A 57,027-nucleotide genomic window follows, 5' to 3' on the forward strand; every position below is an offset into this window, starting at 1 on the left:
CTTGGGCGCGGGCTCACAGCGGAACTTGCCATCGCTGGTCTTGAACTGTTCGATGCCCTCGTAGTACCCCTGAGGGGGGACCAGCGCGGCCTGCGCGGCGCCGCCAAACAACGCCAGGGTGAGCAGGGCAGGGCTGAAGATTCGCTTGAATGCAGTCATGGTCGCCTCACTGGCCGGCCTGCGCTGTTTGCGCAGGCACGACGAAGTTGTTGCGTTTGCAGAGTTTGGCCTCGACCTTCTGGGTGCCTTTTTCCGGCCCCTGAACCTCGAAGGCCAACAGGTTCTGGCTGGCCCAGTCCTCGTCCTCGCGCATCTGGAAAACGAAGCGGCCGTCGGTGTCGGAGGTTTCCGGCTTCTCGAGCTTGATGTCTTCGTGGCGGCCGTTGAGGTACCACAAGGTGGCCTGCAGCACTTTCACCGACGGGTCCTCGAACTTGACGTCCATTTGCAGGTTGCGGTTGATCAGGTCTTTGATCACGCCGCCCTTGCCATTGACCATCAGCTCGTTCTTGCCAGGCTTGAGGGTGCTGCTGGCGCTCATCAACGCCGGGCGCGCATCACAGCCATCGTCGAGCAGGCCGAGGATTTGCCGCCAGATGGTTTCCTGGTCCAGGCGGTACAGCGGGGAGAACTCCCAGATGAGGATCTTCGGCGGGTTGTTCTGGAATTCCTCGCTGCCCAGGTACTGGATCATCGAGCCCTCCAGGCCGCCGCCGGGGAAGGCGACATTGAGCACGTCGGCACCGATGTATTGCTCCAGGAAGCCCGAGAAGTTGTAGTTCTTGCCGCTGTGGCTGGTACCGACCAGGGTGATCTGTGCATTGCCGCTGTCACCGAACAGGTCATCGCCGCCGCCGCTCGAACCTTTCGGTTCGGTGGCGAACTGGTCCATGTACTGCACCGCATAGCTGGTGCCGCACAGCTGGCCAGCGACGTTGTGCAAGGTGCCGGTCTTGCCCATGCGCCCGGACTTGCGGGTTTCGAATGCCTTGCGCGGGACGCCCTCGAAGGCCGGCATCTTGTGCACGGTGTCGGCCACGATCCTGGCCGCGCGCTCGGCGCCGTATGGCGTCCAGTGCTGGTCGCCACGGAAGTAGAAATCCTTGCCCTGGTCGGCGGCGGCCAACTGTTCGTTGGTCAGCGGCGACAGGTCGGGCACGTTGTAGCCCATGCTGGCGAAGCGTTTGAGCATGGCCTGGTAGTTGCCCAAGGCCTTCTGGTAGTCGAAAGCGGCTTTCTCGTCCGGCTTGAGCATGTTGCGGTTCACCAAGCCACGGGTGGGCTGGTACACCACCACCAGTTCCACGCCGCGCTTCTTGAACGCGTCGTGCACCTGCTGCAGACGCTTGTAGCCGGCGGGCGTGGTATTGAACTCGGTGCGCAGGTCTTCGCGGGTACGGAACAGCCAGTCACCCTGGGCCTGCACCAAGGTGGTGAAGTTCTGTTGATAGCGTGTGGTGTAGCGGCTGGGGTCATGCGCTTCGGGGCACAGCTGGCAGCAAGGCTCGGCGCTGAAGGTTGGGGCCTTCACTTCGTCGGCGCGCACGGCCTGGCCGATGGCCAGGAGGGCGGCGGACAGGCCCAGCAGTTTCATCAGGTGTGGGGTCATGGTCGGGGCTTCCTTAATCGATCATTTCGGTCTGGCGTTCGACCGGGTCGATCAGCACGGCCTTCTGCTGGCGCACCAGCAGGTCGAGGATTTCCTCCTGGCGCTCGCCAAGCACGCCATTGAGGCTGATGCCGTTGGCCTTGCGCGGGGCGAGCATGGAGACCTTGTACAGCTCCACCGACAGCGGCGAGTCGATCGACAGTGGCCCGGAGCCGTTGGCTGCCAGCTCACCGCCCACCACGATCAGCGAAACCTTGGTGTCGAACGGGTCGAGGGCGATGTCGCGGTCCGTGTCGGACAGGTCCTTGATGTGTCCATAAACGCCGACCAGGCCGTTGGCCATGGCGATGTTTTCGTACAGGCGGATGTTCACGCTGTTGCGCACGCGGATGCCGTGGCGGCGGTTGTTGATCAGCTTGTTGCCCCAGATCAGGTTGTCGCCGCTTTCGTACAGGGTGATGCCGTCGGTGTGGTTGCGGTAGATCTCGTTGTAGGCGACCAGGTTGTTGACGCTGTTACGGTCGATCACCACGCCCGAGAGCTTGTTGTCGTAGCTCTTGTTGTTGATGATCCAGCTGTCGTTGACCTCCCGCGAGACGATGATCCCGTGCTTCTTCTTGGTGCCGTGGACCGTATTACCGGCGATGATCAGCCGATGCGAGCGGTCGTGCGGGTCGATGCCGTAGACGATGTTGTCGCGGTAGGTGTTGTCCTTGACCACGAAATCCTGGGTTTCGTAGCAGTAGAAGCCGTACCACATGTCGCTGAACTGCGAGCCGATGATCCAGCCCGTCGGCTCAGGGCGGCCCATGCGCTTGGCCATGTTCGGCGTGTACTGCGAAATGCTCACGCCATACGACTTGGACTTGGCGTAGCCGAAGCTGGCCATCCGGGTGTTGACGATGTAGGTCTCGGTGCCGCCCCATGACAACAGAAACGGGCGGAACTCCTTGGGCGAGCGGAAGGTTGCCGGCCCGTTGTCCTTTTCGCGCCAGCCGGTCACCTGCGTGTCACTGATGAACAGCTTGCCGTCGTTGACCAGAAACGAGCCACCTTCCTGGGACAGGCGCAGCTGCTTGACCTTGCCGTCGATCTCGAGGATGCCCTTCTGCCCGATCACGATCGGCAGCCGTGCCAGGTACACGCCCGGCTGCACTTCGCTGAGGTACTGCCTGGGCACCTTTTTACTCAGTTCGACCAGGTCGACATGGCCGTCGTCGACGAAGATCGCCTGGGGGATGCCGTGCTGGCGCTGCACCCACTCGGCGGCCTTGTTGTCGCCGCCGATGAACTCCTTGAGCGACTCTTCCTGCAGCATGCGGCGCACGCTGACCTTGCCCTTGTGGCTGCGGTCGATTTTCTGCTGCACGGCCTCGGCGGTGTAGCCGCTCAAATCGGGGAGCTTGGGCGGGTCCATGTGCAGCGGCTCGGTCGGCGCGCTGGACACGGTGTAGGTCTTGGCCTGCTGCAGCTCCTTGGCGACCACCGCAGGCTCTGCGGCGGCGGCCAGGCCCGAAGCCAGCAGCAAGGCGCTGGCCAACAGGCTGTGACGTAAGTGCGGGTGAAGGTTCATTGCAGGTCCTCTCCCGGCCTCAGAAGCGCCAGATCACGTCGACGAAGGCGCGGTGCATGTATGAATCCGCTTCCTTGCCATAGGCGTCGCCGGGCTTGAACACACCGGCGCGCAGGCGCACCAGCGCGGACGGCTCGTCGATCGCCTGGCTCATCGAGGCCGGCAGCAGGCCTTGTTTGAAGTACTTGGTAACGACCACGTCCATTTCCTGGCCGAGGTCTTTTTCGCCATTGATCAGCGGGCGGTTCACGCCGTTGTCGTTGACCGCCGCGTTGATCCCACTGGAGCCAATGTTCTGCGCGCCGTCGACCCGCCAGAACTTGTGGTAGATGAAGCTGGCGTCGTAGTCCTCGCGCAGTTGCCACGAGGCAAACAGGGTGGCTGCCTGCAGGTTGCCGAGCTCGCCGCGGAAGGCTTCGCCGAAGCGGTGCACGCGCGAACGGGTACCGGTGAAGTTGGAGCGGTTGCTCTCCAGGCCGGTCTGCTCGAAGTTGTTCGAACCGTCGTCGCCACCGCCGCCGCTGCCACGGGCGTAGGCCGCGCCGACCTGCCAGTTGGGGTCCAGGCGCAGGCGGATGCCCAGGTCCGTGGCCCAGGCGTTGACGTTGCCGCTCTGCTTGCCGGTGGCCACCTGGTCGTCGCCGACCTGCTGGCTGCTGAGCGTGTCGCGGTCACCGGTCAGCCAGGTCAGGCTGCCCCAGTAGTTGACGGTATGGTCGTTGCGCCAGTTGTAGGCGTCGCTGTTGGCTTCAAGACCCAGCCAGGTGAGGTCGCCTGTGCGGGTCTTGTCGAGCGCATCGATGGTTTCGCCGGGGCTTTTGAGGCTGCCGCTGTCATGGGTGTGGTGGGCTCGCAGGCCGACCCAGTGGCCGGGCGTCCATTGCGTGGCGACGTTACCGTAGACATGCGTGCGGTCCTTGTCTTCGGGGGCCAGTTCGGTCAGGTCGGTACGGTATTCGCTGAAGCGCTGGGCCACCCCAAGGTCGGCCTTGAGCAGGGTGGTGTCGAAGGTCCAGTTGAGCGCTTCGATGTTGGTGTCGCGCCACATGCCATCGTCACTGCGCAGGCGCTGGCGACCCAGGCGCAGTTGTTCGCCGGGGTACTGCGTGAGGCCGCTGTAGCCGACCCAGAACTCGCGCATGGCCAGGTAGCTTTTGTCCGGCTTGCGGCTGTCGTCACCGGTATCAGTGGTCGTGCCGTCGTCGTTCTGGCGCAGGGTGTCGGTTTCGATGGTGTCGGTGGCGGCGACGGCTTGACCCATGGCATAAGCGCTCCAGTTGCCGCGCTCGCCGTACACCCAGGGGCGCAGGTCCAGGCCCAGCCCGTTGACGTCACCACCGGGGCGGGTACCGAGGTCGCGGTCGTCTTCGGACTGGCCGGTGATTTTCACCTCCATGCCGAAGTTTTTCTGGGCGGTGATGTCGGCCAGCGTCGGGCACGACCACAGCAGGGCGAAGCTCAGGCCTATGCCGGCTTTCACGAAGGGGTTGAGCGTCATAGCGAGTCCTCACCGTCTACTTCAGGGTCTTCGTCTTGCAGGGCATCGAGTGCCAGGGTGCTGCGGCCACCTTGGGCCATGCTGCCGCGGGCTTGTCTTTCTTGCGCCAGCAGGTTCTGGGCCTGGCTGCGCTGTTCGGGCGTCAGTTGTTGGTCGAGTTGCTGCAGCAGCTCGGCCGATTGCGGGGTCGGGTTGACCTGCGACAGTTGGGCGAACACCCAGGCGTTGGTAGGTTCGGGGCGGATGCCATGGCCTTCGCTGAACAACTGGGCGAGGGCGTAGTCGGCGCTGTTCTGGCCACCGCGCGCCGCGCTGAGCAGGTGGTCGACGGCTTTCTGCGGCTCGACGTCGCCCAGGTAGCCACGGCGGTACAACTGGCCGAGGTAGTAGTCGGCACTGACTTCACCGGCATCGGCGGCAGCCTGCAGATGCTGCTGGGCCTTCTGGGCATCGGCCGGGACGCTCTTGCCTTCGTAGTAGAGGCGCCCCAGCAGCAGTTCGGCGCGGGGCTGTTCGGCTTCGCGGCCCTTGTCGATGTAAGCCATCAACTGGTCCGTGTCGCCCAGCTCGGGGAAGTCATAGAGCAGTTGCGCCAGGCTGACCCAGGACGCGGGGTTGGCCGGGGCGATGTGCTCGAGCAGGTCCTTGGCGGTTTTTTCGTCAGTCTGGCCCAGGCTGCGGTCGGCCAGCACACGGGCCACGCTGTCGACCCGTGTGGCCGGTACGGTGCCGCGGGCATAGGCGGATTTCAGCTGTTGCAGCAGGGCTGCCTGCTGCTCGGCCTGGCCGCGCTTTTGATAGACGGTGGCAAGCTCGGCATAGCACACGTCCAGGGTGCTTAAGGCTTGCTTGCAGAGCTGCTCGACGTTGTCCAGGTGCTGGTCGTAGGTGCCTTGGGTGCGATAGAGCAGAATCTGCGCCAGGCCCGCTTCGGGGTAGCCGGCGGTGCGCCACTGATCGATCTGCTGCTGCGCATTGACCTTGGGGAAGCTCTGCGGATACAGCAGGTAGAGCATTGCCAACGGGATCAGGGTCTTGTTCTCGCCCTGCTCGGCGGCGAGCTTGAGCAGCATCTCGGCCTCTTCGCGTTCGGCCTGGGTGCTGTCTGGCTTGGCCACCAGCAGGCGGCCAAGGCGCACCTGGGCGCGGGGCGAGGTGGCGGCAGCGGCCCGGTAGGTGGCTTCCGCTTCCTTGAATTGCGCCGGGTCACCGCTGGAAACCTTGATATCGGCCAAGCCTACCTGCGCGTCGCTGTAGCCCAGGTCGGCCAGGGCCTTGTAGTTGCGCTCGGCCAGCGCGGTGTCACCGCGCTTGAGGGCCTCGTTGGCCAAACGCTGGTCGGGCAGACCCGCACAGCCGGCCAGCACCATCGCGGCGGTCAACGCGCACAGTCCAAGGTTTACACGAACCCTGTGGGCGCCGGCTTGCCGACAGGTACCGCGTTGTCTGCTCGTCATCGACTTGTCCTCTTAAAGGCCACGGGCCATGGCTTTGTCGATCAGCCAGTTGAAGGAGGGGCCACGGTCGCTGTTGACCGACGCCGGGCGCCCGGCCAGTTCAGCGGGCAGGCCGCTGTTGGGTTTGATCTGCACGCGAATGTCCGAGGCGAGGTTCTCGCCGTCCAGGCTGGCGCTGCTGACGATCTGGCCGGTGCGCACTTCGTCTTCGCCGGCCACCTGGAAGTTGACCCGGGTGCCTGGCTTGACTTCGTCGAACTGGCGGTAGCTGAAGCGTGCCTCGATCATCGGGTTAGTGGTGCGCGGGATCAGCTGGAAAATCGGCTGGCCCTTGGCGGCATACTGGCCGTCGTCCACCAGTTGGCGGGCGACCACGCAATCGCAGGGGCTGGTGAGGGTGCCGGAGAGCTGCTTGCCGAACAGTTCCTCGACCTTGGCCGGCTCCAGCTGCGAGTCGTCCAGGTGGCCTTTGAGCATGTCCAGCATGCTGGTGCTGAAGCTGGCAAGCGGCGCACCTTTCACCACCTGGCCACCGCTCTGCACCAGGCTGCTGACGGTGCCGTCACGGGGCATGGTGACGCTGGTAGTCGGTACCGCGACCACACCGGCCTCGGCATGGCTGACGAAATACATGCCGTACAGCGACTTGGCGACGAAGCCGAACGCGGCCACGCCGACCACGAACACGCCGAGGGTTACGGTCACCGCCTTGAGGCGGCCGAAGGCGGACAGGCCGGAACCGCCGTCCTTCTGCTTGCGTGCCTTGGTGAAGTTGTCGCGCTGCAGGGTGCTGAGCACATCGCCAATGCTGATCAGCTCGCCTGACAGGTGGCTGGTGATGATGTGGCGCAGGGTGGCGATGTCGCGGGGTTCAAGGTTCTGGAACTGCGCACCGGTACGGCCGTTGCTGGTGTTGTAGGAGCGTACCTGGAACTCGATGTCCATCGACAGGCCAAGGTTGTCGACCACGAACTGCAGGCGCCCGCGCAGTACTTCGCCAACCGACAGCTGCTGTTGGGTATGGAAGCTCAGGCCACCCGCGGACAGGTCGTCGACCTTCACTTCGTGGGCTTGTCGCTTGGCATCGAGGAAGCGCAGCTTGGCCGGGATGCGCACCCGCGCATGTTGGCGCTGGGCTTCGGACTCATGCACGACATTGACGTTCACGGCGGTATTCATGATGGTTTGTTCCTGTTAGTTCCGATCCGGGTTGGGCTCACACGACCATGAACAGCACAGCGACGAAGATGCTGGCAGCCGAGAAGGTCATGGTCCGCGAGGACCAGGTGTTGAACCATTGTTGAAAACTGGCGAGGTCACGCTTGAGGGCAGTCGGTTGGCGGGTCCAGGACTGCTTGTCGAGGCGGAAGAACACGTAGATCTTCATCAGCGCGCCGACGATCTGGTTGTAATAGAGGATCAGCGGGTAGGCCGGGCCGACGCTGTGCCCCGAGCACAGCAGCATGATGGTGAGGATCAGGCGGGTAATGCCGATCCACAGCAGGTACACCAGCAAAAAGCCCAGGCCGAACTTGAGGCTGGCAATCACGGCCACGGTCAGGCCCAGCAGGCTGGTCCACATCGACACCCGTTGGTCGAACAGCACGATGCTGGTGAACACACCCAGGCGCCGCATGCCCAGGCCCAGCGCGCGCGAGTTCTGCCGCAGGTTGTTGCCGTACCAGCGGTACATCAGCTTGCGGCTGGCCTTGAGGAAGCTCTTCTCCGGCGGGTGCTCGACGGTGTTGATGGCGGCGTCCGGCACGTAGAACGTGTCGTAGCCCAGGCGCATCAGGCTGAACCAGCTGGACTTGTCGTCGCCGGTGAGGAACTTGAAACGGCCCAGGCGCCAGTGCATCAGCGAGTCACTTTCGACGTCGGCGATGAATTCGGGGTTGGTCACGACGCTGGCGCGGAACATCGACATGCGCCCGGTCATGGTCAGCACACGCTTGGACAGGGCCATTGAGCACATGTTGATGTGACGCTGGGCGAAGCGCAGCTTGTGCCACTCGCTCATGATGTAGCCGCCACGCACTTCGCAGAACTCGTTGGTGGTCAGGCCACCCACGTTGGGGTACAGCTTGAACCACGGTACCGTCTTGCGAACCACGCCTTCGGCCAGCACGGTGTCGCCGTCGATCACCGCCACCACGGCATTGTCGTCCGGTAGCATCCGCGAGATGGCGCGAAAACCATAGGCCAGGCCGTCGCGCTTGCCGGTACCGGCAATGCGCACGATGTCGAGCTTTACGTGGGCTGGCGGGTTGTACTTGGCCCACAGGCTTTTCACCAGCAGCTCATCGGACATTTCCACGAGCGAGCAGACCACGGTGGTCGGGTAGCCACAGTCGATCGCCTCGCGGATCACCGAGCTGTAGACCTGGGCTGTGGTCAGGGCTTCGATACGGAAGCTGGTGACCATCAGGTAGACGTGCGATGGCGCTGCGGTCTCGCCCATTTTCTGCACCTTGCGGCGCAGGTACGGGTACACCCCGTACAGGAAGATCATGCCGCGGATGAAATGGGTGGCGCCCATGGAGTAGCGCCAGATGCCGACGGCGCCGACCAGGAAGATGAAGTGCTTCGACTGCGAGTCGAAGATGTCGGCCGGCAAGGCCAGGGCGATCAGCATGAGCAAACTCATGTAGAGCAACCAACCGGCGCACTGCAACAGCACGTTCTGCAGCCTTTGCATGTTCAGCATCCGTCGAGAATTCTTGAAGGAAGGGCAGCGCAGGGTGGCCTGCGCTGCCCGGCCGAGGGCTTACCAGCAGATGCCTTCGGTTCGGCTGGTCGGGCAGGTGGTCTTGCCCATGAAACCGACCAGGTCAATCACTTGCTTGCCGGCCGGCGCGTGCTCGGCAAGCGCACGGAACTGCTCGTCGCGGTTGCCCAGGACGATGATGTCGGCGTTGTCGATGACCTTCTGGAAGTTGGCGTTGAGCAGTGAGGAAACGTGCGGGATCTTCGACTCGATGTACTCTTTGTTGGCCCCGTGAACGCGGGCGTACTCGACGTTCTCGTCGTAGATGTCCAGTTGATAGCCCTTGCCGATCAGGCGCTCGGCCAGTTCCACCAGCGGGCTTTCACGCAGGTCATCGGTGCCGGCCTTGAAGCTCAGGCCAAGCAGGGCCACCTTGCGCTTGTCGTGCGCTTCGATCAGTTCGAAGGCGTTCTGCACCTGCGACTCGTTGCTGCGCATCAGCGAATCGAGCAGCGGTGCCCGCACGTCGAGGCTGGCGGCGCGGTAGGTGAGGGCGCGTACATCCTTGGGCAAGCACGAGCCGCCGAAGGCAAAACCTGGGCGCATGTAGTACTGCGACAGGTTCAGTACCTTGTCCTGGCAGACCACGTCCATCACATCGCGGCCGTCGACACCGACCGCCTTGGCGATGTTGCCGATTTCGTTGGCGAAGGTGACCTTGGTGGCGTGCCAGACGTTGCAGGTGTACTTGATCATCTCGGCGACTTCGATGGGCTTGCGGATCACCGGTGCATCGAGTTCTTCGTACAGGCTTTGCAGCACATCGCCGCTGGCGCTGTCCAGTTCGCCAATGACGGTCATCGGTGGGTGGTCGTAGTCCTTGATCGCGGTACTTTCACGCAGGAACTCAGGGTTGACGGCCACGCCGAAGTCGATACCGGCCTTTTTGCCCGAGCAATCTTCGAGAATCGGGATGACCACGTTCTTGACCGTGCCTGGCAGCACGGTGCTGCGCACCACGATGGTGTGGCGGCGGGTGGTGTCACGCAGCACATACCCGATTTCGCGGCACACCGATTCGATGTACTCCAGCCCCAGGTCGCCGTTTTTCTTGCTGGGGGTGCCGACGCAGATCATCGATACGTCGCTGGCGCGGATGGCTTCGGCGAAATCGGTGGTGCCGCGCAGCCGGCCGTTGGCGATGCCTTGTTGCAGCAGTGCTTCCAGGCCAGGTTCGACGATGGGCGACTTGCCCTGGTTGATCAGGTCGATTTTGGTGCGGGACACGTCCACACCGATCACGTCATGACCTCGCGCCGTCAGGCAACCTGCACAGACCGCACCCACATAACCCAAACCAAAGATGCTGATACGCATCGCTATCACCTCATGTGTTTATCACGCCAGCTCTTCCGGGAAGAGCCGGACCGGATTGATTAACAACAGTTTTAAGGCGCACGGCTCCCTGGCGAATGCACACTTCACCGCGCGCAGGCATGAATAAATCTGGAGCGCACAACGTTATGCACTCAAAGTAGGCAGTTATTAGCCGTTTATTTAAAGGCGTGCCCTGAAATGCAGCCGTCTTCATTGCAATGCGCTACTTGGCGCGTTGCTGTGCTTGTTTTTTCAAGTGGAAAAACCCTTTGAAATCAACCACTAGGACGAGTTAAAGGGGGCGCGACTCTCCTGCATGGACAGGGCGTTCAGGGGAACCTGTGGCACCTGTAGAAGTTGTTGGGGCGGGTGTTTGATACCTGCCGGTTGTCATCTGTAAGTCATCTCTCACACCGTGAGTGCATGAAATTCGTTACGGCACTATGAGCGATAGGTCATAGGAGAAGTTCCTGGGTGGGTTCGGCCTCCATGAAAGATTTCTAAATAATTTTTCAGTGGCAAATACTTTCATATTGATAGCACGCAGGTCTTTTACCCCTGTGTATAAAGGGCGAGCGTGAAGCGGGATGTTTTAATGCCAGCATCGAAAAAATTTTTTCAAAATTCGTCAAAAAAGTACGAACGGTCTTATGACGTTTGGCGATAAAGATAGGGTTGACGGTTTTGTGGCGCCATTTGTTTGGCATGGTGGCGCTATGGTTCGCGGTTTGCAGGCTGTAGTGAAGGCGGTTTGCCTGCAGCGTTGGCCGCGTTAGCAGGGGGGAAGGAGGAAGGCGCTCGATTGGGCAAGCGTTGGGCTGAGCACCGTAGAAAAGCTTGTTCGCAAGATCGAATAGCTACAAAGCGCGGAGCGCTTGCGGGCGCGATAGCGCAACCCAGGGGCCTGAATGCTCCCCCAAGCTGGCTACCGCGGCTTGGGCAATCAATCGGCAGGCTGGTCGCGCAAAAACACCAGGTGATCAGGTTTGGACTGCTCTGCACTGTAGTAGTAGCCCTGCACAGCAAATGCCTTGAGTTGCTCCGGGTCATTGATGCGCTGCTCGATCACGAAGCGGCTCATCATGCCCCGGGCTTTCTTGGCATAGAAGCTGATGATCTTGTATTGGCCGTTCTTGTAGTCCTTGAAGTCGACGTTGATCACCCGAGCCTTCAAGGCGCTGCGTTTCACCGCGCTGAAGTACTCATTGCTGGCCAGGTTCAGCAACACGTCGTCACCCTGTTCGGCCAAGGCCTGGTTCAGCCATTCGCTGATGCGCGTACCCCAGAAGGCATACAAATCCTTGCCGCGGGCGTTGGCCAGTTTGGTGCCCATTTCGAGGCGGTAGGGCTGCATCAAGTCGAGTGGGCGCAGCAGGCCATAGAGGCCGGACAGCATGCGCAGGTGCTGTTGGGCATAGGTGAAGTCGTCTTCGCCCAGGGTTTCTGCATCCAGGCCGGTGTACACATCACCTTTGAAGGCCAGCAATGCCTGCTTGGCGTTGGCCGGGGTGAAGTCCGGGGTCCAACTGCCGAAGCGTGCGGCGTTAAGGCCGGCCAGCTTGTCCGACAGGTGCATCAGCTCGCTGATCTGTGCAGGTGACAGTTCGCGCAGTTGCACGATCAGTTCCTGGGAGTCGTCCAGGTACTGGGGCAGGGTGAAACGCTCGGTCACCGGTTTGGTGTCGTAATCGAGGGTCTTGGCGGGGGAAATCACCGTCAGCATCGGGTCGGCTCCTGGAATGGTTGCCGGGGATTCTACGGATCGGGGAGGGGAACGCCAAACTATGACGACAATAGTCACAGACCATCGCCGAAGCAGGCGCTATAGTGCGCGTTTCGTTGTCACGGAGAGACCGATCGTGCGCATTGCCGCTGCTTTGCTGGCCTCGTTGTTGAGCTGGGTCGTCCAGGCTGCCCCTGTTCCCCCGGCCAGCCTCGACCGCAGCCTGTGGCCGGAGCAACTGGACAGCCCAGCGCTGTTCGATGTCGCCTCGCGCGCGGAGATTCTTTCATTTGCCCGGGTATTGCATGAAAGCGAGCTGCTTGATGACGGTGCACTGGCGGCTCGCCTGGGCTTGCGACAGATCAACCTACAGAAGATACGGGCCCTGCGGGCGCGCATGTGGCAGCGGCTGTGGCAGGGTTACCAGCAGGCGCAGCGCAGCTGCGAGCAGGATGCCTCGTTCTGCTATCTGGTCGAATCCATGGCTGATCTGCGCACAAAAGCAGCTACGTTCGCCGCTGATGTCGGCACGTTTTACACCGGCTGGATCGAGCCCAGCCACCAGTTTCATGTGCGCTATCTGAATGAGCAGTTGCGCAAGGCAGCGGTGTTGCCGCAGATCAGCAGTGAGGTTGAACGGCTGTCCAACCGTGAACGCAACGGCGACGAATTGAACGACCGTATGTTCCTGCTCTCGTTCGTGGGGGGGCCTGGGCCTGAGGGGGGGACCACCGATACGCTCACGGCCTATCTGCGCAAGCAGAAGATGCAGGGCACCTTCTTCGTGTTGGGCAACCGCTTGCAGCAGCGCCGCGACGCCGCGCCTGGCAACGCCCTGGGCGAGCTCTACCGCGGGCAGTGCGTGGGTATACAAGGCTGGGAGTACCGCTCCCATGCGCAATGGCAGGGCTGGCAGGATTCGCTCAAGCGCAGCCAGGCGCGGGTCCAGGCAGACCTGCCTGAGCAGTACGTGCCGCTGTTCCGCCCCCCCTACGGACAGCGCCGGGCCGATGGCGAGGCGTTCATGGCCAGCCAGCAGCTGCAGGTGTCGCTATGGGATATAGATGGACAGGATGATGGCCCGCTGACGGCTGAGGCCTCGGCCCAGCGGGTGGTGACCTTGATGCTGCTGTGGCGCAAGGGGGTGATCCAGTTCCATGATGCCCTGCCCAAGGCGCAGACGGCGGTCGAATGGCTGCTGCGCAACACCGCCCAGAGCGGTATCGGTTGGGAGGATTGCCACGAATATGCCGCGCACGAATAGCGGGTCTGACTTCTGACTGTAGTCCCGTCTGGCCCGAGCGCCAAGGGCTGTTCGTCAATCGGAAAAATAAACTTCACCAGCACGTAAAAATGCTTTTTTTAGTCATCGTTTTTGCTGTATGAAGAAACCAGACAGCCGATTCCTGCAGCACAGGTGGCGTCATCCAGGCCCACCTTGCCAGGTTCACTTCCCGCCCGTAGCAACGCGGATACGGGGAGAACGGCAGTCACTCTGCGGCGCAGCAGACCGCGCCGTGTGGCTTCGACATAAGGTGACCCGAGTATGGATGACCAAGGACGCAACCCTTCCTCCAGCAAGCCAATCCTCTATGTGCTCGATACCAACGTCCTGATTCACGACCCCAACGCTTTGCTCAACTTCGAGGAGCACCACGTCGCCATTCCGATGACGGTGCTGGAGGAACTCGACAAGCTCAAGACCGGTAAACAGACCATCGCCGCCGAATGTCGCCAGGCCATCCGCCTGATCGACCAGACCCTCGGTGACGCTTCGCCCAGCGATGTCGAGCAGGGCGTGCCGATCCAACGTAACAAGAGTGGGCCCAAAGGCTTCCTGTCGATCCTGATGAGCCCGCGCAACGAACCGAACAAGCTGCTCCCGGAAACCCTCAACGACAACATCATCATCAACCAGTTGCTGGAACTGCGGGCCAAGCGCACCGACCTGGACGTGGTGCTGGTCACCAAAGACATCAACATGCGCCTGAAGGCGCGCGCCTGTGGTATCGCGGCCGAGGACTACAGCACCGACCAGTTGGTGGATGACGTGTCGCTGCTGTCCAAGGGCTACCACTCAGTCTCCGGCTCGTTCTGGGACCGGGTTAGCAAGGTCGATACCCGCCAGGAGCGTGGCCGCACCTGGCATCGTGTGCAATTGATCGACAACCTGCCGGCGGTGCACGTCAACGAGTTCATCATCGATGAGCAAGGGTTCGTTGGCTGGATCAAGGGCATACGCAACGACGAGTTGCTGCTGCTCGACCTGCACCAGGAGCCGCTGCTGCACCAGGAGGCCTGGGGGCTGAAGCCGCGGGACATCCATCAGAGCCTGGCGCTGTTCGCCCTGCTCGACCCGGATATCCACCTGGTCAACCTGACCGGTGCCGCCGGTTCCGGCAAGACCATCCTGGCCTTGGCCGCGGCGATCGAACAGACCATGGTCAGCAAGCGCTATCGGCGAATCATCGCCACCCGTAGCGTACAGGGGCTGGACCAGGAGATCGGCTTCCTGCCGGGCACCGAGGCGGAGAAGATGGAGCCTTGGCTGGGCGCCATCACCGACAACCTCGAAGCCTTGCACATGGATGATGAAAGCACCCATGGCAGCGTCGAATACATCCTCGAGCGGGTACCGCTGCAGTTCAAGTCGTTGAACTACATCCGTGGCCGCAGCTTCCAGCAAAGCCTGATCCTGATCGACGAGTGCCAAAACCTGACGCCGCACCAGATGAAAACCATCATCACCCGTGCCGGCTCTGGCTCCAAGGTGGTCTGCCTGGGCAACCTGGCGCAGATCGACACCCCCTACCTGTCCGCGACCAGCTCGGGCCTGACTTATCTGACCGAGCGCTTCAAGGACTTCCCCCATGGCGTGCACATCACCCTGCAGGGCGTGCCCCGCTCGGTGCTGGCCGAGTACGCCGAGTCGCATCTGTAAACCTTTCGAGCCGGGCGGTGCGCCGCCCGGCCTCGTTAGGGGTTCGACCCGCGAAGAGGTCACCACTGCCAGTACATTCCGCTGCTCAAACCTGACCCACAGGTTTACACTTTGGGTTCCCTTCACAGGAGCAGAGCAGTGCTGACACATCTTGATTCCCAGGGGCGGGCCAACATGGTCGACGTCACTGAAAAAGCCGTGACCGAGCGCGAGGCCACTGCCGAGGCGCGGGTGCGCATGTTGCCGCAGACCCTGCAGATGATCGTCGACGGCGAACATCCCAAGGGCGATGTGTTCGCCGTGGCGCGCATTGCCGGGATCCAGGCGGCGAAGAAGACCAGTGACCTGATCCCGTTGTGCCATCCGCTGATGCTGACCAGCGTCAAGGTCGAGCTGAGCGCCGAGGGGGCAGATGCCGTGCGTATCGTCGCCCGCTGCAAGCTGGCAGGGCAGACCGGGGTGGAGATGGAAGCACTGACCGCCGCCAGCGTTGCCGCGTTGACGATCTACGACATGTGCAAGGCCGTGGACAAGGGCATGGTGATCGAGCAGGTGCGCCTGCTGGAGAAGGTAGGCGGCAAGAGCGGCCACTACAAGGTGCAGGCGTGATGAATGTGAAAGTGATGTATTTCGCCCGTTATCGCGAGTGCCTCGGCGTGGATGCCGAGCGCCTGGACGGTGACTTCAAGGTGGTTGACGATGTGCGCCAGGCCCTGGTGGCCAAAGGCGGTCAGTATGAGGTGCTGGCCGAGCAGAACCTGATGTGCGCACGCAACGAGGAACTGTGCAGGCTCGACGAGCCGCTGCAAACAGGCGATGAGGTGGCGTTCTTCCCACCGGTAACCGGAGGCTGAAGATGGCGGTGCGAGTGCAGGAAACGACGTTCGACCCGGGGTTTGAGGTCAACGCCATGCACGCCGCCAATGTCGGCGTGGGCGCCGTGGTCGGCTTTGTCGGCTATGTGCGTGATTTCAACGATGGTCGGGACGTGGCGGGCATGTTCCTCGAACATTACCCCGGTATGACCGAGAAAGCCCTGGCCAAGATCGTGGTCGAGGCCGAGCAGCGCTGGCCCTTGCTCAAGGTTGAGGTGTTGCACCGCATCGGTGCGCTGGAGCCGGGCGAGCCGATTGTGTTCGTCGGTGTGGCCAGCGCCCATCGGCAGGCAGCATTCGATGCCTGCAACTTCATCATGGATTATTTGAAGACCCGGGCGCCGTTCTGGAAGAAGGAGAATACCCAGGAGGGGCCGCGGTGGGTGGAAGGCAAGCAGAGCGATCAGGAAGCGGCGGGGCGATGGTAGAGAAGGCGTAGCTCTTCAGGGCCAAGCCCTGGATCGCCGGCAAGCCGGCGATTGGGCTGCAAAGCAACGCTGCATCAGTGATGCTTGCGCGGCACCGGCTTCAGCAGTTCATCCGGCGGCATCTCGCACTTGATCTTGCGCCCCAGCAGGGTTTCGATAGCGGGCAGCTGGTACGAGTCATCCTCGCCGGCAAAGCTGATCGACACACCGCTGGTACCGGCACGGCCGGTACGGCCGATGCGGTGCACATAGTCGTCCGGGTCTTCCGGTAGGGTGAAGTTGATCACGTGGCTGATGCCGTCGATGTGAATGCCCCGTCCCGCAACGTCGGTGGCCACCAGTACGGTGATGCGGCCTTCACGGAAGCTCTCAAGGGTACGGATCCGCTTGTGCTGCGGTACGTCGCCCGACAGCTGGGCCGCATTGATACCGTCGCGCACGAGCTTTTCCTCGATGCGTCGCACTTCGTCCTTGCGGTTGGCAAACACCATCACCCGTTCCCACTTGTTCTGGGTTACCAGGTTGTACAGCAGCTTGTACTTGTCGCTGCCGGCTACCGCGTACACGTGCTGTTCCACGGTTTCGCTGGCGACGTTCTCTGGCTCGATCTCGACGATGGCCGGGTCGGTGGTCCACTGCTTGGCCAGGTTCATCACATCGTCGGTGAAGGTGGCGGAAAACAGCAGGGTCTGGCGTTCGCTCTTGGGCGGGGTCTGGCGAATGATCTGCCGTACCTGGGGAATGAAACCCATGTCGAGCATGCGGTCGGCTTCGTCCAGCACCATCACCTCGACCATGTCCAGGTGCACTTCGCCGCGCTGGTTGAAGTCCAGCAGTCGCCCTGGGGTAGCCACCAGGATGTCGCAGTGGCGTGCTTCCAGGGCCTTGAGCTGCTTGTCGAAGTCCATGCCACCGACGAAACTCATCACGTTCAGGCCGCTGTACTTGGTCAGGGCAGCGGCGTCCTTGGCGATCTGCACCACCAGCTCGCGGGTCGGCGCGATGATCAGTGCACGCGGCTCGCCCATATAGCGTTCCTTGGGCGGCGGCGTTTGCTGCAACTGGGAAATGATCGAGATAAGGAACGCGGCAGTCTTGCCGGTGCCGGTCTGGGCGCGGCCGATAGCATCTTTGCCGCGCAGGGTGTAACCCAGTACCTGCGCCTGGATCGGCGTGCAGTACGGGAAGCCCAGGTCGTGGATGGCGTGCATCAGCTCGTTGGAGAGCTTGAAGTCATGGAAGCGGGTCTTGCCTTCCTGCGGTTCGACGACGAAGTCTTCCGGTTTCCACAGGCTGGCCTGGGGTTTGGGCTTGCGTTCGCGGCGCGGTTTGTCCTTGGCCGGCTTTTCGGCATGTGGCGCGGCGGCGTGCGCTTGGGTTTTGTCGCCGGTGTGGGTGCGCGGCTTGTCGTGCTGCGGCGCGTGCTGAGCCAGGGGTGCTGCGGCAGGCGCAGGCGGCGTGACGCTGGCAGCAGGAGCGGCGGCCTGAGGCGCGGCGTCTCCCTTGCCGAATATTTTCTTGAGTGCCTTGAGCACGATCGTCTCGTCAACTGGTTAAGGAATGTACGCCCGGCAGTGTAATGCAAGAACCGGGCGCGGCGTAGCGGAATACGCCCACAACTACAGGCGAGCCCTGCTTATTGCAATTGCTTGCTCAGCCAGTCGTGGATGTCGCTCAACTCTTCGACCGCCACTTCATGTTCCATCGGGTATTCATGCCAGCGGGCGGCCACACCCCAGCTGTTGAGGTACTCGAAGGCGGTGCGGCCCATGGACGGAATCACCACGGGGTCGTGCACGCCATGCAGGCACAGGGCCGGGGTGCGTTGCTGGCAGGCGCTCAGTTGATGGGTTTCGCTGAAGGTCGGTGCATAGGTGGACAGGGCGATCACACCACCCAGCGCTGCCTGCCACTTTATATAGGCGGTGTGCAGCACCACGGCGCCACCTTGGGAGAAACCGGCCAGGAAAATGCGCGCCAGGTCGATACCCTTGGCTTGCTCGGCTTCGATCAGGGCGATGATCTGCTCGGCCGATTGCTCCAACTGCGCCTCATCGATGGCGCGAGCGGGGGACATGGCCTTGATGTCGTACCAGCTGGGCATTTCATAGCCGCCATTGATGGTGACCGGCCGGGTGGGTGCCTGGGGCATGATGAACCGGGTGCTGAGCAGACGCTCTTGCATGAATTCGGCAACCGGTAGGAAGTCGTAACGGTCTGCGCCCAGGCCGTGCAACCAGATCACACAGGCGTCTGCGGTTTTCTGAGGTTCGAGAATCAGCGGGTTGGTCATGACTGCTCCGAAAGTGTGCGCGCTTTATTCTGAAGTGCGTAAAAAAGAGGCGTTGGAATTAATTGTCAGAAAAAGAATGTCGCAACAATACAACTTTTGCTACTTGACGACTGCTTAAACGCTACAGCCTTCGAGTGTGGTACGCGCTTTGCTATGGAACCTTCGACGCGAAGGGATAAACCCAGACGGTAACACCCTTTGCGAGTGAAGGCTGTCATAGAACAGCCCATTGCGCCAATTGACCCAATAACAAGCCAGCACGGGTCGGATGCGCCTCATAAGGGTGCGGTGCAATTCCGGCTCGGTACAACAAGAGCGATTTGGAGGTTGTGAATGAAGATGTTGAAAACCACCCTGGCAGTCCTCACCGCTGCCGCCGCATTGGGCGCGGTGAGCAATGCCCAGGCCGGCGCCACGCTCGATGCGGTGAAGAAGAAGGGCTTCGTCCAGTGTGGCGTGAGCGACGGTCTTCCAGGCTTCTCGGTACCTGATGCCAAAGGCACCATCGTCGGTATCGACGCCGATGTCTGCCGCGCCGTGGCCGCCGCAGTGTTCGGCGACGCCACCAAGGTCAAGTTCAGCCAGCTCAACGCCAAGGAACGCTTCACCGCCCTGCAGTCCGGCGAAGTCGATGTGCTGTCGCGCAACACCACCTGGACCAGCTCGCGTGACGCTGGCATGGGCCTGGTGTTCGCCGGTGTCACCTACTATGACGGCGTCGGCTTCCTGGTCAACAAGAAGCTCGGCGTGTCCAGCGCCAAGGAGCTCGATGGCGCGACCATCTGTATCCAGGCCGGTACCACCACCGAACTGAACGTGTCCGACTACTTCCGCGCCAATGGCCTGAAATACACGCCGATCACCTTCGACACCTCTGACGAAAGCGCCAAGTCCCTGGAATCCGGCCGTTGCGACGTGCTCACCTCGGACAAGTCGCAGCTGTTCGCCCAGCGGTCCAAGCTGGCCGCACCGACCGACTATGTGGTACTGCCGGAAACCATCTCCAAGGAGCCGCTGGGCCCTGTGGTGCGCAAGGGCGACGAGGAGTGGTTCAGCATCGTCAAGTGGACCCTGTTCGCCATGCTCAACGCCGAAGAGGCGGGCATCACCTCGAAGAACGTCGAGGCCGAGGCCAAGTCTACCAAGAACCCGGACAATGCCCGCCTGCTGGGCGCTGACGGTGAGTACGGCAAGGACCTCAAACTGCCCAAGGACTGGGTAGTGCAGATCGTCAAACAAGTGGGTAACTATGGCGAAGTGTTCGAGAAGAACCTGGGCCAGAGCACTGATCTGAAGATCGACCGTGGCATGAACGCCCTGTGGAACAACGGCGGCATCCAGTACGCACCACCGGTGCGCTGATAGCTGCACCCTGCGGCGGCATCCCGCCGCCGCAGGCTGTTCGAATCCCTACTGTCCGGGGCACTTCATGCAAAATCGAATCGGCGCACAAAAGGGGCCTTCCCTGAGCGATCCACGTGTGCGCGCGTGGCTGTTCCAGATCCTCACGATCGTCCTTGTGGTGGGTTTGGGCTGGTACCTGTTTCACAATACGCAGACCAACCTGCAACACCGGGGGATTACCTCTGGCTTCGACTTTCTCGACCGCAGTGCCGGCTTCGGCATCGCCCAGCACCTGATTCCTTATGTGGAGTCCGACAGCTATGCACGGGTGTTCGTCATCGGCTTGCTCAATACCCTGCTGGTGACCTTCATCGGTGTGATCCTGGCTACGGTCCTGGGTTTCATCATCGGCGTGGCGCGGTTGTCACCGAATTGGATGATCAACAAGCTGGCGACGGTGTATGTCGAGACGTTCCGCAACATCCCGCCACTGTTGCAGATCCTGTTCTGGTACTTCGCGGTATTCCTGACCCTGCCGGGGCCACGGGGCAGCATCAACGTCAACGACACCTTCTTCATCAGCAACCGGGGCCTGAACATGCCGGGGGCCTCCATGGCAGACGGCTTTTGGCCGTTCGTCATTGCCCTGGCCCTGGCGATCGTCGCGGTTGTGGTGATGGTGCGCCAGGCCAACAAACGCTTCAACGAAACCGGTCAACCGTTTCACACGTTCTGGGTGGGGCTTGCGCTGTTCATCGGCATCCTCGGCGCCTGTGTGCTGGTGTTCGGCAACCCCGTGCATTGGGAAGTACCGCAACTCAAAGGATTCAACTTCGTTGGCGGCTGGGTGCTGATCCCCGAGCTGCTGGCGCTGACCCTGGCGCTGACCATCTATACCGCTGCGTTCATCGCAGAAATCGTGCGTTCGGGTATTCGTTCGGTCAGCCACGGCCAGACCGAGGCCGCCCGTTCGCTCGGTCTGCGTGAAGGCCCGACCCTACGCAAGGTGATCATCCCCCAGGCGCTGCGCGTGATCATCCCGCCGCTGACCAGCCAGTACCTGAACCTGGCGAAGAACTCCTCGCTGGCCGCCGGTATCGGCTACCCGGAGATGGTGTCGCTGTTCGCCGGGACGGTGCTCAATCAGACCGGCCAGGCCATCGAGGTGATCGCCATCACCATGAGTGTCTATCTCGCCATCAGCATCAGCATTTCGCTGCTGATGAACTGGTACAACAAGCGCATCGCGCTGATCGAGCGGTGAGGATACGCCCGTGAATGCCCATGTTTTCAAACCTGACATGCCGCCACCGGTGAAGACCGTCGGCGTGCTCGCATGGATGCGTGCAAACCTGTTCTCCAGCTGGCTCAACACCCTGCTGACCCTGTTCGCCGTGTACCTGGTGTGGCTGATCGTACCGCCACTGGTGCAGTGGGCGTTCATCGATGCCAACTGGGTCGGCACCACCCGTGCCGACTGCACCAAGGAGGGGGCCTGCTGGGTGTTCGTGCAGCAGCGTTTCGGCCAGTTCATGTATGGCTACTACCCGGTGGAACTGCGCTGGCGTGTAGACCTGACCGTGTGGCTGGCGGTGCTCGGCGCGGCGCCGCTGTTCATCAGGCGCTTCCCGCGCAAGGCGGCGTATGGCCTGTGCTTCCTGGTGCTGTACCCGATCCTGGCCTACCTGCTGCTGCACGGCGGCAGCTTTGGTCTGCAGAACGTCGCAACCAGCCAGTGGGGCGGTCTGATGCTTACCCTGGTGATTGCCACGGTGGGCATTGTCGGCGCCTTGCCGCTGGGCATCCTGCTGGCACTGGGGCGGCGTTCGCGCATGCCGGCAGTGAAGGTGGTGTGTGTGACCTTCATCGAGTTCTGGCGCGGCGTGCCGCTGATCACGGTGCTGTTCATGTCGTCGGTGATGCTGCCGTTGTTCCTGCCCGAAGGCATGAGCTTCGACAAGCTACTGCGGGCCATGATCGGCGTGATCCTGTTCCAGTCGGCGTACGTTGCCGAAGTGGTGCGTGGCGGCCTGCAGGCCATCCCCAAGGGCCAGTATGAAGCGGCCGCAGCCATGGGCCTGGGCTACTGGCGCTCGATGGGCCTGGTGATTCTGCCGCAAGCGCTCAAGCTGGTGATCCCCGGCATCGTCAACACCTTCATCGCACTGTTCAAGGACACCAGCCTGGTGATCATCATCGGCCTGTTCGACCTGCTCAACAGCGTCAAGCAAGCCGCTGCCGACCCGGCCTGGCTGGGCATGGCCACTGAAGGCTATGTGTTCGCTGCCCTGGTGTTCTGGATTTTCTGTTTCGGTATGTCCCGCTACTCCATGCACTTGGAGCGCAAGCTGGACACTGGCCACAAGCGTTAGGAGTTTCTATATGAGTGAAGCGATCAAGCAGCCTGCCGGCCCCGAAGGCATCATCCAGATGCAGGGCGTGAACAAGTGGTATGGCCAGTTCCATGTGCTCAAGGACATCAACCTGAACGTACGTCAGGGCGAGCGTATTGTGTTGTGCGGGCCGTCCGGCTCGGGCAAGTCCACCACCATCCGCTGCCTCAACCGCCTGGAAGAGCACCAGCAGGGGCGCATCGTGGTCGATGGCGTGGAACTGACCAACGACCTCAAGCAGATCGAGGCGATCCGCCGTGAGGTGGGCATGGTGTTCCAGCACTTCAACCTGTTCCCCCACCTGACCATCCTTGAGAACTGCACCCTGGCGCCCATGTGGGTACGCAAGATGCCGCGGCGCAAGGCTGAGGAGATCGCCATGCACTACTTGGAGCGTGTGCGTATTCCCGAGCAGGCGCACAAGTTCCCCGGGCAGTTGTCCGGTGGCCAGCAGCAGCGTGTGGCGATTGCCCGGGCGCTGTGCATGAAGCCGAAGATCATGCTGTTCGACGAGCCGACCTCGGCGCTCGACCCGGAGATGGTCAAGGAAGTGCTCGATACCATGGTGGGGTTGGCCGAGGACGGCATGACCATGCTCTGCGTAACCCACGAAATGGGCTTTGCCCGGACCGTGGCGAACCGGGTGATCTTCATGGACAAGGGGGAGATCGTGGAACAGGCGGCGCCGGATGATTTCTTCGACCGGCCGCGCAGTGACCGGACCAAGTTGTTCCTGAGCCAGATCCTGCATTGATGCAGGCGGGGCCGCTTAGCGGCCCAATCGCCGGCCAGCCGATCCAAAGCGCAAGGCTAACCCTGCTTGATGTGGGAGCGGGCTTGCCCCGCGAACACCGGCGACGCCGGTGCCAGCATCGTTTGCAAGCGACGAGGGTGCTCCCGCTGCGCCAGCCCTAGGCCTGGCTCGCAACACCGCGGTCTTTACTTTTCTTCCTGAGTCGCCGCCGGGGCTGGCGGTGGGCGCAGCCCTACCTCGGCCACCAGCTTCAGCTGTTGCCCATTGCGCACCACCTCGATGGTGATCTTCTCGTTGGGCTTGATCCGCGCCACCTGGTTCATCGACTTGCGCCCATCACCTGCCGGTTCGCCATTGATGCTCAGGATCACATCACCCAACTGCAAGCCTGCCTTCTGCGCCGGCCCGTCACGGAAAATCCCCGCCACTACGATCCCTGGGCGGCCCTGCATGCCGAACGATTCAGCCAGCTCCTGGCTCAAAGGCTGAACTTCAATGCCCAGCCAGCCACGGATCACCTGGCCATGCTCGACGATCGACTTCATCACCTCCAGGGCCAGTTTGACCGGGATGGCGAAGCCAATGCCCTGTGAACCGCCCGACTTGGAGAAGATCGCGGTATTGATGCCCACCAGGTTGCCGTTGGCATCGACCAGTGCACCGCCGGAGTTGCCAGGGTTGATCGCGGCGTCGGTCTGGATGAAATCTTCGTAGTTGTTCAGACCCAGCTGGTTGCGGCCAGTGGCACTGATGATGCCCATGGTGACGGTCTGGCCAACGCCGAAGGGGTTGCCGATGGCCAGCGTGACGTCACCGATGTGGATGTTGTCGGAGCGGCCGATGGTGATCGCCGGCAGGTTCTTGAGGTCGATCTTCAGTACCGCGAGGTCGGTCTCAGGGTCGCTGCCGATCACCCGCGCCAGGGTTTCGCGACCATCCTTGAGCGCAACCACAATCTGGTCGGCGCCGCTGGTGACGTGGTTGTTGGTCAGCAGGTAGCCTTCAGGGCTCATGATCACCGCCGAACCCAGGCTCGACTCCCAGCGCCGCTGCTTGGGCAGGTTATCGCCGAAGAAGCGGCGGAACTGCGGGTCTTCGAACAGCGGGTGGGCGTTCTTGTTCACTACCTTGGTGGTGTACAGGTTGACCACCGCCGGGGCGGCCAACGTCACGGCGTCGGCGTAGGACACCGGGCCCTGCATGATCTGCGTGGTCTGTGGCGCCTGTTGCAGGTTGACATCCTGGCTGGGCAGGCCGACCCACTGCGGGAAGCGCTGGATGATCAGCATGGCGATCAGTACGCCGGTGAGCAGGGGCCAGCCAAAGTAACGCAACGCCTTGAACATGAATGAATCCTGGAAAGAGCACAGGCCAGCGGCCGCGCAGTGGGGCATGAACGCGCGCGATCATACACCGGTTCCCCCAGTGCCGGCGACGGCCCATAATGGCCGGCATTATACGGGCGTTCGCTAAGCGTTGTGCCCGAGAAAAGCGCAGTTTTCGAGGAGATTTTCATGGCCGTCGCTCTAACCACCCTGGTCGAGGAAGCCGAGCGCTACCTGGGCAGTGCGAAGATCCAGGACTATTGCCCCAACGGTCTGCAAGTCGAAGGCCGGCCGCAGGTCAGCCGTATAGTCAGCGGTGTAACGGCCAGCCAGGCCCTGTTGGACGCCGCCGTCGAGGCTGAGGCCGACCTGGTGCTGGTGCACCATGGTTACTTCTGGAAGGGCGAGAATCCGTGCGTCACCGGCATTCGACAGCGCCGCCTGAAAACCTTGCTGAGCAACGATATCAGCCTGTTGGCGTTCCACCTGCCGCTGGACGTGCACCCGGAGGTGGGCAACAACGTGCAGTTGGCGCGGCAGCTGGAGATCATTGTCGAAGGGCCGCTGGACCCAGAGAACCCCAAGGTGGTCGGGCTGGTCGGCTCTCTGGCCGAGCCGATGACCGCACGGGATTTCGCCCGGCGCGTGCAGGAAGTCCTGGGGCGTGAGCCGTTGTTGGTCGAAGGTGACGACATGATCCGCCGAATCGGTTGGTGCACCGGCGGCGGGCAGGGTTACATCGACACCGCGATAGCGGGCGGGGTGGACCTGTACCTGACCGGTGAAGCGTCCGAGCAGACCTATCACAGCGCACGCGAGAATGGGGTCAGCTTCATTGCCGCCGGGCATCATGCCACCGAGCGCTATGGGGTGCAGGCGTTGGGCGATTACCTGGCGCGGCGGTTTGCCGTTGAGCACCTGTTCATCGACTGTCCGAACCCGATCTGAATCGGTGTTGCCTTCTTCGCGGGCACGCTTACCGGGGCCGCGCGGCCCCTGTAGCGGCGGGTTTACCCGCGAAGAGAGCGGACACGCTGGCCCAAACCCCCAGTCATATCGTTAGATTGTTTCGATCTATCCCGCCTCCTAAATAGAATCACCCGCTGTGATAAAGTGACTCGCTCGAACACGGCCCGCTGGCCGTCCATAAGATCGTTTTTCGTGAGTAGCCATGGTCGACAAACTGACGCACTTGAAACAGCTGGAGGCGGAGAGCATCCACATCATCCGCGAGGTGGCCGCCGAGTTCGACAACCCGGTGATGCTGTACTCGATCGGCAAGGATTCCGCCGTAATGCTGCACTTGGCGCGCAAGGCCTTCTTCCCGGGCAAACTGCCGTTCCCGGTGATGCACGTCGACACCCAGTGGAAATTCCAGGAGATGTACAGCTTCCGCGACAAGATGGTCGAGGCAATGGGCCTGGAGCTGATCACCCACGTCAACCCCGAGGGTGTGGCGCAGGGCATCAACCCATTCACCCATGGCTCCTCCAAGCACACCGACATCATGAAAACCCAGGGCCTCAAGCAGGCACTGGACAAGCATGGTTTCGACGCCGCCTTCGGTGGCGCGCGCCGCGACGAAGAGAAGTCGCGGGCCAAAGAGCGCGTTTACTCGTTCCGGGACAGCAAGCACCGCTGGGACCCGAAGAACCAGCGCCCCGAGCTGTGGAACGTGTACAACGGCAAGGTCAACAAGGGCGAGTCGATCCGCGTCTTCCCGCTGTCGAACTGGACCGAGCTGGACATCTGGCAGTACATCTACCTCGAAGGTATCCCGATCGTGCCGCTGTACTTCGCCGCTGAGCGTGAAGTCATCGAGAAGAACGGCACCCTGATCATGATCGACGACGAGCGCATCCTCGAGCACCTCTCCGAGGAAGAGAAAGCACGCATCGTCAAGAAGAAGGTGCGTTTCCGTACCCTGGGCTGCTACCCGTTGACGGGCGCTGTCGAGTCCGAAGCCGAGACGCTGACAGACATCATTCAGGAAATGCTCCTGACGCGCACTTCCGAGCGCCAGGGCCGAGTCATCGACCACGATGGCGCCGGTTCCATGGAAGACAAAAAACGTCAGGGCTACTTCTAATTTTCAGGGTTACTCCATGTCGCACCAATCCGATTTGATCAGCGAAGACATCCTCGCTTATCTGGCTCAGCACGAGCGTAAAGAACTGCTGCGTTTCCTTACCTGCGGCAACGTGGATGACGGCAAGAGCACCCTTATCGGGCGCCTGCTGCACGACTCGAAGATGATCTACGAGGACCACCTCGAGGCCATCACCCGTGATTCGAAGAAGTCCGGCACCACCGGCGAAGAAGTCGACCTGGCGTTGCTGGTTGACGGCCTGCAGGCCGAACGCGAGCAGGGCATCACTATCGATGTCGCCTACCGCTACTTCTCCACCGCCAAGCGCAAGTTCATCATCGCCGATACCCCGGGCCACGAGCAGTACACCCGCAACATGGCCACCGGCGCTTCGACCTGCGACCTGGCGATCATCCTGGTCGATGCCCGCTACGGTGTGCAGACCCAGACCCGCCGCCACAGCTATATCGCCTCGTTGCTGGGCATCAAGCACATCGTCGTCGCGATCAACAAGATGGACCTCAAAGGCTTCGATGAAGGCGTCTTCGAGGAAATCAAGGCCGACTACCTGAAGTTCGCCGAAGCCATCAACCTGACGCCGAGCAGCCTGCACTTCGTGCCGATGTCGGCGCTCAAGGGCGACAACGTGGTCAACCGCAGCGAGCGTTCGCCGTGGTACACCGGCCCTGCGCTGATGGAAATCCTCGAAACCGTGGAAGTGGCGGCCGACCGCAACTTCACTGACCTGCGTTTCCCGGTGCAGTACGTCAACCGTCCGAACCTGAACTTCCGCGGCTTTGCCGGCACCATCGCCAGCGGCGTGGTGCACAAGGGTGATGACATCGTCGTGTTGCCGTCGGGCAAGAGCAGCCGGGTCAAGTCCATCGTCACCTACGAAGGTGAGCTGGAGAACGCCGGCCCAGGCCAGGCCGTGACCCTGACCATGGAAGACGAGATCGACATCTCCCGGGGTGACCTGCTGGTGCATGCCGACAACGTACCGCCGGTAACCGACCAGTTTGACGCCATGCTCGTGTGGATGGCCGAGGAGCCGATGCTTCCTGGCAAGAAGTACGACATCAAGCGTGCCACCAGCTATGTGCCGGGCTCGATTGCCAGCATCACTCACAAGGTCGATGTGAATACGCTGGAGCAGGGCGCTGCCAGCGCACTGCAACTGAACGAGATCGGCCGCGTCAAGGTTGCCCTGGACGCCGCCATTGCCCTGGACGGTTACGACAGCAACCGCACCACCGGTGCGTTCATCGTTATCGATCGACTGACCAACGGCACCGTTGGCGCCGGCATGATCATCGCACCGCCGGTACTGCCGCACGGCAGCACCGGCCAGCATGGCAAGCAAGCCCACGTCTCCACCGAAGAGCGCGCCCTGCGCTTCGGTCAGCAGCCTGCCACCGTGCTGTTCAGCGGCCTGTCCGGCGCAGGCAAGAGCACCCTGGCCTATGCCGTTGAGCGCAAGCTGTTCGACATGGGCCGAGCGGTATACGTGCTCGACGGCCAGAACCTGCGCCACGACCTGAACAAGGGCTTGCCGCAGGACCGCGCCGGCCGCACCGAAAACTGGCGCCGCGCCGCTCATGTGGCGCGCCAGTTCAACGAAGCCGGCCTGCTGACCCTGGCAGCGTTCGTGGCCCCTGACGCCGAAGGTCGCGAGCAGGCCAAGGCGCTGATCGGCAAGGAGCGCCTGGTGACTGTTTACGTTCAGGCCTCGCCGTTGGCTTGCCGTGAGCGCGACCCGCAAGGCCTGTACGCTGCCGGTGGCGAGAACATCCCGGGCGAAAGCTTCCCGTTCGATGTACCGCTGGATGCTGACCTGGTGATCGATACTCAGCGCACCAGCGTCGAAGAAGGTGTGAAGCAGGTGCTGGATGTGCTGCGTCAGCGCGGTGCGATCTAAGCGCTAGCCTGCAGGAAAAACCCCGCTTCGGCGGGGTTTTTCGTTCTTGAAAGGCGCATTTTTGACCGAGGCTTGCGCGTGGTGCAACGACGCGCCGTGCTTCGAGTTGGCGCACGACCTAGGGCTAGCTCCTCAGGCAAAGCGGGTTCAAATATGCGTTTCCGACACCGGAATCACCCGCCTTTCCTTCACCGCCTTATAGGAAAAACTTGAGTAGATTTCCTTCACCCCGGGCAAACGCTGTAGCACTTCCCGGGTAAATTCCCCGAACGATTCCAGGTCCCGCGCCAGGATCTCCAGCAAAAAGTCATAGCGCCCGGAGATGTTGTGGCAAGCGACAATCTCGGGAATTTCCATTAGCCGTTGTTCGAACGCCTGCGCCATGTCCTTGGTGTGCGAATCCATCATGATGCTGACGAACGCGGTCACGCCAAACCCAAGCGACTTGGGCGAGAGGATGGCCTGGTATCCAGTGATGAACCCGTTGTCTTCCAGCAACTTGATCCGTCGCCAGCAGGGGGAGGTGGTCAGGGCAACCTGGTCAGCAAGTTCGGAAACAGTAAGGCGGGCGTTGTCCTGCAGGGCGGCGAGCAGGGCGCGGTCGGTGCGGTCGAGGCTTGCGGGCATGTCTTGCCCTCCTGTTCGGCTATTTATTGGTTTTGTTCCAAAAAGTGGCCATTTGCGTGTGCGAGTTTGAAATGAATCAGGCAGCTCGGTGGCATAAGCTTATAACAAACCACCAGAGGCTGTTGCCATGCGCGGCTCCGATAACAACACCGGTTTTTCCACCCGTGCCATCCACCATGGCTACGACCCGCTTTCCCATGGCGGTGCCCTGGTGCCACCGGTGTACCAGACCGCTACCTATGCCTTCCCTACTGTCGAGTACGGCGCTGCGTGTTTCGCCGGGGAGGAGGCTGGACATTTCTATAGCCGCATCTCCAACCCCACACTGGCTTTGCTGGAGCAGCGCATGGCTTCGCTGGAGGGCGGTGAGGCCGGGTTGGCATTGGCCTCGGGGATGGGCGCGATTACCTCGACCATCTGGACCCTGCTGCGGCCCGGCGATGAACTGATTGTCGGGCGCACCTTGTATGGCTGCACCTTCGCTTTCCTGCACCACGGCATTGGCGAATTCGGGGTCAAGATTCGCCATGTCGACCTCAACGATGCCAAGGCTCTGAAAGCGGCGATCAACGGCAAAACGCGGATGATCTACTTCGAAACCCCGGCCAACCCCAACATGCACCTGGTGGACATCGCCGCGGTGGCCGAGGCAGTGCGGGGGCATGACGTACTGGTGGTGGTCGACAACACCTACTGCACGCCGTACCTGCAGCGACCACTGGAGCTGGGGGCGGACCTGGTGGTGCATTCGGCCACCAAGTACCTCAGTGGCCATGGTGATATCACGGCGGGTCTGGTGGTGGGGCGCAAGGCGCTGGTCGACCGCATTCGCCTTGAAGGGCTGAAAGACATGACCGGGGCGGTGCTGTCGCCACATGACGCGGCGCTGCTGATGCGCGGGCTCAAGACCCTGGCGCTGCGCATGGACCGGCATTGTGCCAACGCCTTGCAGGTGGCGCAGTTCCTCGCACGGCAGCCGCAGGTGGAGCTTATTCACTACCCCGGGTTGCCGTCGTTCCCCCAGTACCCACTGGCACAGCGGCAGATGCGTTTGCCGGGAGGGATGATTGCTTTCGAGCTCCAGGGGGGCATTGAGGCTGGGCGACGCTTCATGAATGGCCTGCAGCTGTTTGCCCGGGCGGTGAGCCTAGGTGATGCAGAATCGCTGGCGCAGCACCCGGCGAGCATGACCCATTCAAGCTATACACCGCAGGAGCGGGCGCAGCACGGCATATCGGAGGGGCTGGTGCGATTGTCGGTGGGGCTGGAGGATATCGAGGACCTGCTGGCGGATGTCGAGCAGGCACTGCAGGTCTGCAGTTAGGTCGCCTGGCTGGCCGCTTCGCCGCGCGCAGCGCAAGCGCGTGTGGGCGCGGGCTGGCCCGCGAAGAGGCCAGTGAATCCGACCCACAAAAAAGGCCTCTTGCGAGGCCTTTTTCATGGTCAGCGGGTCAACGCTTGAGCCCGTAGCTCTCGTCGAGCATGCCCGGCGAGTTTGGCGACTTCGGCGCATAGTCCCGTGGCACTTCGGCGGTATCCTTGGGCGGTGTGAGGCGGTCACGTGGCGCCTGGGCCGACTCGGAGTGCAGGGCAGCCAGCAGGCGCTGACGGGTCACGTCGTCGAGGGCCAACGTGTTGGCGCCTTCGGCAAGGTGATCCTGGACATCCTGGTAGCTCTGGGTCAGCTTCTTGACCAGCACGGCGGTGCTGTTGAAGTGGGTGACCACTTCATTCTGATAGGTGTCGAAACGCTGCTGGATATCGTCCAGCTGGCGTTGGGTGCTGCTCGGCGCGGCATTGGGCAGCAGGCGGGCTACGATGAAACCGACCGCCACACCGATGACCAGGGCCAGGGTTGGCAACAACCAAACAAGGAGCGAGAGTTCCACGAGTCCTTCCTCTATAAACGGCTTTGCTTTACGTTAACGGCTCAGACCTGCGCTGTATACCGCGAGCGATCGCAAATCAGAACAGAATTCCTCACCTAGACGAATCGACCCCCTTCGAGGTCACGGAGTTAGTGCCTTGCTTGTCCGCGAAACCCCCTTGTTCATCGATGGCCCAGTGGGCCAGCTGGAAGCCTTGTACCTGGACGTGGCCGATGCCCGCGGTGCGGTGCTGATTTGCCACCCCAACCCGGTTCAGGGCGGCACCATGCTCAACAAGGTGGTCTCGACCCTGCAGCGCACGGCCCGGGACGCAGGCTACGTGACCTTGCGTTTCAACTACCGCGGTGTCGGCCAGAGCGCCGGCAGCCACGACATGGGCGCCGGTGAAGTGGCCGATGCCGAGGCCGCCGCAGCCTGGTTGCGCGAGAAGCACCCGGCCTTGCCGTTGGTACTGATGGGCTTCTCCTTTGGTGGGTTTGTCGCCACCAGCCTGGCCGGGCGCCTGGAAAGCGCCGGGGGCGCGCTGCAACATTTGTTCATGATCGCCCCAGCGGTGATGCGCCTGAGCGGGGCGTTCCCGCTGCCGCAGCGTTGTCCGATCACCGTTGTCCAGCCTGACGCCGACGAAGTCGTCGCTCCCCAGCTCGTTTACGACTGGTCCGACGCGCTGTCGCGCCCCCATGAGCTGCTGAAAGTGGCAGAATGCGGTCACTTCTTCCATGGCAAGCTGACCGATCTGAAAGATCTGCTGCTGCCGCGCCTTTCGAATTGAGCCAAGCCTGAATAAGCGAACACCCATGACCACGCGCATTCTCACTGGTATCACCACCACCGGCACCCCGCACCTGGGCAACTACGCGGGCGCCATTCGCCCGGCGATCCTCGCCAGTCAACAGCCTGGTGCCGACTCGTTCTACTTCCTGGCCGATTACCACGCCTTGATCAAGTGTGACGATCCGCTGCGCATCCAGCGCTCGCGCCTGGAAATCGCCGCCACCTGGCTGGCCGGTGGCCTGGACCCGGCAAAGGTAACGTTCTACCGCCAGTCCGACATTCCCGAAATCCCGGAGCTGACCTGGCTGCTGACCTGCGTTGCCGCCAAGGGTCTGCTCAACCGTGCGCATGCCTACAAGGCGTCGGTGGACAAAAACCTCGAAAACGGCGAAGACCCGGACGCCGGCGTTTCCATGGGCCTGTACAGCTACCCGGTGCTGATGGCCGCGGACATCCTGATGTTCAACGCGCACAAGGTGCCGGTCGGTCGTGACCAGATCCAGCACGTGGAAATGGCCCGTGACATTGGCCAGCGGTTCAACCACCTGTTCGGCCAGGGCAAGGACTTCTTCGCCCTGCCTGAGGCGGTGATCGAGGAAAGTGTTGCCACCTTGCCGGGCCTGGATGGTCGCAAGATGTCCAAGAGCTACGACAACACCATCCCTCTGTTCACCACCGCCAAGGACATGAAGGACGCCATTTCGCGCATCGTCACCGACTCGCGCGCCCCTGGCGAAGCGAAGGACCCGGACAATGCCCACCTGTTCACCCTGTTCCAGGCGTTCTCCACACCGGCGCAGTGCGCTGAGTTCCGCGAAGAACTGCTGCAGGGTCTGGGTTGGGGCGAGGCCAAGCAGCGTCTGTTCCAACTGCTCGACGGCCAGCTCGCCGAGAAGCGCGAGCACTACCATCAGCTGATTTCGCGCCCTTCGGACCTGGAGGACATCCTGCTGGCCGGTGCCGCCAAGGCCCGCAAGATTGCCACGCCGTTCCTCGAGCAACTGCGCGAAGCCGTTGGCCTGCGCTCGTTCCGCAGCAGCGTGCAGGCCAGTACCGAAGTGAAGAAGAAGGCCGTCAAGAGTGCGCGTTTCGTCAGCTTCCGCGATGAAGACGGCAGCTTCCGGTTCCGTCTGCTGGCCGCCGATGGCGAGCAACTGCTGCTGTCGCGCCGCTTCGCCGACGGCAAGAGTGCTGGCGCTGTGAGCAAGCAATTGCAGCAGGGCGGTGAAGCCGATGTGCGCGTCGAGGGCCTGGGTTTTGGCCTGTGGCTGGGCGGCGAGCAAGTTGCCGACGGGCCGCAGTTCGACAGCGCTGAGGCGCGTGATGCGGCCATTCAAAGCCTGCGTGAGGCCCTGGCTCCACAGCAGGACTGAGGCATATTGACGCAAGTCTGATTGCCATTAAGCGGGCCGGTCGCTACAGTGACGGCCCGTTTTTTGTTGCCTCGCTAACGAAATCATGACGCCCCTAGAACGATATCAAGCAGATCTGAAACGTCCCGACTTCTTCCATGACGCGGCGCAGGAAACTGCAGTGCGTCACCTGCAGCGTCTCTACGACGACCTGATCGCTGCGCAGAACAACAAGCCGGGCGTGTTCGGCAAGCTGTTCGGCAAGAAGGAACAGACGCCGGTCAAGGGCCTGTATTTCTGGGGCGGGGTAGGCCGCGGCAAGACTTACCTGGTCGATACCTTCTTCGAGGCGCTGCCGTTCAAGCAGAAGATGCGCACGCACTTCCACCGCTTCATGAAGCGCGTCCACGAAGAGATGAAAACCCTCAAGGGTGAAAAGAACCCGCTGACCATCATCGCCAAGCGGTTCAGCGAAGAGGCCAAGGTCATCTGCTTCGACGAGTTCTTTGTCTCGGACATTACCGATGCCATGATCCTTGGCACCTTGATGGAAGAGCTGTTCAAGAACGGCGTATCGCTGGTGGCAACCTCCAACATCGTCCCTGACGGCCTGTACAAGGACGGCCTGCAGCGTGCGCGGTTCCTGCCGGCCATCGCCATGATCAAGCAATACACCGACGTGGTGAACGTCGACAGCGGGGTCGACTATCGCCTGCGCCACCTGGAGCAGGCCGAATTGTTCCACTACCCGCTCAACGAGGCGGCCGAGCAAAGCATGCGCGCGAGCTTCAAGGCGCTGACGCCAGAATGCACCCAGGCCGTCGACAACGACGTGCTGATGATCGAGAACCGGCCGATCCATGCCCTGCGCACCTGCGACGATGTCGCCTGGTTCGACTTCCGCGCGCTGTGCGACGGCCCCCGCAGTCAGAACGACTACATCGAGCTGGGCAAGATCTTCCACGCCGTGTTGCTGAGCAACGTCGAGCAGATGGGCGTCACCACCGACGATATTGCCCGACGCTTCATCAACATGGTCGATGAATTCTACGACCGCAACGTCAAGCTGATCATCTCGGCCGAGGTGGAGCTCAAAGACCTGTACACCGGCGGGCGGTTGAGCTTCGAGTTCCAGCGTACCCTCAGCCGGTTGCTGGAAATGCAGTCGCACGAATTCCTGTCGCGCGCACACAAGCCCTAAGGGGCCAAGTTTCACGAAAAAGCCAAAGCAGGCTGCGGTCGGCTTTGGCTTTTTTGCTCTTTGTTGCCGCCAGGAAGCCTGTCAGGCTTCCTGCATGAACTGCTGCCGATACTGGTTCGGCGACAGCTCCGTATGCTGGCGGAACAACCGTGCAAAGAAGCTGGCATCGTCGTAGCCGACCTCATAACTGATGGTCTTGATGCTCTTGCGCGTACTCGACAGCAACCCCTTGGCCGTTTCGATCCGTAGCCGCTGCAGGTAATGCAATGGCTTGTCGCCGGTCGCACCCTGGAAGCGACGCATGAAGTTGCGGATGCTCATGCCGTGGTTCCGGGCCACATCCTCAAAACGGAACTTGTCGGCGAAGTGTTCCTCCAGCCAATGCTGGATCTGCAGGATGATCAAGTCCTGATGCAGCTTCTGCCCGCCAAAGCCCATTCGCCCCGGCGTGTAGTTGCGCTGCACTTCGTAGAGGATGTCGCGGGCCACGGCGCGGGCCACGTTGGCGCCGCAGAAGCGCTCGATCAGGTAGATGTACAGGTCGCAGGCCGAGGTGGTGCCGCCAGCGCAATAGAGGTTGTCGGCATCGGTCAGGTGCTTGTCCTGGTTCAGACGAATCTTCGGGAAACGCTCGGCGAAGCTGGCGAAGAAACGCCAGTAGGTGGTCGCCTCCTTGCCGTCGAGCAGGCCGGACTCTGCCAGCCAGAACACCCCGCTGGCTTCGGCGCACAACACCGCGCCGCGGGCATGCTGCTCGCGCAGCCACGGCAGGACCTGTGGATAACGTGCCAGCAGGTTGTCGAAGTCTTCCCAGAAAGCCGGCAGGATGATCACGTCAGCATCGTCCAGGCCACCGTCGACCGGTAGCTGAACATGGCTGAAGCTGTCCACGGGTTGACCGTCCGGGCTCACCAGGCTGATGTCGAACATGGGCTGCACGCCCAGGCCCAACTGCTTGCTGTAGCGCAGGCTGGCGAGGTGGAAGAAATCCTTGGCCTGCATCAGTGTTGATGCAAACACTTTGTCAATGGCCAGGATGCTGACGCGCCGCAGCGACGCCGAGGGTTGGGTAAACATCATTGTCATTGTTCTTATAGGGTAGAGTGGTCAATCACCGGCTGGATCGTCTTATTTTTTGGCGATTGTGTCTACCCCGCAGCATCGAGCTGCCCTGTTCGTGGGTAAACCCGCGGCCATAGGGGCCGCAGGCCTTGCTAGGACGGGTTTACCCGCGAACCAGTCGGCGCTGGTTCGGCTCAAGGCGCCGGATTGGGCTGCTCCTGATGGATCGCCTCGATGGCAGCAAGCAACTCATCGCTCAGGTTCAGCTCAGCACTTCTGAGGTTGCTCTCCAGTTGCATCAGGTCGGTCGCACCGATGATGTTGCTGGTCACAAATGGCTGACGGGTGACAAACGCCAGGGCCATCTGCGCCGGGTCCAGGCCATGGGCCTTGGCGAGTTGCACATAGCGGCTGCAGGCGGCCACGGTTTGCGGGTTGGAGTAGCGGGAGAAACGGCTGAACAGTGTCAGGCGGCCCTTTTCGGGGCGGGCGCCGTTTTCGTATTTGCCCGACAGCATGCCGAACGCCAGCGGTGAGTAGGCAAGCAGCCCACACTGCTCGCGGATCGCCACCTCCGCCAGGCCCACCTCGAAGCTGCGGTTGAGCAGGTTGTACGGGTTCTGGATCGACACCGCGCGCGGCCAGCCACGGGTTTCGGCCAGTTGCAGGAACTTCATGGTGCCCCACGGCGTTTCGTTGGACAAACCAACGTGGCGGATCTTGCCGGCACGCACCTGTTCGTCCAGGACTTCGAGGGTTTCTTCCAAGGGAGTGAACAGGTCATTGGCCAGGTGCTGGTAGCCCAGCTTGCCGAAGAAATTGGTGCTGCGCTCGGGCCAGTGCAACTGGTACAGGTCGATGCGGTCGGTGCGCAGGCGCTTGAGGCTTTCATCCAGCGCGGCGACGATGTGCTGGCGGTTGTGCTTGAGCTGGCCGTCGCGGATATGGCTGATGCCGTTGCCTGGGCCTGCGACCTTGCTGGCGAGGACCCAGTCATCGCGGTCACCATGCTGGCGGAACCAGTTGCCGATGATGCGTTCGGTGGCAGCGTAGGTCTCTGGGCGGGGAGGGACCGGGTACATTTCTGCGGTATCGATGAAGTTGATGCCGTGGGTTTTGGCCAGGGCGATCTGGGTGAAGGCCTCGGCCTCGTCGTTCTGCTCACCCCAGGTCATGGTGCCCAGGCACAGGGCGCTGACGTCGAGGTCGGTACGGCCGAGCTTGCGGTATTCCATCGGGAAGTGTCTCCTTGGCAAAAGAAGCCCATAAAAGCAGGTTGAAATTTTTCGCGCAATCTGGATAATTCGGCCCCTCTCCGTGTGGCGGAAGTGATGCACCACCACGCAGGAAGAACCCCGTCGAACATTGGCGTGCCCGACCCGAGCCCCCAAAAGCGTCTGTGTTCGGCTGCGCGCTTGCCCTTGGCAAGCTGTGCACTATCCAGTAAGATTCGCCGTCTATTTTTCGCTGGGCGGCCTCTGAGGCTTTAGAGAATGAAAACTTTTACTGCTAAACCGGAAACAGTAAAGCGCGAGTGGTTCGTAGTCGACGCCGCTGGCCAGACCCTGGGTCGTCTGGCTACCGAAATCGCTAGCCGTCTGCGTGGCAAGCACAAACCAGAATACACCCCTCACGTTGACACCGGCGACTACATCGTCGTCATCAACGCCGAGCAAATCCGTGTAACTGGCGCCAAGTCTTCCGACAAGATGTACTACTCCCACTCCGGCTTCCCGGGCGGTATCAAGGAAATCAACTTCGAGAAGTTGATCGCCAAGGCCCCTGAGCGTGTTATCGAAACCGCGGTCAAAGGCATGCTGCCTAAGAACCCGCTGGGTCGCGACATGTACCGCAAGCTGAAAGTGTACGCGGGTGCTGCTCACCCACACACTGCTCAGCAGCCTCAAGAACTGAAGATCTAACGGGATAGTTCATTATGTCGGCGACTCAAAATTACGGCACTGGCCGTCGCAAGACCGCAACCGCTCGCGTTTTCCTGCGTCCGGGTACTGGTAACATCTCCATCAACAACCGTCCTCTGGACACCTTCTTCGGCCGCGAAACCGCTCGCATGGTTGTTCGCCAGCCGCTGGAGCTGACCGAGACCGTTGAGAAGTTCGACATCTACGTCACCGTTGCCGGTGGTGGTGTCAGCGGTCAAGCCGGTGCGATCCGTCACGGTATCACCCGCGCTCTGATGGAATACGACGAAACCCTGCGTGGCGCTCTGCGTCGTGCTGGCTACGTCACCCGCGACGCTCGTGAAGTCGAGCGTAAGAAAGTGGGTCTGCGTAAAGCGCGTAAGCGTCCTCAGTACTCCAAGCGTTAATACCGCTTCGGCAGTCGAAAAAGCCCGGTTCCTTTGGAACCGGGCTTTTTTTATGTCTTGAACTAACCTGTCAGCATGTCCGTGGCAGCTCGTCGCATAGACGCAGATCAAGCAAAGCGAGGGTTCTAGCCCGTACCTGGGGTAATCACCTTGTCAGTGTGTGGACTTGTTTCTTACCATGGCGGCCAACTTTTAGTGCCACAGACATAACCTAAGTACAGGCCTGGTTCAACAGGCCAAGCAAGCTGATGGGAGAGGACTGAATGAGCAATGACGGCGTCAACGCAGGCCGGCGCCGCTTCCTCGTAGCCGCGACATCCGTGGTCGGGGCGGCGGGGGCAGTGGGGGCTGCGGTACCGTTCGTGGGGTCATGGTTTCCCAGTGCCAAGGCGAAAGCCGCTGGTGCACCGGTGAAGGTCAACATTGCCAAGGTCGAGCCTGGGCAGCAGATGGTCGCTGAGTGGCGCGGCCAACCTGTGTTTATCGTGCGGCGAACGGACGAAATCCTCGGTAACCTCAAGAAACTCACCGCAGAGCTCTCCGACCCAGAATCGAAAGCGTCGGTACAACCGACCTACGTCGACCCTGAGGTTCGTTCGATCAAGCCGGAAATCCTCATTCTCGTCGGCCTCTGTACGCACCTTGGGTGCTCGCCGACCTTCCGCCCGGAGGTCGCACCTGCCGACCTTGGCCCCAAATGGGTGGGTGGCTATTTCTGCCCGTGTCACGGCTCACACTACGACCTGGCCGGGCGCGTCTACAAGTCTCAGCCGGCGCCTCTCAACCTGCCAGTGCCGCCGCACTCTTATGAGTCGGATGACATCATTGTCATCGGCGTCGACCAGGAGAAAGCATGATGAGCAAGTTCATGGACTGGATTGACGCTCGCTTCCCCGCCACCAAAATGTGGGAAGACCACCTCAGCAAGTATTACGCGCCCAAGAACTTCAACTTCCTGTATTTCTTCGGCTCCCTCGCCCTGCTGGTACTGGTGAACCAGATCGTCACCGGCGTGTGGTTGACCATGAGCTTCACGCCTTCGGCAGAAGAGGCCTTCGCCTCGGTCGAGTACATCATGCGTGATGTGGAGTACGGCTGGATTCTGCGCTACCTGCACTCCACCGGTGCTTCGGCATTCTTCATCGTGGTTTACCTGCACATGTTCCGTGGGTTGCTCTACGGCTCCTACCAGAAGCCGCGCGAACTGGTGTGGCTGTTCGGCATGCTGATCTACCTGGCACTGATGGCTGAGGCCTTCATGGGTTATCTGCTGCCTTGGGGGCAGATGTCGTACTGGGGGGCACAGGTGATCATCTCGCTGTTCGGTGCCATTCCGGTGATTGGCGATGACCTGACCCAGTGGATTCGTGGCGACTACCTGATTTCGGGCATTACCCTGAACCGCTTCTTCGCACTGCACGTCGTGGCCCTGCCCATCGTGATCCTCGGCCTGGTCGTGCTGCACATCCTGGCCTTGCACGAGGTGGGTTCGAACAACCCGGATGGCGTCGACATCAAGAAGAAAAAGGATGAAAACGGCATCCCACTCGACGGTATTCCGTTCCACCCGTACTACACCGTCAAAGACATTGTCGGCGTGGTGGTGTTCCTCTTCGTGTTCTGCGCGGTGGTGTTCTTCTTCCCGGAAATGGGCGGTTACTTCCTGGAAAAACCCAACTTCGAGCAGGCTAACGCGTTCAAGACACCTGAGCATATTGCGCCGGTCTGGTACTTCACGCCGTTCTACGCGATCTTGCGTGCCGTGCCCGACAAGCTGTTCGGCGTAATCGCCATGGGTGCTGCGATCGCGGTGCTGTTCGTGTTGCCATGGCTCGACCGCAGCCCGGTGCGCTCGATGCGCTACAAGGGTTGGCTCAGCAAGGTCTTCCTGCTGGTGTTCTGCATAGCCTTCATCATCCTCGGTGTTCTGGGGGTACTGGCACCTACGCCTGGGCGCACCTTGTTGTCGCAGGTGTGCACGGTGTTGTACTTCGCCTACTTCCTGCTGATGCCGTTCTACACAAGGCTTGAGAAGACCAAACCGGTTCCGGAAAGGGTGACTGGCTGATGAAAAAGTTGATTGCAGTATTTTTGCTGGCAGTGATGCCTGCCTTTTCCTTCGCGGCCGAACATGGCCAGGAGCTGGACAAAGTCGATATCGACCTCACCGACAAGGCGGGCATGCAGGATGGGGCGCGGACCTTTGCCAACTATTGCATGGGCTGCCACAGCGCCAAGTTCCAGCGTTACGAGCGTGTTGCAGATGACCTGGGCATCCCCCATGAGCTGATGCTCGAGAACCTTGTGTTCACGGGTGCCAAGATCGGGGACCACATGAACATCGGCATGAAGCCCAGTGATGCCAAGACCTGGTTCGGTGCTGCGCCTCCTGACTTGACCTTGGTCGCCCGCGTGCGCGGCACCGATTGGCTGTACACCTACCTGCGCAGCTTCTACGAGGACCCGTCGCGCCCTTATGGGGTGAATAACAAGGTGTTCCCGAACGTTGGCATGCCCAACGTGCTGGTTGGCCTGCAAGGCAACCAGGTCATTGGTTGCAAGCAGGTGCAGATGGTGGTCGATGGCAAGAAGCAATTCGACCCTTTGACTGGCAGCCCGCTGACGCATGAGGCCTGCGACCAGCTGACCATCACGCCGAATTCCGGTACCCTGACGGCCGAGCAGTTCGACGAGAAGGTCAAGAACCTGGTGACCTTCCTGGCCTATTCGGCCAACCCGGTCAAACTGGAAAGCCAGCGCATCGGTACCTATGTGTTGCTGTACCTGGCTTTCTTCTTCATATTTGCCTACTTGCTCAAGCGCGAATACTGGAAGGACGTGCACTGATCACGCAGTAGTTTCTGGTTGTTGAACGCGCCCGGGGCACCCTAGCGATCTTGCTAGGGTGCCCCGGGCGCGTTTTCATTTACAGTTTCACAAGCATCCCTTGCGAGGAGGCGCTACATGGGCGCGACCAACAGGTTAGCCTGCTATTCCGACCCCGCTGACCATTATTCTCATCGGGTACGCCTGGTTCTCGCCGAGAAAGGTATCAGCGTGCAGGTCATCGATGTCGATCCTAATCGCCTGCCACCCAAACTGGTTGAAGTGAACCCTTACGGCAGCGTGCCGACCCTGGTCGATCGTGACCTGGCGTTGTATGAGTCGACCGTGGTGATGGAATACCTCGAGGAGCGTTACCCACATCCGCCACTGATGCCGGTTTATCCGGTAGCACGTGGCAACAGCCGCTTGCTGGTGCATCGGATCCAGCGTGACTGGTGTTCGTTGGCGGATACCGTGCTCGACCCGCGCAGCAGTGATGCCGCGCGTGCCGAGGCGCGCAAGGCACTGCGCGAGAGCCTGACCGGCGTCTCGCCATTGTTCAACGAATTCGCCTGCTTCATGAGCGATGAGCAAAGCCTGGTTGATTGTTGTCTATTGCCCATACTCTGGCGTTTGCCGGTCATGGGTATCGAATTGCCGCGGCAGGCCAAGCCGCTGCTGGATTACATGGAGCGACAGTTCACCCGCGAGCCGTTTCTGGCAAGCCTGTCCTCCGTTGAACGTGAAATGCGCAAGCTTTAAGGAGCCGTTGATGAACTCCAGTCGCCCCTATCTGGTTCGAGCACTGTACGAGTGGATCGTCGACAACGATTGCACGCCCCATATGCTGGTCAACGCCGAGTTCCCGGCAGTCCAGGTGCCGCAAGGTTTCGCCAGTGATGGCCAGATCGTCCTGAATATTTCCCCCAGTGCCGTGCGCAGCCTGCACATGGACAACGACGCGGTGAGCTTCGAGGGCCGCTTCAGTGGCGTCGCCCATTCGTTGTTCGTACCGGTAGGTGCCATTCTCGGCATTTACGCCCGCGAGAATGGCCAGGGTATGGTCTTCGAGCTTGAGCCGCCGTTGGCAGAAGGCGAAGAACTGGAGGAAGAAGGCCTAGAGCCTGATGACAATGGTCCGCCCGAAGGGGGCGGCCAGCCGCCGCGTCCAAGTGGCCGACCGAGCCTGAAAGTGGTCAAGTAAAAAAAAGGCGACCTGCAAGGGTCGCCTTTTTTTGCGGGCCTGAAATTACAGGTCGCTGATGCTGCGCACCTGGTCTTTATTGATGCGGGTGCGTTTGCCATCAAGCTGCTGGAACTCGTAGAAGCCGGTTTTTTTCTCGAAGTGCGGTGCGTCGACAGCCTGGATTTCGCGGCCATCGTTAAGGATGATCAGGCTTGGAGTGGAGCAGCCGGCCAAAGTAGCGAAGGCGCCGGCGAGCAGCGCAGGCAGCAGAAGCTTTTTCATGCGATGTTTCCTGAGGTTCTGAAAGGGTGGAGCTGTGGGTGAGGCCTGTACTGGCCCATTCGCGGTCTAGGCCATGAGCATGCCAGTACGGCCATCACTCGAATCAGTCGATGTATTCGAACAGTTTGACGATCTTCTGCACGCCAGACACACCCTGAACTACGGCGGTGGCGGAGTTGGCTTCCTGCTGTGTCACCAGGCCGAGCAGGTAGACGATACCGTTCTCGGTGATTACCTTGATGCGTGAGCTGGGCACGGCATTGTCGGTCAGCATCTGCGCCTTGATCTTGGTGGTCAGCCAGGCGTCGTTGTTGCGCGCGAGGATGGAGGAGGGCTGCATGACCTGCAGCTCGTTATGCACCTTCTTCACCCGCTGTACCTGGCTGGCGGTCTGTTCGGCCAGGCTCTTGAGGTCGGCGCGCGGGGTTTGCCCGGCGAGCAGGACGATGCCGTTGTAGCTGCTGACGACAATATGCGAACCCTTGTCCAGATCAGGGTTGGCCTTGGCGATATTGACCGCCGCCTTGGTTTCGATCAGCGAGTCGTCGATCTTGCTGCCGATGGTGCGTGTGCCACGATCGTCCTCGATCGGTGAATTGCGGGTCGAGGTCAGTACCGAGCTGCAACCGGTAACGCTCAGGCACAGGGTCAAGGCCATCAGGCCGAGGCGCTTGGGGATCATTCTTCACTCCCGAACAGTTGGCTGTCGATCAGATCGCACAGGCAGTGGATCGCCAGCAGGTGGACTTCCTGGATACGAGCGGTGACCGTCGACGGTACGCGGATTTCCACGTCTTCGGGCAGCAGCAGCGAAGCCATACCGCCGCCGTCACGTCCGGTCAATGCTACGACAATCATTTCGCGATCATGTGCCGCCTGGATCGCTTGAATCACGTTGGCCGAATTGCCGCTGGTCGAAATCGCCAGCAGTACATCGCCGGGCTGGCCCAGGGCGCGAATCTGCTTGGAGAAAACCTCGTTGTAGCTGTAGTCGTTGGCGATCGAGGTGAGCGTCGAGCTGTCGGTGGTCAAGGCGATTGCCGGCAGGCTCGGGCGCTCGCGCTCGAAGCGGTTGAGCAGCTCCGAAGAGAAATGCTGGGCATCGCCGGCGGAGCCGCCGTTGCCGCAGGCGAGCATCTTGCCCTCGTTGAGCAGCGCATTGACCATGACCAGGCTGGCCTGCTCGATGTGCGGTGCCAGGATGTCCATTGCCTGTTGCTTGGTGTCGATGCTGGCCTGGAACAGCCGGCGAATTCGGGATTGCATGTCCATCTGGTGACCTTAAGTGGGGCGGTGGCCGGCGCAACGCGCAACAGGGACCAGCCCGCGATACATAGAGCAAAAAAATCGAAGTGGGTTCAGCATTCGAAGGCGTTTTTCAGCCATTGAAGCGGTCGGCCTGCATGCTGGCTGCCCTGCAGGGCGACAACGTCGAAGCGGCATGGGTAATTGGCCCAGCGGGACTCCTTCTGCAGGAACAGGCTGGCGGCTAGCACCAGGCGCTTCTGCTTGCGTCCGTCGATACTGTCGAGGGCGCCGCCGAAGGCCGCGTGCAGCCGGTAGCGGACTTCGACGAATACTACTGTATCGGCGTCGAGCATGACCAGATCAAGCTCGCCACCTTTGCATCGCCAGTTACGCGCCAGCAGCTGCAGGCCATGCCCCTGAAGGTACTCAAGGGCATGGTTTTCTGCGGCCTGACCGGCGCTGCAGGGCGATGCTTCAGGCATCAGCGGGCGGTATCCGGCAGGCGCTTGACCTGGCCGCCGGAGAATTCCGCCCACGGCAACTGACGTTCGATGCGCTGGCTGGGGTTCATGCTCAGGCTGCCGGAAAGGCCTTGCACGCGGTTGTCCGGCAATGCTTTGAGTTGGCCCAGGCGCGGTGCCAGGCTGTAGGCGTCGACGCCCATGGCATACAGGCGGCCGACGCTGCCGGCAGCTTGCGGCCACTGCTGCACTACCTGCTGGCGCAGGCTGTTGGTGGTGTCGAGCAGCCAGGGGGTCTCGCAGAAGCGGATGCCGTTCATGTCGTTGTACTGGTTGACGTCACCGCTGGCGCTGTACAGGTTCGAGGTGGCGTAGACCGGTACGTCACCGGCGTACTGGAAGTTCAGGGTCGGCTTGATCTGCTGCGCCTGTTGCGGGGTCGAGGCAAGGAAGATGAAATCGATGTCCTGGCGGCGCGATGGCTGCGCGGCAAGGGTGCCGCCTACGGTGCTTTGCAGGCTCTGCGCGCGACCCTCGCTCTGGCGCAGTTGGAACAGGTTGGCGATCTGCTGGGCGAGGGCGACCGGTTGGGCGATGCGCTCGGCAGCCAGGACGGTGCCGCCATTGCCTTCCCAATCCTGGCGGAAGGCGGCGAGCACGCGATCGCCCCATTCACCGCTCGGTACCAGGGCCACGGCGCGGACCATGCCGTCGGCGCGGGCGCGCCGTGCAACTTCGCGGGCCTCGTCCTCGGCGGCGAGGCCGAACTGGAACAGCTGAGGCGGGGCTTTCTGGCCGGCATCGGCGTAGTTCAGGGCAAGGGTGGTGATGGGCAGTTGCGCATTGGCCGCAAGTTTTTTCACCAGCGGTTTTTCCAGCGGGCCGACCACCAGCTGGACGCCGTCGGCCTGGGCCTGGCGATAGAAATCGTCGAGCGAGCCGATGCGCGAGCTGTCATACACCTGCACCGCCGGAGCTTGCTGACCGGCTTGCTGGGCCTGGAAGTGGGCGGCCATGAAGCCGTCGCGCAGCGCGCGGGCGACGCCAGCCAGCGGGCCTTCCTGAGGCAGCAACAGGCCGATCTTGGTCAGCGGCTGGCTAGCCAGTTCCTTGAGCTTTGTCAGCGCCAGTGGCAATTGCTTGGCGGCCGGGTGGTCAGGGTGCTGTTTGCGCCAGGTATCGATGGCCGCCTGCTGCTGCTCCAGGGTGCCAGCGCTTTTCACGGCGAAAGCCAGGCTGGTCCAGCCAGCCAGGGTTTCGTTGCCGGCAGGCTGCTGCAGTTGATCTGCCGGCAGCGCGGCAACCAGCGCCCAGATAGCGTCATTGTTGGCGCTGGCAGCCTGGCCGCTGAGCAGGGGGGCGAGCAGGATGCGCTGCTGGGCGGCGGCCATGGCCTGGCCGTCCGCCTCGAACGCGGCGGCATGCACGCTGTAGGTGCGGACCTGTTGCTCCTCCGGCAGTTCGGCGATGTGTTGCAGGCTAGGGTGGGAGAGGGCAGCGAGTGCCGCTTTGGGCTGATTGCGGCTCATCGCCAGTTCCGCGCCTAGGGTTGCGGCGAAGATCTGCTGGGCGGGTTTGAGCGTGTCCATCGGCACTTGCTCGAGAATGCGTGCGGCGCGCGGGTAATCCTTCTGCTTGTAAGCCAGGTCGGCAGCGCTCAGGCGCAACAGGGCTGCCTCCTCTGAGGACTTGCTGTTGGCTGCCTTTTCGAGCAGTTGCTCGATGCTGGCGTCCGGGGTGCGTGGCAGTTCGCCCAGGCTGGATGAGGGCGAGCTGGCGCAGGCTGCCAGCAGGGCGGCGAGGCAGAGGGCTGTGAACAGCCGCAGGCAAGCGATCATGTAAAGGTCCTGTTACTCGATCAAGTTGGCCGGCAATTGTACCGAAGCGGTGGCCGGGGCGCGATCTTGCGTGATGCAGAACCTTAACTATAGGTGGCTCGGTGCGGGCTGCGGGCGAAGTTCTTTGCGCCCTGTTACCGGCGCTCGGGCTACAATGGCGCCTTTGATCCGAAAGACAGGTGTGCGCAGTGACAGACGTGGCAGGGGCTTCGAAATCTACCGTGGGGACGCTCTATGTGGTCGCTACCCCCATCGGCAACCTTGACGACATGAGCGCCAGGGCATTGAAGGTGCTGGCGGATGTCGCCCTGATCGCCGCCGAGGACACCCGGCATTCTATTCGTCTGCTGCAACATTTCGGTATCGACACACCATTGGCCGCATGCCACGAGCACAACGAGCGCGACGAAGGCGGGCGCTTCATTACCAAACTGCTGGCCGGTGAGGATGTGGCGTTGGTGTCCGATGCCGGTACGCCATTGATTTCCGATCCCGGCTACCACCTGGTACGTCAGGCACGGGCCGCGGGCGTGCAGGTAGTGCCCGTGCCGGGCGCTTGCGCTTTGATCGCCGCGCTGTCCGCCGCAGGCTTGCCCTCGGACCGCTTCATTTTCGAGGGTTTCCTGCCTGCCAAGGCTGCGGGGCGTCGCGCGCGCCTGGAACAGGTAAAGGAAGAGCCGCGCACGCTCATCTTCTATGAGGCGCCTCATCGTATCCTCGAGTGCCTTGAGGACATGGCGCTGGTATTTGGCGCCGAGCGCCCGGCGCTGCTCGCCCGCGAACTGACCAAGACTTTCGAAACGCTCAAGGGCTTACCGCTCGGTGAACTGCAGGCATTCGTGGCCGCAGACAGCAATCAGCAGCGCGGTGAGTGCGTGGTACTGGTGGGCGGCTGGAGCGCGCCAGAGGGCGAAGAGGGCATCAGCGCCGACGCCCAGCGTGTACTGGACTTGTTGCTTGCCGAATTGCCACTCAAACGTGCGGCTGCATTGGCGTCTGAAATTACGGGTGTTCGCAAGAACCTGTTGTATCAACTGGCGTTGGACAAGCAGAAAGCACAGTAGTGGCTATTTGATATAATTTGCGCAATCACTTGTTCTCGGGCGCGCCTGCCGTTAACCTTGTCGGCGGAGAGTCGATCGGACAGTCGCTGCCTTCTTTTGTTCCGCAAAAGAGGGGGGAGGAAAGTCCGGGCTCCATAGGGCAGAGTGCCAGGTAACGCCTGGGAGGCGCGAGCCTACGGAAAGTGCCACAGAAAATAACCGCCTAAGCACTTCGGTGCCGGTAAGGGTGAAAAGGTGCGGTAAGAGCGCACCGCACGGCTGGCAACAGTTCGTGGCTAGGTAAACCCCACTCGGAGCAAGACCAAATAGGGTTCCATCAGGCGTGGCCCGCGTCGGAACCGGGTAGGTTGCTAGAGGCGTCCAGTGATGGCCGTCGTAGAGGAATGACTGTCCTCGACAAAACCCGGCTTACAGATCGACTCTCCACCTCTCTCCCTCCTGCTCAATCGATAGCAGATCCTTCTTGGTAATACCGAAAAAATCTTACTCTTAATAATTTACTTTAACTTCGAACGGCATTCGTTTGAGTGGGTTTGATTTTTCACGTTTTTTTCATCTGCTGGTACTCCTTCCTCCTTCCTATATTGCGCTAAATCTCGGTCCTGTAAGGGTTTTCCTTATGAACGTGCCTTGACGGTGCGGCGGGCGGATTCCTATAGTGTGCGCAAGTGGCAGAAAGTGGGATGAAGTGGGTTTTCTGACACAAAAAAGCTAACATTGTGGGGAATCGCAGCCGTGTTTCGCGGAGCCAACGCCGTCAGCCTCGATGCCAAGGGCCGTCTCGCCATGCCGAGCCGGTACCGTGACGAGCTCGATTCGCGTTGCAATGGTCAACTGATCGTGACCATCGACGCGGTAGACCCCTGCTTGTGTGTTTATCCCCTCGATGAGTGGGAGCAGATTGAAGCCAAGTTGCGCGCCTTGCCGTCGTTGCGTGAGGAAAACCGCCGCCTGCAGCGTTTGCTGATCGGTAACGCGGTTGACCTGGAGCTCGATGGCAGTGGGCGTTTCCTGGTACCGCCCCGCCTGCGGGAGTACGCCAAGCTGGACAAGAAGGCGATGCTGGTGGGGCAACTGAACAAATTCCAGCTGTGGGATGAGGATGCCTGGAACGTGGTTTCGGCAGCCGACCTCGCAGCTATCCAACAACCGGGCGCTATGCCCGACGATTTGCGTGACCTGATCCTGTGACCATAGATAGCGGCTTCAACCACATCACCGTCCTGCTCGACGAAGCTGTCGAGGCATTGGCCCTGCGCGCCGACGGTTGCTATCTGGACGGTACCTTCGGGCGAGGTGGCCATAGCCGCCTGATTCTCAGCAAGCTCGGGCCGCAAGGGCGGCTGCTGGGCTTCGATAAAGATCCTCAAGCGATTGCCACCGGGCAAGCGCTGGCGGCCGAAGACGGCCGCTTTGTCATTGTGCAACGCAGCTTTGCCGAGCTGGGGGCCGAGGTGGCCGAGCGCGGCCTGGCCGGCAAGGTCAGCGGTATCCTGCTTGACCTGGGGGTTTCCTCGCCACAGCTGGACGACCCGGAGCGCGGCTTCAGTTTCCTCAATGACGGCCCGCTGGACATGCGCATGAACCCCGACCAGGGCATCAGCGCCGCCGAGTTCATCGCCACCGCGCCGGTGGAAGAAATTGCCCGCGTTTTCAAGGAGTATGGCGAGGAACGCTTTGCCGGGCGCATGGCGCGTGCGGTGGTCGAACGCCGCGAAAAACAGCCGTTCACCCGCACCGCCGACCTGGCCGACGTGCTCAAGGTTGCCAACCCGGCGTGGGAAAAGGGTAAAAACCCGGCGACCCGCGCCTTCCAGGGCCTGCGCATCCACGTCAACAACGAGCTGGGCGACCTCGAGGCGGGCCTTGAGGCTGCACTCCAGGCCCTGGAAGTCGGCGGTCGCCTGGCGGTGATCAGTTTCCACTCACTCGAAGACCGCATCGTCAAACTGTTCATGCGCAAGCTGGTCAAGGGCGAGGCCGATAACCTGCCGCGCAACCTGCCGGTGCAGCACAAGGTCTTCGAGCCGAAGATCAAGCTCATCGGCAAGGCCCAGTTCGCCTCTGAGGCAGAACTCAAAGCCAACCCGCGGTCGCGCAGCGCCGTGATGCGTGTGGCGGAGAAGCTTCGGTGAGCCGGCTGTTTGCCAAACCTTTGCCAGGCGGAAGCTTCCTGATGCTTCTGCTGTTTGTCGGTGTGCTCGTTTCGGCCATCGCGGTGTCGTACAGCGCCCACTGGAATCGCCAATTGCTCAACACCCTGTACGGTGAGTTGAACGAGCGCGACAAGGCCCAGGCCGAGTGGGGCAGGCTGATTCTCGAACAGAGCACGTGGACTGCCTCCAGCCGCATCGAGAACCTGGCCTCCGAGCAGTTGAAGATGCGTGTGCCTGCGGCAGACGAAGTGCGGATGGTGGCGCCATGATGAAGCTCGAAGGCGCACTCTACCCTTGGCGCTTCCGCGTGGTGATCGGCCTGCTGGCCGTGATGGTCGGTGCCATTTGCTGGCGTATCGTCGACCTGCAGGTGGTGGACCGTGACTTCCTCAAAGGGCAGGGCGATGCCCGTAGTCTGCGCCACATTCCCATTCCGGCACACCGCGGCCTGATCACCGACCGCAACGGTGAGCCCCTGGCCGTCAGTACGCCAGTCACCACGCTGTGGGCCAACCCCAAGGAGATGCAAGCCTCCCGGGAGCGTTGGCCACAACTGGCTGCTGCGCTCGGGCAGAACGCCCAGCAGTTGACCGAGCGCCTTACCCAGCAGGCCAACAAGGAATTCATCTACCTGGTCCGTGGCCTGACCCCGGAGCAGGGCCAGCACGTGCTCGACCTGAAAGTACCGGGCGTGTACGGCCTCGAGGAGTTCCGTCGCTTCTATCCGGCGGGTGATGTCACCGCGCACATGGTGGGCTTCACCGACCTGGACGACCATGGGCGTGAAGGGGTGGAACTGGCCTACGATGAATGGCTGGCGGGGGTGCCCGGCAAGCGGCAGGTGATCAAGGACCGGCGTGGCCGGCTGATCAAGGACATTCAGGTTACCAAGAACGCCAAGGCCGGCAAGACCTTGGCGTTGTCCATCGACCTGCGCCTGCAATACCTGGCCACTCGCGAACTGCGCAACGCCATCGCCGAGCAGGACGCCAAGGCTGGCAGCCTGGTGATCATGGACGTCAAGACCGGTGAAGTCCTGGCCATGGTCAACCAGCCGACCTACAACCCCAACAACCGCCGCAGCATGTTCCCCGCCGCGATGCGCAACCGGGCGATCATCGACGTCTTCGAGCCGGGCTCGACGGTAAAGCCGATCTCCATGAGCGCCGCGCTGCAGAGCGGTCGTTGGAAACCGACTGACAAGGTCGAGGTGTATCCGGGCAGCCTGCAGATCGGCCGCTATACCATCAAGGACGTGTCCCGGAGCGAAGGCCCGATCCTTGACCTGACCGGTATCCTGATCAACTCCAGTAACGTCGGCATGAGCAAGATCGCCTTCGACATCGGTGGCGAGGCCATCTATCGCGTCATGTCCCAGGTCGGCCTGGGCCAATACACCGGCCTTGGCTTCCCGGGCGAGCGTGTTGGCAACCTGCCTAACCACCGCGAATGGCGCAAGGCCGAAACGGCCACCCTGTCGTATGGCTATGGCGTGTCGGTCACCGCCTTGCAACTGGTGCATGCCTACGCGGCCTTGGCCAACGACGGCAAGATGGTGCCGCTGTCGATCCTCAAGGTCGACAAGGCGCCTGAGTCGGTCCAGGCGATCCCCAAGGAAACCGCCGAAACCGTGCAAGGCATGCTGCAGCAGGTGATCGAGGCGCCACGCGGGGTGTTCCGCGCCCAGGTGCCGTTCTATCACGTGGCGGGCAAGTCGGGTACGGCGCGCAAGGCCACTGTTGGGTCCAAGGGCTACACCGAAAACGCCTACCGCTCGCTGTTCGCAGGCTTCGGCCCGATGAGCGACCCGCGGTACGCCATCGTCGTGGTCATCGATGAGCCAAGCAAGGGCGGCTACTTCGGTGGCCTGGTCTCGGCGCCGGTGTTCAGCAAGGTCATGTCGGGCACCCTGCGGCTGATGAACGTGCCGCCGGACAACCTGCCGCCGTCGACCGATCAGCAACAAGTCAATGCAATACCCGCCAAGGGAGGGCGTGGATGATGACGATGCCATTGAGCAAGCTTTTCGCCCACGCCAGCCGTGATCCGCTGATCCGCGAACTGACCCTGGACAGCCGTGCCGTGCGTCCGGGGGACCTGTTCCTGGCCGTGCCAGGGGCCAAGGTCGATGGCCGCGATCACATTGCCGACGCTCTGGCCCGTGGTGCCGCCGCGGTCGCTTATGAAGAGCAGGGCGCCAACGTGCTGCCGATCACCGATGCCCCGCTGATCCCAGTCAAAGGGTTGATCGGCCAGCTGTCGGACATCGCCGGTCGCTTCTATGGCGAGCCGAGCCGTCAACTGAACCTGGTGGGCGTTACCGGCACCAACGGCAAGACCAGTGTCACCCAGCTGGTGGCCCAGGCCCTGGACGCGCTCGGTCAGCGTTGTGGCCTGATCGGCACGCTGGGCACCGGCTTCTATGGCGAACTGCAGAGCGGCCGCCTGACCACCCCAGACCCGATCGCAGTGCAGTCGACCCTTTATGACCTGAAAAAGGGCGGTGCCAAGGCCGTGGCCATGGAGGTGTCCTCCCATGCCTTGGAGCAGGGCCGTGTAGCGGCATTGGAATTCGATATCGCGGTGATGACCAATCTGTCCCGCGATCATCTGGACTATCACGGCAGCATGCAGGCCTACGAGGCTGCCAAGGCCAAGCTGTTCGCCTGGCCGAGCCTGCGCTGTCAGGTGGTGAACCTGGATGACGAGTTCGGCCGTCGCCTGGCAGCCGACTTCGCCCGCCGCCCCAGCGCCGACCATGTCGAAAGCCGGTTGCTCAGCTATAGCCTGGAAAACCCGGACGCCTCCCTGTACTGCCGTGACGCCAGCTTCGATGACGATGGCGTGCGCGCCACCCTCGTCACAGCCCAGGGCGAACGTACCTTGCGCAGCCAGTTGCTCGGCCGCTTCAACCTGAGCAACATGCTCGCGGCCGTGGCAACGCTGCTGGCCCTGGACTATTCGCTGGACGAAATCCTCAAGGTCACCTCGCAACTGCAAGGCCCGGTTGGCCGCATGCAGCGCCTGGGTGGCGGGGACAAGCCGCTGGTGGTGGTGGATTACGCCCACACCCCAGATGCGCTGGAGAAGGTACTCGAAGCTCTGCGCCCGCATGCTCACGGCCAGCTGCTGTGCCTGTTCGGCTGTGGCGGTGACCGTGATCGCGGCAAGCGCCCGTTGATGGCTCAAGTGGCCGAGCGCCTGGCCGACCGCGTGCTGGTCACCGACGATAACCCGCGCACCGAAGACCCGCTGGGTATCTTCGATGACATCCGTCCCGGCTTCACCAAGCCCCTCGACGTCGAGTTCGTCGCCGGCCGTGGCGAAGCCATCGCGCACCTGATTGCCTGCGCCGCCGCCAACGACGTCATCGTCCTGGCCGGCAAGGGCCATGAGGATTACCAGGAAATCCATGGCGAACGCCATGCCTTCTCCGACCTGATCGAAGCCGAAAAGGCACTTGCAGCCTGGGAGGCTCCGCATGCTTAAGCCCATGACACTCAGCCAGCTGACCACAGCACTGGGTGCTCGGCAGGTCGGTGCCGACGCCAGCTTCACGGGTGTCAGCATCGACAGCCGTAGCGTCGCTGCCGGGCAACTGTTCGTCGCACTCGCGGGGCCGCGTTTCGATGGCCACGATTACCTGGCCGACGTGAAGGTCAAGGGGGCTGTCGCCGCGCTGGTGGAGCGTGAAGTGGTCGATGTCGACTTGCCGCAGTTGGTCGTCGCCGACAGTCGTCTGGCCCTCGGCCAACTCGGCGCCCTGAACCGCGCTGGCTACGACAAACCGGTGGTGGCTATCACTGGTTCCAGCGGCAAGACCACGGTAAAAGAGATGCTCGCCTGCATCCTGCGCACCCGTGGCCCGGTGCACGCCACCCGTGGCAACCTCAACAACGACCTCGGCGCACCGCTGACCCTGCTGGAAATCGCCCCCGAGCACAGCGCTGCGGTGATTGAACTGGGCGCTTCGCGCATTGGCGAAATCCGCTACACGGTCGGCCTGACCCAACCGCAGGTGGTGATCATCAATAACGCCGGTACCGCCCATGTCGGCGAGTTCGGCGGGCCGGAAAAAATCGTCGAGGCCAAGGGCGAAATCCTCGAAGGGCTGGGCGAGGGAGGCACGGCCATTCTCAACCTGGACGACAAAGCCTTCTCCATCTGGAAGGCGCGGGCCGGCGCGCACCGCGTCATCAGCTTCGCCCGCAGCAACCCGCAAGCCGACTTCTACGCCACCGGCATCGACCGTGATGCCCGTGGCTGCCCGTCTTTCACGCTCAATGGCGCCGGTGAATCGGTGGCCGTGCAGCTCAATGTACTGGGCGAGCATAACGTCAGCAACGCGCTGGCCGCCGCAGCAGCGGCGCATGCCGTTGGTCTGAGCCTGAGCGGGATCGCCGCCGGGCTGAACGCAGTACAACCGGTCAAGGGTCGCACTGTGGCGCAAGTCGCGCCCAACGGCGTGCGCGTGATCGATGACAGTTACAACGCAAATCCCACCTCGATGTGCGCCGCCATTGATATACTCGCCGGCTTTTCCGGGCGCAACGTCCTGGTGCTGGGGGATATCGGCGAATTGGGCCAGTGGGCGGAAGAAGGCCACCGTCAGGTAGGCGATTACGCACGCGGCAAGGTCGATGCCCTGTATGCGGTAGGTTCCAACATGATACATGCGGTCAAGGCGTTTGGCGCCAATGGCCGTCATTTCGCGACTCAAGCTGAGCTGATCGACGCCGTTCGTGCCGAGACTGCCAGCAATACCACTATTTTGATCAAGGGCTCGCGCAGCGCTGCGATGGAAAACGTCGTGGCGGCATTGTGCGGTGCCAGCGGGGAGAAACATTAATGCTGCTGCTGTTGGCTGAGTATCTGCAACAGTTCCACAAAGGCTTCGCGGTCTTCCAGTACCTGTCCCTGCGCGGGATCCTTGGTGTACTGACCGCGTTGTCGCTGGCGCTGTGGCTGGGCCCGTGGATGATCCGTACCCTGCAGATCCGCCAGATCGGTCAGGCCGTTCGTAATGACGGCCCGCAATCGCACCTGTCCAAATCCGGCACCCCGACCATGGGTGGCGCCCTGATCCTGTCTGCCATTGGCGTCAGCACCCTGCTGTGGGCAGACCTGTCCAACCGCTACGTGTGGGTGGTGCTGATCGTGACCCTGCTGTTCGGCGCCATCGGCTGGGTGGATGACTACCGCAAGGTCATTGAAAAGAACTCACGTGGCCTGCCGAGCCGCTGGAAGTACTTCTGGCAGTCCGTGTTTGGCCTGGGGGCGGCAGTATTCCTGTACATGACGGCGCCGACCAGCGTCGAAACCACGTTGATCGTGCCGTTCATCAAGGATGTCACCATCCCACTGGGCGTTGGTTTCGTAGTCCTCACGTACTTCGTCATCGTTGGCTCCAGCAATGCGGTCAACCTGACCGATGGCCTCGACGGCTTGGCGATCATGCCCACGGTGATGGTCGGCGGTGCCCTGGGCATTTTCTGCTACCTGTCGGGTAACGTGAAATTCGCTGAATACCTGCTGATCCCCTACGTGCCGGGCTCGGGCGAGCTGATCGTGTTCTGCGGCGCGCTGATCGGCGCGGGCCTGGGCTTCCTGTGGTTCAACACCTATCCGGCCCAGGTGTTCATGGGGGACGTCGGCGCGCTGGCGCTGGGCGCTGCGCTGGGCACCATCGCCGTGATCGTGCGCCAGGAAATCGTGCTGTTCATCATGGGGGGCATCTTCGTGGTGGAAACCCTGTCGGTGGTGATCCAGGTCGCCTCCTTCAAGTTGACCGGCAAGCGCGTGTTCCGCATGGCGCCGATTCACCACCACTTTGAACTCAAGGGTTGGCCTGAGCCACGGGTGATCGTCCGTTTCTGGATCATCACCGTGATTCTGGTGCTGATCGGCCTTGCAACCCTGAAACTGAGGTAGACGAGCGTGTCACTGATCGCTTCCGACCAATTCCGCATCGTTGTCGGCCTCGGCAAGAGCGGCATGTCCCTGGTTCGCTTCCTGGCGAACCGGGGCATTGCCTTTGCGGTCGCCGACACCCGCGAGCAACCGCCGGAACTGGACTCCCTGCGCCGTCATTACCCGCAGGTGGAAGTGCGCTGTGGTGAGCTGGACGTGGACTTCCTGTGCCGTGCCACGGAGCTGTACGTGAGCCCCGGCCTGGCCCTGGCTACCCCGGCCTTGCAGCAGGCGGCGGCGCGTGGCGTGAAACTGTCCGGCGACATCGAACTGTTCGCCCGTCATGCCAAAGCCCCGATCGTTGCCATCAGCGGTTCCAACGCCAAAAGCACCGTCACCACCCTGGTGGGCGAAATGGCTGCCAAGGCGGGCAAGCGTGTAGCAGTTGGCGGCAACCTGGGTACACCAGCGCTGGACCTGCTCAGTGATGACGTGGAGCTGTATGTGCTGGAGCTGTCGAGCTTCCAGCTGGAAACCACCGACCAGCTCAACGCTGAAGTGGCGACCGTGCTGAACATCAGCGAAGACCACATGGACCGCTATAGCGGCCTGCCGGCCTATCACCTGGCCAAGCACCGGATTTTCCGTGGTGCCCGCCAGGTGGTGGTAAACCGCCAGGATGCCCTGAGCCGCCCATTGCCGGTGGAAGGCCGTCCGTGCTGGACCTTCGGCCTCAATGCACCGGACTTCAAGGCCTTTGGCCTGCGCGAAGTCGATGGCGAAAAGTACCTGGCCTTCGAATTCGAGGCACTGATGCCTGCGCGCGAGCTGAAAGTTCGTGGTGCCCACAATCAGAGCAATGCCTTGGCGGCCCTGGCCCTGGGGCATGCCGCCGGCCTGCCCTTCGCGCCGATGCTCCAGGCACTGCGCGAATTCGGTGGCTTGGCCCATCGGTGCCAGTGGGTGCGCGAGCGCAACGGCGTGAACTGGTATGACGATTCCAAGGCCACTAACGTGGGCGCTGCCCTGGCCGCCATCGAGGGCCTGGGAGCGGATATCGAAGGCAAGCTGGTGCTGATCGCCGGTGGTGATGGCAAGGGCGCCGATTTTGCCGCCCTGCGAGAGCCAGTGGCACGTTTCTGCCGCGCCGTGGTGCTGCTCGGTCGCGATGCCGAGCGCCTGGCAGAGGCCTTGGGCGATGCCACGCCGCTGGTACGGGTCAAGACCCTCGACGAGGCCGTGCAGCAATGCGCCGAACTGGCCCTGGCCGGTGATGCGGTGTTGTTGTCGCCGGCCTGTGCCAGCCTCGACATGTTCAAGAATTTCGAAGAACGCGGGCGCCTGTTCGCCCAGGCGGCGGGGGAGCTGGCATGATCTTTGGCGTCCTCAAGCCCTATCCCTCGCCGCTGATCAGCGGCCGGGGCATCGATCTGGACTTTCCCCTGCTGGCCGGTTGCCTCGCCCTGCTTGGCCTGGGCCTGGTGATGATTACCTCGGCGTCCTCGGAAGTGGCCGCAGTGCAGTCCGGCAACCCGCTTTACCACATGTTCCGCCACCTGGTGTACGTGTCCCTCGGGCTGGTTGCCTGCGGCGCCACCATGATGGTGCCGATCGCCACCTGGCAACGCATGGGCTTCATGATGCTGGTCGGGGCCTTCGGCCTATTGGTGATGGTGCTGGTGCCCGGCATCGGCCGTGAAGTGAACGGCTCGATGCGCTGGATCGGCTTCAGCTTCTTCAACGTCCAGCCTTCGGAAATCGCCAAGGTCTTCGTGGTCATTTACCTTGCCGGCTACCTGGTACGCCGGCAGACCGAGGTGCGCGAAAGCTGGATGGGCTTCTTCAAGCCATTCATCGTACTGCTGCCGATGGCCGGCTTGCTGCTGATGGAGCCAGACTTCGGGGCGACCGTGGTGATGATGGGCGCCGCTGCTGCCATGCTGTTCCTAGGTGGCGTGGGGTTGTTCCGCTTCAGCCTGATGGTGGTGCTGGCGGTGGTGGCGGTGTTCGTGTTGGTGCAGGCGCAGCCTTACCGGATGGCCCGTCTGATTACCTTCACCGACCCCTGGTCCGACCAGTTTGGTTCCGGTTACCAGTTGACTCAGGCACTGATCGCCTTCGGCCGCGGTGAGTGGCTGGGGGTAGGGCTGGGCAACAGTGTCCAGAAGCAGTTCTACCTGCCTGAAGCACATACCGACTTCGTGTTCTCGGTGCTGGCCGAAGAGCTCGGCGTGGTCGGCTCGCTGGTGACCATCGCCCTGTTCGTCTTCGTCACCGTGCGCGCGCTGTATATCGGCCTGTGGGCCGAGAAGGCCAAGCAGTTCTTTGCCGCCTACATGGCCTTCGGCCTGGCGTTCCTGTGGATTGGCCAGTTCCTGATCAACATCGGCGTGAACGTCGGCCTGCTGCCGACCAAGGGCCTGACCTTGCCGTTCCTCAGCTACGGGGGCAGCTCGCTGGTGATCTGCTGTGCCTGCGTGGGCTTGTTGCTGCGCATCGAATGGGAGAGCCGTACGCA

General features: G+C 61.9%; 54 protein-coding genes and 1 other RNA gene (2 of these 55 only partly in view). 34 read left to right on the forward strand and 21 right to left on the reverse strand.

What is annotated here, in order from left to right; translation table 11 throughout:
- The 9 genes from APH34_RS00525 to yaaA all read right to left on the reverse strand — a co-directional run.
- On the reverse strand, positions 1-159 hold the 5' end (the start) of the coding sequence (locus tag APH34_RS00525; RefSeq protein WP_054899218.1) for a mannuronate-specific alginate lyase. 945 nt of this gene lie to the left of the window's left edge; 159 of the gene's 1,104 nt are visible here — the first part of the coding sequence; the start codon lies at positions 157-159; its stop codon lies beyond the left edge, outside the window.
- Positions 160-166: 7 nt separating this feature from the next.
- On the reverse strand, positions 167-1,609 hold the full coding sequence (locus APH34_RS00530) for an alginate O-acetyltransferase (protein WP_054899219.1): 1,443 nt from the start codon (positions 1,607-1,609) through the stop codon (positions 167-169).
- A gap of 13 nt (positions 1,610-1,622) precedes the next feature.
- On the reverse strand, positions 1,623-3,182 hold the full coding sequence (gene algG / locus APH34_RS00535; RefSeq protein WP_054899220.1) for a mannuronan 5-epimerase AlgG: 1,560 nt from the start codon (positions 3,180-3,182) through the stop codon (positions 1,623-1,625).
- A 19-nt stretch (positions 3,183-3,201) separates the two neighbouring features.
- Positions 3,202-4,680, reverse strand: coding sequence for an alginate export family protein (locus APH34_RS00540; protein WP_054899221.1), 1,479 nt, complete (start codon positions 4,678-4,680; stop codon positions 3,202-3,204).
- Entirely contained in the window at positions 4,677-6,137 is a 1,461-nt protein-coding gene (algK, locus tag APH34_RS00545) for an alginate biosynthesis TPR repeat lipoprotein AlgK (RefSeq protein ID WP_054899222.1), read from the reverse strand. The genes APH34_RS00540 and algK overlap by 4 nt, the downstream gene beginning before the upstream one ends.
- A 12-nt stretch (positions 6,138-6,149) precedes the next feature.
- Entirely contained in the window at positions 6,150-7,316 is a 1,167-nt protein-coding gene (locus APH34_RS00550) for an alginate biosynthesis protein Alg44 (protein ID WP_054899223.1), read from the reverse strand.
- A gap of 37 nt (positions 7,317-7,353) precedes the next feature.
- Positions 7,354-8,835, reverse strand: a complete 1,482-nt coding sequence (locus APH34_RS00555; protein WP_082422703.1) for a glycosyltransferase family 2 protein — start codon at positions 8,833-8,835, stop codon at positions 7,354-7,356.
- Positions 8,836-8,904: 69 nt separating this feature from the next.
- Entirely contained in the window at positions 8,905-10,221 is a 1,317-nt protein-coding gene (locus APH34_RS00560) for a nucleotide sugar dehydrogenase (protein ID WP_054899225.1), read from the reverse strand.
- A 943-nt stretch (positions 10,222-11,164) separates the two neighbouring features.
- Positions 11,165-11,944 (reverse strand): peroxide stress protein YaaA, encoded by a 780-nt coding sequence (yaaA, locus tag APH34_RS00565; protein ID WP_054899226.1) that lies wholly within the window; start codon positions 11,942-11,944, stop codon positions 11,165-11,167.
- A gap of 136 nt (positions 11,945-12,080) precedes the next feature.
- Here yaaA and APH34_RS00570 point away from each other — a divergent pair, with 136 nt between their 5' ends.
- The 5 genes from APH34_RS00570 (at position 12,081) to moaE (ending at position 16,188) form a co-directional block, all read left to right on the forward strand.
- On the forward strand, positions 12,081-13,208 hold the full coding sequence (locus APH34_RS00570) for a polysaccharide deacetylase family protein (protein WP_054899227.1): 1,128 nt from the start codon (positions 12,081-12,083) through the stop codon (positions 13,206-13,208).
- A 282-nt stretch (positions 13,209-13,490) separates the two neighbouring features.
- A complete protein-coding gene (locus APH34_RS00575; RefSeq protein ID WP_054899228.1) occupies positions 13,491-14,885 on the forward strand; it encodes a PhoH family protein in 1,395 nt (464 codons plus the stop codon).
- Positions 14,886-15,023: 138 nt separating this feature from the next.
- A complete protein-coding gene (gene moaC, locus APH34_RS00580; RefSeq protein WP_054899229.1) occupies positions 15,024-15,494 on the forward strand; it encodes a cyclic pyranopterin monophosphate synthase MoaC in 471 nt (156 codons plus the stop codon).
- Positions 15,494-15,739 carry a molybdopterin converting factor subunit 1 gene (gene moaD / locus APH34_RS00585; protein ID WP_054899230.1) on the forward strand — a complete coding sequence of 82 codons (246 nt, stop codon included), beginning with the start codon at positions 15,494-15,496 and terminating at the stop codon, positions 15,737-15,739. The genes moaC and moaD overlap by 1 nt, the downstream gene beginning before the upstream one ends.
- Before the next feature lie 2 nt (positions 15,740-15,741).
- Positions 15,742-16,188 (forward strand): molybdopterin synthase catalytic subunit MoaE, encoded by a 447-nt coding sequence (gene moaE, locus APH34_RS00590; RefSeq protein ID WP_054899231.1) that lies wholly within the window; start codon positions 15,742-15,744, stop codon positions 16,186-16,188.
- Positions 16,189-16,262: 74 nt separating this feature from the next.
- On the opposite strand, the gene rhlB is transcribed toward moaE, so the two are convergent.
- The gene (gene rhlB / locus APH34_RS00595) at positions 16,263-17,723 is read right to left on the reverse strand and encodes an ATP-dependent RNA helicase RhlB (protein ID WP_054899232.1); all 1,461 of its coding nucleotides are present in this window, start codon (positions 17,721-17,723) and stop codon (positions 16,263-16,265) included.
- A 101-nt stretch (positions 17,724-17,824) separates the two neighbouring features.
- Positions 17,825-18,481, reverse strand: a complete 657-nt coding sequence (locus tag APH34_RS00600; protein ID WP_054899233.1) for an alpha/beta hydrolase — start codon at positions 18,479-18,481, stop codon at positions 17,825-17,827.
- 333 nt (positions 18,482-18,814) lie between these two features.
- On the opposite strand from APH34_RS00600, the gene APH34_RS00605 reads away from it, so the two are divergent.
- From APH34_RS00605 to APH34_RS00620, 4 genes are all read left to right on the forward strand, one after another.
- Positions 18,815-19,843 carry an amino acid ABC transporter substrate-binding protein gene (locus APH34_RS00605; protein ID WP_054899234.1) on the forward strand — a complete coding sequence of 343 codons (1,029 nt, stop codon included), beginning with the start codon at positions 18,815-18,817 and terminating at the stop codon, positions 19,841-19,843.
- 67 nt (positions 19,844-19,910) lie between these two features.
- A complete protein-coding gene (locus tag APH34_RS00610; RefSeq protein WP_054899235.1) occupies positions 19,911-21,089 on the forward strand; it encodes an amino acid ABC transporter permease in 1,179 nt (392 codons plus the stop codon).
- Between the two features lie 10 nt (positions 21,090-21,099).
- Positions 21,100-22,197, forward strand: a complete 1,098-nt coding sequence (locus APH34_RS00615; protein WP_054899236.1) for an amino acid ABC transporter permease — start codon at positions 21,100-21,102, stop codon at positions 22,195-22,197.
- A gap of 10 nt (positions 22,198-22,207) precedes the next feature.
- A complete protein-coding gene (locus tag APH34_RS00620; protein ID WP_054899237.1) occupies positions 22,208-22,972 on the forward strand; it encodes an amino acid ABC transporter ATP-binding protein in 765 nt (254 codons plus the stop codon).
- 185 nt (positions 22,973-23,157) lie between these two features.
- Here APH34_RS00620 and algW read toward each other — a convergent pair whose 3' ends face one another.
- Complete coding sequence (gene algW, locus APH34_RS00625; protein WP_054899238.1) at positions 23,158-24,318, reverse strand: Do family serine endopeptidase AlgW; 1,161 nt, start codon at positions 24,316-24,318, stop codon at positions 23,158-23,160.
- A 168-nt stretch (positions 24,319-24,486) separates the two neighbouring features.
- Between algW and APH34_RS00630 the strand changes: the two genes are divergently transcribed.
- The 3 genes from APH34_RS00630 (at position 24,487) to cysN (ending at position 28,304) form a co-directional block, all read left to right on the forward strand.
- Entirely contained in the window at positions 24,487-25,245 is a 759-nt protein-coding gene (locus APH34_RS00630) for a Nif3-like dinuclear metal center hexameric protein (protein WP_054899239.1), read from the forward strand.
- Between the two features lie 223 nt (positions 25,246-25,468).
- Positions 25,469-26,386: a sulfate adenylyltransferase subunit CysD gene (gene cysD / locus APH34_RS00635; protein ID WP_054899240.1), complete on the forward strand. Its 918-nt coding sequence runs from the start codon at positions 25,469-25,471 to the stop codon at positions 26,384-26,386.
- A gap of 16 nt (positions 26,387-26,402) precedes the next feature.
- Entirely contained in the window at positions 26,403-28,304 is a 1,902-nt protein-coding gene (gene cysN / locus APH34_RS00640) for a sulfate adenylyltransferase subunit CysN (RefSeq protein WP_054899241.1), read from the forward strand.
- A 147-nt stretch (positions 28,305-28,451) separates the two neighbouring features.
- Here the strand turns inward: cysN and APH34_RS00645 are convergent, their stop codons facing one another.
- The gene (locus APH34_RS00645; RefSeq protein WP_054899242.1) at positions 28,452-28,931 is read right to left on the reverse strand and encodes an Lrp/AsnC family transcriptional regulator; all 480 of its coding nucleotides are present in this window, start codon (positions 28,929-28,931) and stop codon (positions 28,452-28,454) included.
- Positions 28,932-29,058: 127 nt separating this feature from the next.
- Between APH34_RS00645 and APH34_RS00650 the strand changes: the two genes are divergently transcribed.
- Positions 29,059-30,255, forward strand: coding sequence for a methionine gamma-lyase (locus APH34_RS00650; RefSeq protein WP_054899243.1), 1,197 nt, complete (start codon positions 29,059-29,061; stop codon positions 30,253-30,255).
- Positions 30,256-30,382: 127 nt separating this feature from the next.
- Here APH34_RS00650 and APH34_RS00655 read toward each other — a convergent pair whose 3' ends face one another.
- Positions 30,383-30,820: a YhcB family protein gene (locus tag APH34_RS00655; RefSeq protein ID WP_054899244.1), complete on the reverse strand. Its 438-nt coding sequence runs from the start codon at positions 30,818-30,820 to the stop codon at positions 30,383-30,385.
- Positions 30,821-30,956: 136 nt separating this feature from the next.
- Between APH34_RS00655 and APH34_RS00660 the strand changes: the two genes are divergently transcribed.
- The 3 genes from APH34_RS00660 to zapE all read left to right on the forward strand — a co-directional run bounded on the left by APH34_RS00660 (position 30,957) and on the right by zapE (position 34,147).
- Positions 30,957-31,592 (forward strand): alpha/beta hydrolase, encoded by a 636-nt coding sequence (locus tag APH34_RS00660; RefSeq protein ID WP_054899245.1) that lies wholly within the window; start codon positions 30,957-30,959, stop codon positions 31,590-31,592.
- Between the two features lie 25 nt (positions 31,593-31,617).
- The gene (locus tag APH34_RS00665) at positions 31,618-32,967 is read left to right on the forward strand and encodes a tryptophan--tRNA ligase (protein ID WP_054899246.1); all 1,350 of its coding nucleotides are present in this window, start codon (positions 31,618-31,620) and stop codon (positions 32,965-32,967) included.
- A gap of 85 nt (positions 32,968-33,052) precedes the next feature.
- Positions 33,053-34,147 carry a cell division protein ZapE gene (gene zapE / locus APH34_RS00670; protein ID WP_054899247.1) on the forward strand — a complete coding sequence of 365 codons (1,095 nt, stop codon included), beginning with the start codon at positions 33,053-33,055 and terminating at the stop codon, positions 34,145-34,147.
- Between the two features lie 81 nt (positions 34,148-34,228).
- Here zapE and APH34_RS00675 read toward each other — a convergent pair whose 3' ends face one another.
- Together APH34_RS00675 and APH34_RS00680 are read right to left on the reverse strand one after the other, a co-directional pair.
- The gene (locus APH34_RS00675; RefSeq protein WP_176514917.1) at positions 34,229-35,149 is read right to left on the reverse strand and encodes a GlxA family transcriptional regulator; all 921 of its coding nucleotides are present in this window, start codon (positions 35,147-35,149) and stop codon (positions 34,229-34,231) included.
- Between the two features lie 254 nt (positions 35,150-35,403).
- Complete coding sequence (locus APH34_RS00680; RefSeq protein ID WP_054899248.1) at positions 35,404-36,444, reverse strand: NADP(H)-dependent aldo-keto reductase; 1,041 nt, start codon at positions 36,442-36,444, stop codon at positions 35,404-35,406.
- 258 nt (positions 36,445-36,702) lie between these two features.
- On the opposite strand from APH34_RS00680, the gene rplM reads away from it, so the two are divergent.
- The 7 genes from rplM (at position 36,703) to APH34_RS00715 (ending at position 41,568) form a co-directional block, all read left to right on the forward strand.
- Positions 36,703-37,131 carry a 50S ribosomal protein L13 gene (gene rplM, locus APH34_RS00685; RefSeq protein ID WP_008097538.1) on the forward strand — a complete coding sequence of 143 codons (429 nt, stop codon included), beginning with the start codon at positions 36,703-36,705 and terminating at the stop codon, positions 37,129-37,131.
- Between the two features lie 14 nt (positions 37,132-37,145).
- Entirely contained in the window at positions 37,146-37,538 is a 393-nt protein-coding gene (gene rpsI / locus APH34_RS00690) for a 30S ribosomal protein S9 (protein WP_054893989.1), read from the forward strand.
- Between the two features lie 263 nt (positions 37,539-37,801).
- Positions 37,802-38,395 carry a ubiquinol-cytochrome c reductase iron-sulfur subunit gene (gene petA / locus APH34_RS00695; RefSeq protein WP_054899249.1) on the forward strand — a complete coding sequence of 198 codons (594 nt, stop codon included), beginning with the start codon at positions 37,802-37,804 and terminating at the stop codon, positions 38,393-38,395.
- On the forward strand, positions 38,395-39,606 hold the full coding sequence (locus APH34_RS00700) for a cytochrome bc complex cytochrome b subunit (RefSeq protein ID WP_054899250.1): 1,212 nt from the start codon (positions 38,395-38,397) through the stop codon (positions 39,604-39,606). Before petA ends, APH34_RS00700 begins: the two co-directional genes overlap by 1 nt.
- Positions 39,606-40,385, forward strand: a complete 780-nt coding sequence (locus tag APH34_RS00705; protein ID WP_054899251.1) for a cytochrome c1 — start codon at positions 39,606-39,608, stop codon at positions 40,383-40,385. Before APH34_RS00700 ends, APH34_RS00705 begins: the two co-directional genes overlap by 1 nt.
- Before the next feature lie 117 nt (positions 40,386-40,502).
- A complete protein-coding gene (locus tag APH34_RS00710) occupies positions 40,503-41,126 on the forward strand; it encodes a glutathione S-transferase N-terminal domain-containing protein (protein WP_054899252.1) in 624 nt (207 codons plus the stop codon).
- Between the two features lie 10 nt (positions 41,127-41,136).
- Positions 41,137-41,568 carry a ClpXP protease specificity-enhancing factor gene (locus APH34_RS00715; protein WP_054899253.1) on the forward strand — a complete coding sequence of 144 codons (432 nt, stop codon included), beginning with the start codon at positions 41,137-41,139 and terminating at the stop codon, positions 41,566-41,568.
- A gap of 45 nt (positions 41,569-41,613) precedes the next feature.
- Here the strand turns inward: APH34_RS00715 and APH34_RS00720 are convergent, their stop codons facing one another.
- The 5 genes from APH34_RS00720 to APH34_RS00740 all read right to left on the reverse strand — a co-directional run bounded on the left by APH34_RS00720 (position 41,614) and on the right by APH34_RS00740 (position 45,379).
- A complete protein-coding gene (locus APH34_RS00720) occupies positions 41,614-41,832 on the reverse strand; it encodes a YgdI/YgdR family lipoprotein (RefSeq protein ID WP_054899254.1) in 219 nt (72 codons plus the stop codon).
- Between the two features lie 103 nt (positions 41,833-41,935).
- Positions 41,936-42,514 carry a BON domain-containing protein gene (locus APH34_RS00725; RefSeq protein WP_054899255.1) on the reverse strand — a complete coding sequence of 193 codons (579 nt, stop codon included), beginning with the start codon at positions 42,512-42,514 and terminating at the stop codon, positions 41,936-41,938.
- A complete protein-coding gene (locus tag APH34_RS00730; protein WP_012274070.1) occupies positions 42,511-43,104 on the reverse strand; it encodes a phosphoheptose isomerase in 594 nt (197 codons plus the stop codon). Before APH34_RS00730 ends, APH34_RS00725 begins: the two co-directional genes overlap by 4 nt.
- Positions 43,105-43,190: 86 nt before the next feature.
- A complete protein-coding gene (locus APH34_RS00735) occupies positions 43,191-43,562 on the reverse strand; it encodes a YraN family protein (RefSeq protein ID WP_054899256.1) in 372 nt (123 codons plus the stop codon).
- Positions 43,562-45,379: a penicillin-binding protein activator gene (locus tag APH34_RS00740; RefSeq protein ID WP_054899257.1), complete on the reverse strand. Its 1,818-nt coding sequence runs from the start codon at positions 45,377-45,379 to the stop codon at positions 43,562-43,564. Before APH34_RS00740 ends, APH34_RS00735 begins: the two co-directional genes overlap by 1 nt.
- A 188-nt stretch (positions 45,380-45,567) precedes the next feature.
- Here APH34_RS00740 and rsmI point away from each other — a divergent pair, with 188 nt between their 5' ends.
- From rsmI to ftsW, 11 genes are all read left to right on the forward strand, one after another.
- Positions 45,568-46,443: a 16S rRNA (cytidine(1402)-2'-O)-methyltransferase gene (gene rsmI, locus APH34_RS00745; protein ID WP_054899258.1), complete on the forward strand. Its 876-nt coding sequence runs from the start codon at positions 45,568-45,570 to the stop codon at positions 46,441-46,443.
- Between the two features lie 67 nt (positions 46,444-46,510).
- Positions 46,511-46,870: RNase P RNA component class A (gene rnpB, locus APH34_RS02075), an RNA gene on the forward strand.
- Positions 46,871-47,178: 308 nt separating this feature from the next.
- On the forward strand, positions 47,179-47,634 hold the full coding sequence (gene mraZ, locus APH34_RS00750; protein ID WP_016395508.1) for a division/cell wall cluster transcriptional repressor MraZ: 456 nt from the start codon (positions 47,179-47,181) through the stop codon (positions 47,632-47,634).
- A complete protein-coding gene (rsmH, locus tag APH34_RS00755; protein ID WP_054899259.1) occupies positions 47,631-48,578 on the forward strand; it encodes a 16S rRNA (cytosine(1402)-N(4))-methyltransferase RsmH in 948 nt (315 codons plus the stop codon). The genes mraZ and rsmH overlap by 4 nt, the downstream gene beginning before the upstream one ends.
- Positions 48,575-48,868 (forward strand): cell division protein FtsL, encoded by a 294-nt coding sequence (gene ftsL, locus APH34_RS00760; protein WP_054899260.1) that lies wholly within the window; start codon positions 48,575-48,577, stop codon positions 48,866-48,868. The genes rsmH and ftsL overlap by 4 nt, the downstream gene beginning before the upstream one ends.
- A complete protein-coding gene (locus tag APH34_RS00765; protein WP_177337009.1) occupies positions 48,868-50,601 on the forward strand; it encodes a penicillin-binding protein 2 in 1,734 nt (577 codons plus the stop codon). Before ftsL ends, APH34_RS00765 begins: the two co-directional genes overlap by 1 nt.
- The gene (locus tag APH34_RS00770; protein WP_371263282.1) at positions 50,598-52,088 is read left to right on the forward strand and encodes a UDP-N-acetylmuramoyl-L-alanyl-D-glutamate--2,6-diaminopimelate ligase; all 1,491 of its coding nucleotides are present in this window, start codon (positions 50,598-50,600) and stop codon (positions 52,086-52,088) included. The genes APH34_RS00765 and APH34_RS00770 overlap by 4 nt, the downstream gene beginning before the upstream one ends.
- The gene (gene murF, locus APH34_RS00775) at positions 52,081-53,448 is read left to right on the forward strand and encodes a UDP-N-acetylmuramoyl-tripeptide--D-alanyl-D-alanine ligase (RefSeq protein WP_054899262.1); all 1,368 of its coding nucleotides are present in this window, start codon (positions 52,081-52,083) and stop codon (positions 53,446-53,448) included. Before APH34_RS00770 ends, murF begins: the two co-directional genes overlap by 8 nt.
- Positions 53,448-54,530 carry a phospho-N-acetylmuramoyl-pentapeptide-transferase gene (mraY, locus tag APH34_RS00780; RefSeq protein ID WP_054899263.1) on the forward strand — a complete coding sequence of 361 codons (1,083 nt, stop codon included), beginning with the start codon at positions 53,448-53,450 and terminating at the stop codon, positions 54,528-54,530. Before murF ends, mraY begins: the two co-directional genes overlap by 1 nt.
- Before the next feature lie 6 nt (positions 54,531-54,536).
- Complete coding sequence (gene murD / locus APH34_RS00785; protein WP_054899264.1) at positions 54,537-55,883, forward strand: UDP-N-acetylmuramoyl-L-alanine--D-glutamate ligase; 1,347 nt, start codon at positions 54,537-54,539, stop codon at positions 55,881-55,883.
- Positions 55,883-57,027, forward strand: partial view of a putative lipid II flippase FtsW gene (ftsW, locus tag APH34_RS00790; RefSeq protein ID WP_176514911.1) — the 5' portion only. Its footprint extends 67 nt past the window's final position; 1,145 of the gene's 1,212 nt are visible here — the first part of the coding sequence; the start codon lies at positions 55,883-55,885; its stop codon lies beyond the right edge, outside the window. Before murD ends, ftsW begins: the two co-directional genes overlap by 1 nt.

This window comes from Pseudomonas sp. NBRC 111131 (genome assembly GCF_001320525.1).
Lineage (GTDB): Bacteria > Pseudomonadota > Gammaproteobacteria > Pseudomonadales > Pseudomonadaceae > Aquipseudomonas > Aquipseudomonas ceruminis.

Coding starts and splice junctions, on each gene's coding strand:
- APH34_RS00530 (WP_054899219.1), bottom strand. CDS start 1,609: ATGACCCCACACCTGATGAAACTGCTGGGCCTGTCCGCCGCCCTCCTG.
- algG (WP_054899220.1), bottom strand. CDS start 3,182: ATGAACCTTCACCCGCACTTACGTCACAGCCTGTTGGCCAGCGCCTTG.
- APH34_RS00540 (WP_054899221.1), bottom strand. CDS start 4,680: ATGACGCTCAACCCCTTCGTGAAAGCCGGCATAGGCCTGAGCTTCGCC.
- algK (WP_054899222.1), bottom strand. CDS start 6,137: ATGACGAGCAGACAACGCGGTACCTGTCGGCAAGCCGGCGCCCACAGG.
- APH34_RS00550 (WP_054899223.1), bottom strand. CDS start 7,316: ATGAATACCGCCGTGAACGTCAATGTCGTGCATGAGTCCGAAGCCCAG.
- APH34_RS00555 (WP_082422703.1), bottom strand. CDS start 8,835: ATGCAAAGGCTGCAGAACGTGCTGTTGCAGTGCGCCGGTTGGTTGCTC.
- APH34_RS00560 (WP_054899225.1), bottom strand. CDS start 10,221: ATGCGTATCAGCATCTTTGGTTTGGGTTATGTGGGTGCGGTCTGTGCA.
- yaaA (WP_054899226.1), bottom strand. CDS start 11,944: ATGCTGACGGTGATTTCCCCCGCCAAGACCCTCGATTACGACACCAAA.
- APH34_RS00575 (WP_054899228.1), top strand. CDS start 13,491: ATGGATGACCAAGGACGCAACCCTTCCTCCAGCAAGCCAATCCTCTAT.
- moaD (WP_054899230.1), top strand. CDS start 15,494: ATGAATGTGAAAGTGATGTATTTCGCCCGTTATCGCGAGTGCCTCGGC.
- moaE (WP_054899231.1), top strand. CDS start 15,742: ATGGCGGTGCGAGTGCAGGAAACGACGTTCGACCCGGGGTTTGAGGTC.
- APH34_RS00600 (WP_054899233.1), bottom strand. CDS start 18,481: ATGACCAACCCGCTGATTCTCGAACCTCAGAAAACCGCAGACGCCTGT.
- APH34_RS00605 (WP_054899234.1), top strand. CDS start 18,815: ATGAAGATGTTGAAAACCACCCTGGCAGTCCTCACCGCTGCCGCCGCA.
- APH34_RS00610 (WP_054899235.1), top strand. CDS start 19,911: ATGCAAAATCGAATCGGCGCACAAAAGGGGCCTTCCCTGAGCGATCCA.
- APH34_RS00620 (WP_054899237.1), top strand. CDS start 22,208: ATGAGTGAAGCGATCAAGCAGCCTGCCGGCCCCGAAGGCATCATCCAG.
- algW (WP_054899238.1), bottom strand. CDS start 24,318: ATGTTCAAGGCGTTGCGTTACTTTGGCTGGCCCCTGCTCACCGGCGTA.
- APH34_RS00630 (WP_054899239.1), top strand. CDS start 24,487: ATGGCCGTCGCTCTAACCACCCTGGTCGAGGAAGCCGAGCGCTACCTG.
- cysD (WP_054899240.1), top strand. CDS start 25,469: ATGGTCGACAAACTGACGCACTTGAAACAGCTGGAGGCGGAGAGCATC.
- cysN (WP_054899241.1), top strand. CDS start 26,403: ATGTCGCACCAATCCGATTTGATCAGCGAAGACATCCTCGCTTATCTG.
- APH34_RS00645 (WP_054899242.1), bottom strand. CDS start 28,931: ATGCCCGCAAGCCTCGACCGCACCGACCGCGCCCTGCTCGCCGCCCTG.
- APH34_RS00650 (WP_054899243.1), top strand. CDS start 29,059: ATGCGCGGCTCCGATAACAACACCGGTTTTTCCACCCGTGCCATCCAC.
- APH34_RS00665 (WP_054899246.1), top strand. CDS start 31,618: ATGACCACGCGCATTCTCACTGGTATCACCACCACCGGCACCCCGCAC.
- zapE (WP_054899247.1), top strand. CDS start 33,053: ATGACGCCCCTAGAACGATATCAAGCAGATCTGAAACGTCCCGACTTC.
- APH34_RS00675 (WP_176514917.1), bottom strand. CDS start 35,149: ATGCAGGCCAAGGATTTCTTCCACCTCGCCAGCCTGCGCTACAGCAAG.
- APH34_RS00680 (WP_054899248.1), bottom strand. CDS start 36,444: ATGGAATACCGCAAGCTCGGCCGTACCGACCTCGACGTCAGCGCCCTG.
- rplM (WP_008097538.1), top strand. CDS start 36,703: ATGAAAACTTTTACTGCTAAACCGGAAACAGTAAAGCGCGAGTGGTTC.
- rpsI (WP_054893989.1), top strand. CDS start 37,146: ATGTCGGCGACTCAAAATTACGGCACTGGCCGTCGCAAGACCGCAACC.
- petA (WP_054899249.1), top strand. CDS start 37,802: ATGAGCAATGACGGCGTCAACGCAGGCCGGCGCCGCTTCCTCGTAGCC.
- APH34_RS00700 (WP_054899250.1), top strand. CDS start 38,395: ATGAGCAAGTTCATGGACTGGATTGACGCTCGCTTCCCCGCCACCAAA.
- APH34_RS00705 (WP_054899251.1), top strand. CDS start 39,606: ATGAAAAAGTTGATTGCAGTATTTTTGCTGGCAGTGATGCCTGCCTTT.
- APH34_RS00710 (WP_054899252.1), top strand. CDS start 40,503: ATGGGCGCGACCAACAGGTTAGCCTGCTATTCCGACCCCGCTGACCAT.
- APH34_RS00715 (WP_054899253.1), top strand. CDS start 41,137: ATGAACTCCAGTCGCCCCTATCTGGTTCGAGCACTGTACGAGTGGATC.
- APH34_RS00720 (WP_054899254.1), bottom strand. CDS start 41,832: ATGAAAAAGCTTCTGCTGCCTGCGCTGCTCGCCGGCGCCTTCGCTACT.
- APH34_RS00725 (WP_054899255.1), bottom strand. CDS start 42,514: ATGATCCCCAAGCGCCTCGGCCTGATGGCCTTGACCCTGTGCCTGAGC.
- APH34_RS00730 (WP_012274070.1), bottom strand. CDS start 43,104: ATGGACATGCAATCCCGAATTCGCCGGCTGTTCCAGGCCAGCATCGAC.
- APH34_RS00735 (WP_054899256.1), bottom strand. CDS start 43,562: ATGCCTGAAGCATCGCCCTGCAGCGCCGGTCAGGCCGCAGAAAACCAT.
- APH34_RS00740 (WP_054899257.1), bottom strand. CDS start 45,379: ATGATCGCTTGCCTGCGGCTGTTCACAGCCCTCTGCCTCGCCGCCCTG.
- APH34_RS00765 (WP_177337009.1), top strand. CDS start 48,868: ATGAAGCTCGAAGGCGCACTCTACCCTTGGCGCTTCCGCGTGGTGATC.
- APH34_RS00770 (WP_371263282.1), top strand. CDS start 50,598: ATGATGACGATGCCATTGAGCAAGCTTTTCGCCCACGCCAGCCGTGAT.
- murF (WP_054899262.1), top strand. CDS start 52,081: ATGCTTAAGCCCATGACACTCAGCCAGCTGACCACAGCACTGGGTGCT.
- mraY (WP_054899263.1), top strand. CDS start 53,448: ATGCTGCTGCTGTTGGCTGAGTATCTGCAACAGTTCCACAAAGGCTTC.